A 54,072-nucleotide genomic window follows, 5' to 3' on the forward strand; every position below is an offset into this window, starting at 1 on the left:
ATATGTTCGTCATCCCCGACGAAATCCCGAACACCGAGGATGAGGGGCCGATCGTCTCGAACGACGCCGAGTGGATGGCGCTCAAGCCGATGAACTGCCCCGCGCATGTCCTGATCTTCCGTCAGGGGATCAAGAGCTATCGCGACCTGCCTTTGCGCATGGCCGAAATGGGCTGCTGCCACCGCAACGAGCCGCACGGCGCGCTGCACGGCATCATGCGCGTGCGCCAGTTCACGCAGGACGACGGCCATATCTTCTGCCGCGAGGACCAGATCGTCGAGGAAGTGCGCGATTTCTGCGCGCTGCTCGACCGCGTCTACAAGCAGCTCGGGTTCGAAAAATATGCCGTAAAGCTCGCATTGCGTCCCGATATGCGCTTCGGCACCGAAGAGATGTGGGACAAGGCCGAGGCTGAACTCCGCGAAGCCGTCGAACGCGCGGGTATGGCGAACGACGATTATGGCTGGGAGGAGCTGCCGGGCGAGGGCGCCTTCTATGCCCCCAAGCTCGAATTCCACCTGACCGACGCGATCGGCCGGACGTGGCAATGCGGGACGATCCAGTCCGACCGCGTGATGCCCGAACGCCTCGACGCCTCCTATGTGGGCGAGGATGGCGAACGCCACCGCCCGGTGATGCTCCACCGCGCCATCCTCGGCACCTACGAGCGCTTCATCGGCATATTGATTGAGCATTTCGCCGGCCGGTTCCCGACCTGGCTCGCGCCGGTGCAGGCGGTGGTCGCGACGATCGTCAGCGATGCCGACGATTATGCGAAGGACGCCGTCGAGCAGCTCACCGCCGCCGGCGTCCGCGTCGAGGCCGACCTGCGCAACGAAAAGATCAACTACAAGGTGCGCGAGCACAGCCTGCAGAAGGTTCCGTACCTGCTCGTCGTAGGTAAGCGCGAGGCTGACGAAGGCACGGTCGCGATCCGCACCCTCGGCCAGGACGGCCAGCGCATCCTGCCGCTCGCCGAGGCGATCGCGATGCTGAAGGGCGAAGCGACGCCGCCGGATCTGCGCACGGCTTGACCGGCCTGCACCCGATCCTCGGCTTCGCGCCGCTGACGCTCATCGGTGCGGCGGTGATGACGTTCGGTGCGGCCTTTGTGCGCGGGCTGACCGGGTTCGGCATGGCGATCATCCTCGTGCCGCTGCTCGGGCTGATCATTCCGCCGGCACAGGCGGTGGTGCTCGGCATCTTGCTGCAACTGCTGATCGGGCCGGTCGGGCTGGGGCTGATCCATGCCGATGCCGACCGCGCCACGGCGCTGCCGATCGGGCTGATCGCGATGGTGACGACCCCCATCGGCATGGCGGTGCTGGGCGTAACGCGGCCCGATGTCGCGCGGCTGCTGATCACGGTGGTCGCGGTGGGGGCGTTCGTCGCCGTGCTGCTCCCCAAACAGCCCGAGGGGCACAGGCCGGGCCGCGCCGCGGTGATCGGTACCGGGGTCGCCTCGGGCATCCTCACCGGCTTCGCCGCGATGCCGGGGCCGCCGGTCGTGCCCTTCTATCTGCGCCGCCGCCTCGAGCCCAAGACCGCGCGCGCGTCGATGCTGCTGATCTTCTTCCTCACCGCGATTGCCGGCACCGCGGCGGCGCTATGGGTCGGGATCGCGACGCAGCGCCTGTTCCTGCTCGCGCTGCTGCTTTTCGTGCCCATGTGGCTCGGCAACCGTGTCGGCGGTCGCCAGTTCGGCCGCGTGCCGCCGCATGTGTGGCAGGCGATGGTCGCGGTCGTACTGGGCGTTGCCGCAATCTCGGCGGTGGTGCGGTTGCTGTCCTAAAGGCTCCGCAGCGCCTGCGCGGGCTTGGCCGAGAGCAGCGGCCAGCTTCCCGCGATCCCGATCAGGAAGGACAGGCCCGCGCCGCCGAGCAGCGTTGCGCCGACGATCGCCGGATCGGGCGCGAAGCGGAAATCGAAAAGCTGCGTCACGACATACCAGGCGCCGGCAAGGCCGAGCCCCAGCGCAAGCAGCGCCAATATCCCCGCAAGCACCGCATATTCCAGCCCCTGCGCCCCCAATATCTGCCCGCGCGTGGCGCCGAGCAGTTTCAGGATGACGCTGTCGTAGACGCGCCGCTCGCGGCTCGCCGCGATCGCGCCGATCAGCACCGCGATGCCGGCGAGGATCGCGATGCTCGCCGCCGCGGCGATCGCTTGGCTCATCTGGGTGAGCAGGGTCGTGACCTGCGACACGACGTCGCGCACCTCGATCAGCGAGGCCGAAGGGAAGGCGCGCGGGATGCTGCGCGCGAGCCCGGCCTCGGCCTTCGGCGGCACCGCGACGGTCGCGACCATATTGTGCGGCGCCGCGTCGAAGGCGCCGGGCGAGAAGACGAGGACATAGTTGAGCCCGAAATTGTCCCACTCGACGGTACGCAGCGACGCGACCTTGGCCTGCACCTCGACGCCGAGCACATTGACCGACAGCGTATCGCCGAGCTTCAGCCCCAGCGATGCTGCGACCTCCTGCTCGACGCTGACCAGCGGCGGCCCCTTGTAATCGGCCGGCCACCATGCGCCGCCAACCAGCGTGCTGCCGCTCGGCAAGGTAGGGCTGTAGGTCAGCCCGCGATCGCCGCGCAGCACCCAGGCGCCTTCGGGCAGTTCGGCCAGCTCGTCGACGCGTTGCCCATGAAATTCGGTGATGCTGCCGCGCAGCGCCGGAATCATGTTGATCGCGGCATCGGGCGCGGCATCGGTCACCAGCGAACGAAAGTCACCCGTGCGGTCGCGCGGGATGTCGAGGACGAAGAAGCTTGGCGCGCGCTGCGGCACGGTGCGCGCGATCTCGGCGGTGATGCTCGTCTGGATCGCGGCGAGGGTGACGAAGAGGGTGAGGCCCAGCCCGAGGGCGACGACGAGCGCGCCGGTCGCCGCGCCCGGCCGGTGCAGATTGGCGAGCGCGAGGCGCAGCAGCGGTCGCTTCGGCCGCGGGAGGCGGCTCGCGGTGCGCCGCACCAGCCAGCCGAGCCCGACGAGGATCAGCAACAGTGCCGCCGCCGCGCCGATGAACGACAGCGCGAACAGCGGATCGCGCGCGGTGCCGACCGCCAGCGCGACGATGGCGGCCAGCGCTGCGCCGACCGCGATGACCGTCTGCCGGTCGATCCGCGCCGTGCCGTCGACCGTCGCGCGATAGAGTCCCGCCGCCGGCACATGCCGCGTCGCCGCGAGCGGCGGCAGCGCGAAGGCGATGGCGATCAGCAGGCCATAGGCGGCGCTCACCGCGAGCGGCAGCGGATAGAGCGCGAAGCCCGGCCGCACCGGCAGCACGTCGCCCGCGATCCAGCCGATGAGGCTCGGCGCGAGCGCACCGACCACCAGCCCCGCGCCGATCGCCGCCGCGGCGACGGCGAGGATCTGCAGGCCATAGATGCGCAGGATCGCCGCGCTGTCGGCGCCGAGAATCTTGAGCGTCGCCAGCCCCGGCCGCTTGCCGGCGAGATAGCTCGCGACGCCGTTGCCGACGCCGATCCCCGCGATCACCAGCGCGGCGAGGCCGACGAGGGCCAGAAATTGCCCCATCCGCTCGATGAAACGCCGTGTTCCCGGCGCGCCGTTGCTGCGATCCGTGACCTTCCAGCCCGCTTCGGGAAACTCTGCGGTCAGCCGTTTCCCGGTCGCCGCGGGATCGGCGCCCGCGGGCAGGCGGACGCGATATTTGCTTTCGTAGAGGCTGCCCGGCTGGATAAGCTGCGTCGCGGCCAGGTCGGCCAAGCCGATGATCGCGACCGGGCCGAGCGCGAAACCCTCGCCCAGCCGGTCGGGCTCCTCGGCGATGATGCCGTCGATCCGGAAGGTCCTTTCGCCGAACTTCAACGGCCCGCCGACTTTCAGGTCGAGCCGCGAGGCGAGGTCCTTGCCGATCCAGATCGCGCCCGACGGCGGTGCGCCGCGCCGCGCACCGCTCTCCAGCCGCATCGTGCCATATAGCGGATAGGCGCCGTCGACCGCCTTCAACTCCGACAGCAGCGCGTCGCCGCCCGGCGCGTTCGCCATCGCGCGCAGCCGCACCGTTGAGGACGGCGTGCCGATGCTGCGGAACCCCGCCATCTCTTCGCCCGTGGCTTCGCGCTGCGGCAGGCTGAACTCGATGTCGCCGCCGAGGATCGTCTGCCCGCGCGCTTCGAGTTCGGAAGTGATGCCGCTCGTCAGGCTGCCGATCGCGGCGAGCGTCGCGACGCCGAGGAACAGGCAGACTGCGAGCAACCGAAGCCCGCGAATCCGCGCCGCGAGGTCGCGCCGCGCAATCCGCCAGAGGGTGGCGAAGGGAAGCATCAGATCCTCCCCGGCACGGGGAGGGGGACCATGCGAAGCATGGTGGAGGGGCAGGTGCCTCTCTGCGCCTTCTTTCGACCGTGCATCGATCTGCCTGCGCCCCTCCACCACCCTTCGGGTGGTCCCCCTCCCCCGATGGGGGAGGATCGTTCGACGCCGTTCACGCCCTTTCCTCGATCCGCCCATCGTACATCACGACCACGCGGTCGCAATGCTCGGCCAGTTCGGGATCGTGGGTGATGATCAGCAAAGTCGCGCCCAGCGCGGCGCGGCGCGCAAAGATCAACTCGATGATCGCCTGCCCCGTCGCGGTGTCGAGATTGCCCGTCGGCTCGTCGGCGAAGATGATCGCGGGCGCGCTCGCCATCGCGCGGGCGATGGCGACGCGCTGCTGCTCGCCGCCCGAAAGCTGCGCGGGATAATGGGTCAGGCGATGGCCGAGCCCGACCGCTTCGAGCTCGGCGCGCGCCTTGCCGAACGGATCGGCGATCCCCGCCAGTTCCAGCGGCACCGCGACATTTTCGAGCGCGGTCATCGTCGGCAGCAGGTGAAAGGCCTGCAAGACGATGCCGATCCGCCCGCGCCGCGCCCGCGCCAGCGCATCCTCGTCCATCGCGCCGAAATCGAGCCCCGCGACGCGGATCGTCCCGCCCCCCGCGCGTTCGAGCCCGGCGAGCACCGCCATCAGCGAGCTTTTCCCCGATCCCGACGGCCCGAGCAGCGCGACCGAGGTTCCGGCCGCGACCTCCAGATCGACCCCGCGCAATATTTCGACCGGGGCCTTGTCGCTCCCCAGCGTCAGCGTCACATTGTGGGCAGCGATTGCCAAATCCGGCGAAGCGCGTGAGGCGTCGGTCAAGAAGGAGCCCTTTGGAAATGAAAACGGCCGGATGGCGTTCTGCCTTGATATATGGTTCTATGATCGCGCTTTGCCAACCGCTCGCCGCCTGCGGTTCGGCCGAGGCGCCCGCGGCGCCGGCGAAGGGCAAGGCCGGTGAAGCAAAAGCGGCGGCGATCCCAGCGAATGCGCCGCTGATCATCGCTTTCGGCGACAGCCTCTATGCCGGCTATCAGCTCGGCCCGAAGGAAGGGCTCGCGCCGCAATTGCAGGCGGCGCTCGCCGCCGACGGCGTCGTCGCGCGGGTCCAGAATGCCGGGGTTTCGGGCGACACCAGCGCGGCGGGACGGCAGCGGCTTGCCTATGTGCTCGACAATGCGAAGGCGAAGCCCGCGCTCGTCCTGCTCGGGCTCGGCGGCAACGACATGCTGCGCGGGATCGACGCCGCGCAGACGCGCGCCAATCTCGATGCGATGCTCGCCGAGCTCAAGAGGCGCGGCATCCCAGTGGTGCTCACCGGCATGGTCGCGGCGCCGAACATGGGGCCGGATTATGCCAGGAAATTCAATCCTATTTATCCCGAACTTGCGACCAAATATGGTACCAGCCTCTATCCCTTCATTCTCGATAATGTCGTGGGGAAGCCCGAGTTGATGCTCGGCGATCACATCCACCCCAACGCCGGGGGGGTGAAGATCGTGGCTGCGGGGCTTGCGCCGCTGGTGGAGGATGCGTTGCCGAACTCCCGTTAACGAAGGGATGAGGGGTAGAATGTGATAGGGTTAGACTGAAGCCATACCTTCTTTATCTCGTCATCCCGGCGAAGGCTGGGATCTCGCCGGTGCGTCAGGAAGCGAGGGCGAGATCCCGGCCTTCGCCGGGATGACGATTCCATCAAAAAATCCTGCTTTATGGCAGCAATTTCGCCGCCCGCGCCCGCCATGTCGTCGCCAGCGCTTCCATCGCGGCCAGCTCGCGCAATGCGCCCGGCTCGCGTTTGCCGCCGCCGCCGATCAGCAGCCGGAACACCCGCTCGACGCTCCATTCGGGCAGCGGCCGTTCGATCAGGTCGAGCGTATCGCCCGCCGCGACCGCGCCGTCCTCGATCACGCGATAATACCAGCCGCTGCGCCCGCTCGTCACCACCGTCGCGGGGACGCTGGCGATGCCGAAGCGGTGTCCCAGCTTCCAGCACGGCTGGCGCCCCTGGCTGACTTCGACCAGCGCCGTGCCGAGGCGGAAGCGGTCGCCGATGCAAAGATCGCGTTCGACCAGCCCCTCGGTCGAGATATTCTCGCCGAACGCGCCCGGTGCCGTCAGCAGGGCGTGGCCGCCCAGCGCCTCCGCCCACCAGCCATAATGGTCGCGCGGATAATGATGGATCGCCTTGTCGACCCCGCCGTGCACCGTCAGGTCGGCCTGCTCGTCGCCGTCGATGCCGAGGCGGCGGACGGCGCGCGCGCCCTCGAACGGCGTCTTGCCGATCGCGCTGGTCTCGTCGCCGCGAAAGGCGCGCGCCTTGCCGGTCAATACCGCGTCGATCTTTATGCTCATGCCGCCTCCTGCTCGACACAGATCGCGCCGGCATCCTCGGCCGACAGCGGCAGTGCCAGCAGGCCGCAGCGATGGGGCGCACCGTCCGCAGCATTGCGGATGAAATGGCGGCACTCGGCGCACAGGCCGAACGGACGGTAGCCGCGCCGCGTCAGATGTTCGGTCAGCATGCGTGCCAGCAGCGGTGCGAGCGCGGCGCGCTCGTCGCCGGTCAGGCCGGCAGTCATCGCATCGGCGACCGTTTCGGGGGCCTCGGCCAGCAGCGCTCGTCCCGCCGGGGTCAGCGCCAGCCGGACGAGACGGCGATCGTCCCGATCCTCCGACCGCATGACCAGTCCCTTGCGTTCGAGCGCGGCGACCGTCTGCGACACCGTCCCCTTCGTCTGGCCCAGCCACGCGGTCAGCGCACCGGGGGTGCGGGAAAAGCGATTGGCGACGGCAAGATAGCGCAGGGCCTGCCATTGGGCGGGCTTCAATCCCGCCCAATAGCCATCCCCCGCGATCAGCCGCGCCGCACGAGTCAGCAGGTCGGATAGCCGGTCGGTCATGAGCAAATGGTATCGACTAAAAACCATTTGCTCAACCCATATTGCGGATGGCATATGATTTGTATCGACTCGCTACCATTGCGATCGATCGAAGGAGAAGAACGATGACCCAGAAAGCGATTTTCTATCACGCCGGTTGCGGCGTTTGCGTCGATGCCGAACAGGCAGTCGCCGAAGCGATCGATCCCGCGCGCTATACCGTCGAAAGCGTTCACCTCGGCGAAAATCCGGGTCGCGTCGCGGAAGCGGAGGCCGCGGGTGTCCAATCGGTTCCCGCGCTCGTGCTCGGCGGTCAGCCCTATCACATCAATTTCGGCGCTTCGCTCGACGCGCTCAAATAAACTCGGCGCCGCGCGGGATCGTCAGCCCCCGCGCGGACCGAACAGGATCAGCGCCGCGCCGCCGAGACAGATCGCGGCGCCGATCAGATCCCAGCGGTCGGGCCGCGCGCCCTCGACCGCCCACAGCCACAACAGCGCCGCGACGATATAGACCCCGCCATAAGCGGCATAGGCGCGCCCGGCATGATCGGTATCGACGAGCGTCAGCAACCACGCGAACAGCGCCAGCGACGCCAGCCCCGGCAGGGTCCACCAGACCGACTTGTCCATCCGCAGCCACGCCCAGAAGGCGAAGCATCCGGCGATCTCTGCCAGTGCAGCGGCGATATAGGCGAAGGCGGTCATGCGCGCACCGTGGCGCGGGTGGATGGGAAAGGGAAGGGGAGAGCAGCTTGGAATGCGAGTTGCGTCCTTTTCTTTCGTCATCCCGGACTTGATCCGGGATCCATTCTTTCAACGCTGCGGGAATGGATCCCGGATCAAGTCCGGGATGACGAAGAGCAAGATCGGCCGCTTCCGGCCATTCCCACAAAAGAAAAGGGGCGACCCGCAGGCCGCCCCTTTCCGTGTCATATCGCTGTTCCGAAAGATCAGAACGCGAAGCCGAGACCGACAGCGAAGGTGTCGAAGTCGTTGACGTTGTTGCCGAGGAACTGGTGGCGATACTCGACCTTGCCGTACAGGTTCTGGCCCAGCTTGTGCTGGTAGCCGGCACCGACATAGGGATCGTCGATCTGGCCGAAGGTGTAACCGGCGTTGGCATAGAGCTTGCCGTTGGCACCGATCTTGGCGCCCGCACGACCACCGGCCGAGAACTGGACCTTGGCGCCGTCGATCAGGACCTTGTCGCCGGCGATTTCGGCGCCGCCGAAAGCGGTCGAGCCGAGGTCGAAATCATAGCCGCCCGCAACGCCGAGGGTGGCGTCGTCGAAACCGCTGCCGGTGATGTAACCGCCGCGCACTTCGACGCGGGCTTCGCCGCCATCGGCAGCAAAGGCAGGGGTGGTGGCGACGGCAGCCGAGAGGAGAGCGGCAGCAACTGCGAACTTCTTCATAATCTTTTCCTTTTCATTCCTTCGGACCACGCCCTTTGGGTCGCGGCCCGGGGCTCTAAATGGCCCTCGCGGCTGTCGCTGCAATGAATGGATCGTTCAGAATATGACAATTTTCTTACCTGTGTTGTTTTTGCAACACGGCATAGGTATGCGGCGACGGCCGCGCGGCAATGCGGACGGATTTTGCCGAAATATTTCGATTTTCAGAGAGAATCGCGAGGCGGAACTCAGCCCAGCGCCGCCTGCTTTTCCTCGGCGATGCGGTCGAGTTCGGCGCGGGTCGGCTTGGTCGCCCCGCTCTTGAGCTGGCCACACGCGGCCATGATGTCGCGCCCGCGCGGCGTGCGGACCGGCGCCGAAATCCCGCTCTTGAAGATCAGGCTGCTGAACGCGCGCACCCGCTCGGGCGACGAACATTCATAGGGTGCGCCGGGCCACGGATTGAACGGGATCAGATTGACCTTCGCGGGCAGATTATAGTGCTTGATCAGCCGGACGAGCTCGCGCGCGTCGTCGTCGCTGTCGTTCTTGTCCTTCAGCATCACATATTCGAAGGTGATGCGCCGGGCATTGTTCGCGCCGGGATAGGCGGCGCAGGCCGCGAGCAATTCCTCGATGCCATATTTGCGGTTGAGCGGCACGATCTCGTCGCGCACCTCCTTGCTGACCGCGTGCAGCGACACCGCGAGGTTGACGCCGATCTCTTCGCCCGCGCGCGCCATCATCGGCACGACGCCGCTCGTCGACAGGGTGATGCGCCGCTTCGACAGCGCCAGCCCGTCACCGTCCATGACGATCTTCAGCGCGCCCTTGACCTCGTCGAAATTATACAGCGGCTCGCCCATTCCCATCATCACGATGTTGGTGAGCATCCGGCCGTCGGCGGTGTAATGGCTGCCCTCTTCGTCGGCGTCGTCATCCTCGGGATCGGGGCCGAAGCCGGCCATCGTCCCTTTCGGCCATTCGCCGAGCGCATCGCGCGCAAGCAGCACCTGCCCGACGATCTCGCCCGCCGCGAGGTTGCGGACGAGGCGCATCGTTCCGGTGTGGCAGAAGCGGCAGTTCAACGTGCAGCCGACCTGGCTCGACACGCACAGCGTTCCCCGGTCGGCGTCAGGGATGAAGACCATCTCATATTCCTGGCCGTCGGCGGCGGCGAGCAGCCATTTGCGCGTCCCGTCGTTCGACACCTGCGCCTCGCGCACGGTGGGGCGGCCGATGATGAAGCGGTCGGTCAGCCACGGGCGCATCGCCTTGGCGATATCGGTCATCGCCTCGAAATCGGTGACGCCACGGTGATAGATCCAGTGCCAGATCTGTTTCGCGCGCAGCTTCGCCGCCTTGGCGTCGAGCCCGGCCTCGACCAGCGCGCCGCCGATCGCGTCGCGGGTCAGCCCGACCAGGTCGATGCGGTTGCCCCCGCGCAGGGGAACGGTGCCCGTGGTGACGGGGTCGATATGGCCGGGAATCTGCATGATGCGCGCGCATATAGGCGGGAAGGGCAAAAAGCGCAATTCTCGCTCTCGTCATTGCGAGGAGCTCAGCGACGAAGCAATCCAGGGCGGAGCAAGGAGACTCTGGATTGCTTCGCTCCGCTCGCAATGACGATCTGAAGACAGGGTTACAGGTTCTTCAGAAACGCCAGTCGCTCCGCCACCGCGCCATCGGCTTCGGCATTACGCAGCGGCAGGACGTTCTGCACCAATATTTCCGCCGGCGTCGGCGTCTGCGCGAACAGCCCCATCACTTCGTCGGCGAAAGCGTCGAGCGGCATATAGGCCTCGCGCGTCGACTGTCCCGGCGTCAGTTCGGTACGGACTGCGGGCGGCGCGAGTTCGATCACTTCGACCTTGCCTTCCAACTGGACGCGCAGTGCCTGCGTATAGCTGTGCAGCGCCGCCTTGCTCGCCGAATAGGTCGGCGCCTTGGGCAGCGGCACAAAGGCAAGCCCCGACGTGACGTTGACGATCGCGCTGTCCGCCGCCGCCGTCAGGTGATCGACCAGCGCGTCGATCAGCCGGATCGGGCCGAGGATGTTGGTGACGACCGTCGCCTCCGCGTCGGCCAGGTCGCGCTTTGCGTCCGCCCGTTCGTACATCATCACGCCCGCGTTGTTCACGACGATGTTGAGCGCCGGAAAGGCCGCTACGATCTCGGTTGCAAAGGCCGCGATCGCCGCCGGATCGGTGATGTCGAGCACCCGGGCGTGCAAATTCGCGCGACCCGCGGTCGCGGCTTCCAGCTTTGCTGCGTTGCGGCCGGTGACGATCACGACATTGCCCGCGTCGTGCCAACGCTGCGCGAGCGCGAGCCCGATGCCCGAGCCGCCGCCGGAGAGGAGAATGGTGTTGCCTGTGGTTTTCATGGAGAGTTCCTCGTTCGGGGTGGTGAGGAGGTCTATTTATTCCTATACTCTCCAAAGGAAAGAAGGCACCGAAAGGTGCTATACTTACCTGAAAGAGAGAAATGGATTTTCCTGCCATGCCGCAACCGGAAAAACGCGTCTATGACCCCGAGGTGCCCGTCGACCCGCGTGTCGAAATGCTCGTCAACGACCTGATCGGACGAGTCGCGGACAAATGGACGCTGCTCGTGCTCGAAGAGTTGGAGGAGAATGGCACCTGTCGTTTCACGCGCCTCGCGCAGCTTGTTCCCGGTATCAGCCAGAAGATGCTGACTCAGACGCTGCGCGCCATGGAACGCGACGGACTGGTCCACCGCAAGGTCCACCCGGTCGTTCCTCCCAAGGTCGAATATAGTCTGACGGCGCTGGGGCATAGCCTCGGAGAAGCCTTTTGCGGCGTGTGGCAATGGGCGGAAATCAATCTCGACCGGGTCGAAGCGGCGCGGACGGCATTCGACGGGCGCGGATAACACACCCGCCGGACGATTTATCTGGCGCGGGTCGTGATGCGGATCGGCTGGCCCCGCGCCGCATCGGCGATCACCTGCTCGGCCTCGGCCGACGCGAGGAGGCGCGTGTCGCGCCGGCACGCGCGAACGTCATTCTTGCCTTCGAGGTCATAGTCGGGTGCGGTGCCGCACACCGCGACGACGGCGCGCCAGATGCGGCGGTCGAGCGCCTTGACGCCTTTTGCGGTGCTCAGGTCCAGGTCGGTATGCGCCACCGTCGCCGTGCGCGGCGCGGCGTTCTGGGCGAGAACGGGCTGGGCCAACGGCGCGGCAGCGAGAGCGGCGAGGATCAGAATCTTGCTCATCTTTGTCTCCATCGACCGGCGGATAAGGAGGGGAGGAAGCCGGCAGGACGGGAGATAATCCCCGGCTCCCCACGGCGGGAGCAACGATGTTGCGCGGCCATTCTGCAAAATTGCAGAATGCGGCCATCACGCGTATCGCGCACAAGACATCATGTTCGACTGGAACGATCTTCGCTATTTCCTTGCCGTCGCGGAGAGCGGCAGCACGCTCGCGGCGGCGCGCGCGCTCCGCGTCAGCCAGACGACGGTCGCCCGCCGCATCGCGGCGCTGGAGGCGGCGATGGGGCTTACCCTCTTCGAACGCCGTCAGGCGGGTTATGCGCTGACCCCGGTGGGCGAAGCGATGCTGGCGAATGCGCTGGCGGTTCGCGATGCCGCCGACCGCTTCGACGAGGCGGCGGGTGCCCGCTCACGCGACGCGGGCGGCGCGGTCAGCGTCACGGTGATGGAGATTTTCGCGATCACCATCCTGCCGCCGATCCTGCGCGATCTGCGCGCGGCGCATCCCGAAATCCATATCCATCTCGACACGTCGGACGAACCGCGCGATCTCGCCGCAGGGGCCGCCGACATCGCGATCCGCAGCAGCAAACAGCCCGCGGGTGCGGGTCTCGTCGGGCGGCGCATCGCCGACAACGGCTGGACGCTCTATTGCAGCCGCGACTATGCCGACCGCCACGGCATCCCGCACAGCCGCGAGGAACTGGCGACTCACCCCTTCATCGGCGGCGGCGGCTCGGTCTGGGAACCCTATCGCGCGTGGCTCCGGCAATATCGGCTCGAGGAGTCGGTGGTCATGCAATATGATTCGGCGGCGGGCCTGCTCGCCGGGGTGCGCTCGGGAATGGGGCTCACCATCCTGCCGGCCTTTCTCGCCGACCATGAGCCCGACCTCATCCGCTGCATCCCGCCCAAGGCCGACGATACGACGGGCCTGTGGTTGCTCACTCACGAGCGGCTCCGTCATGTGCCGCGGGTGCGCATCGTCCTCGATTTCCTCGCGGGCGCGCTGACCCGGCTGGCGCGGGAATAGGTGGGTTCGATCCTGTCGAAATACCGCTTTCCTAATATGTTTGGGCGTGGTTCAAATGGAACGGAAGACGGGGTGATGCCGTGGTTGGCAATGATTGGCCGGGAGGGGGTATTTGGAAAGATCGCAGGATTCCGGCAATGCTGCTGCGCCATTCGATGGGCCGCTGAAGGCACGCAAGCAACTCGGCGACAACGCTTTCGAGGAATGGCTTTATACGCCTGAAGAAGATTGGGGACCGGCGGAAGAAACCGAGCAGCAGGCGCTCGAGGCTGAATGGGCCGAGGACGATCTGAAACTTCGGATCAAGACCGCTGGTTATATTTCCATACCGGCGGGCTTCATTGGCTTGGGGGTTCTTTCTCTCTTCACCACGTCATGGGGTGCCCAGATTCCTTTTATGTGGGCGGTCATCAACCTTCCGCTTCTCACGCTTGCCGTGATTACTTGGCGGCGACGCGAACTGCGCCTTGGGCTCAAGCGCCCAGTCAAGGGCCGCAAGGCTCGCATCCTGGCGGCTATTCTGGTGCTGTTCTCCTTCCTGTCTTTCGTGCTGGCCTGGGTGTCGGCCATGATGCGCGGGTGAAGCCATGCCTTGGGAATGTCGTGATCGGCCTTTTTCGCCGTCAGCGCGATTCAGAGTGAAGTTGCGCAGTTTTCTGCCATTTTCCTCGCGAGCCGCTTTTTTGCCATCGTCGCCCTTCGATCAAGTCCCGGGCGACGAAAGAGAATGAATTGCGAGTGAAGTTGCGCGGAAATCCGCCACTATCCCGAATGGCCTCAGCGAAAGCTGGCGCACCCGAGTGCCGCTGCATCGATCGCGGTGGCGGCGCCGCGCAGGCGATAGGTGTCGGCGATCGCGCCGCCCGTCGCGGTGGCGCTTTCGACGCTCATGCTCGGTGCCGATCGCATCGCGGCGATGATCGCGGCGTCCATTCGCGCGTCGCTCGCCCAGCCATGCGCGCCGTTGCCGGTCAGGATGAAGCGGCGGCTGCCGACCGTCAGGCGAAGCTCGCGCCCCGCGCCGCGTTCCTTCGACAGGCGGACGTAGAATTGCCCGCGAATGCGCGACTTCGGCCAATAGCCGATGCTGGCATAGGCCTTGGTCTGCGGCTTGCCGATCGTTGCGGCTGGCGCGGCGATGGCGTAGCAGCGCGGGGTGCCGGGATCGCGAAACGCCCCCCAGCCGTCGAAGATGCCGAGCGCGGCCGGCGCGGCGGCCACGGCAAAGGGAGGCAGCGCCAAGGACAGGAACAGGAGGAAAGCCGCGCGGCGCATCGCGCCTCGATTGCGCGAAAGCGGCTGATTTGCAAGCATGGCTTGCGCGGCGCGATGCGTTCGTTAAGGAAGGTGGACATTTTTACGGGGGCAGGGAATCGGGGCGCCGCCGCGCCCGCGATGACGGCCTTCGGGGACTTCTCCCGCAAGATACTGAGGATGGCGGATTAGAATGAAAGCGACGATCGAACGCGCAGTGCTTCTGAAGAGCCTCGGCCACGTCCAGTCGGTGGTCGAACGGCGCAATACCATCCCCATTCTGTCGAACGTCCTGATTGAAGCCGATGCGACGGGCCAGCTCAAATTGATGGCGACCGACCTCGACCTGCAGGTGGTCGAGACGATCGCCGCGAAGGTCGAGACTCCCGGCACGACGACCGTGTCGGCGCATACCCTGTTCGAGATCGCGCGCAAGCTGCCCGAAGGCGCCGAGGTCAGCCTCGCCGCCGCCGAGGGCAAGATGCAGGTCAAGGCGGGCCGCTCGAACTTCAACCTGCCGACGTTGCCGCGCGACGATTTCCCCGTGATCGCCGAGGGCGACCTGCCGACCAGCTTCGAATTGCCGGTCGCGGAACTCATCCAGATCATCGACAAGACGCGCTTCGCCATCTCGACCGAGGAAACGCGCTACTATCTGAACGGCATCTTCTTCCACGTCGCCGAAGATGCGACGGGACCGGTGCTGAAGGCGGCGGCAACCGACGGCCACCGCCTCGCGCGCTATACGGTGACGCGCCCCGACGGCGCCACCGGGATGCCCGACGTCATCGTTCCGCGCAAATGCGTCGGCGAAATCCGCAAGTTGCTCGACGAGGCCGAGGGCAATGTCGAGATCAGCCTGTCGGCATCGAAGATCCGCTTCCAGCTCGGCAACGCCGTGCTGACCTCGAAGCTGATCGACGGCACTTTCCCCGATTACAGCCGCGTCATCCCGACCGCGAACGACAAGCTGCTCAAGGTCGATCCAAAGAGTCTGTTCCAGGGCGTCGACCGCGTGTCGACGATCGCCAGCGAAAAGACCCGCGCGGTCAAGGTCGGGCTCGACAAGGACCGCATCACGCTGAGCGTGACCAGCCCCGAAAACGGCACTGCGGCCGAGGAACTCGCCGCGGGCTATGACAGCGACGCGATGGAGATCGGCTTCAACGCGCGTTATCTCAGCGACATCCTGGGCCAGGTCGACGGCGACAGCGTCGAACTGCACCTCGCCGACGCCAACGCCCCGACGCTGATCCGCGAGAGCGAGAAGAGCCCGGCGCTGTACGTGCTGATGCCGATGCGGGTCTAAGACCCGCACAAGCTATCCGTCATTGCGAGCGAAGCGAAGCAATCCAGAGTAGGCGTAAACCGTTCTGGATTGCTTCGCTTCGCTCGCAATGACGAGGTGTCTTGGCGTTATCCCGCCTTCGCCACCCGCCAGATCACATTCCCCGTATCGTCGGCGATCAGCGCGCTGCCGTCCTTCGCGACCTTGACGTCGGCGGGGCGGCCGCGGGTCGTCTTGCCGTCCTTGGCGAGGAATTGGCCCAGGAAAGGGACGGGCAGCGCGTCGACCGGCTTGCCGTTCGCGCCGAATTTGACGAAAATCACATCATAGCCCGCCACCGGCTCGCGGTTCCACGATCCGTGCCGCGCGATCAGCGCGCCGTTCGCCCAGCGCTCGCCGAGCGCCAGCCCGTTGGTGAAGGTGAAGCCGAGCGGCGCGACGTGGGCGCCGAGCGCATAGTCCGGGCGCTTCACATATTGGCGGTGATCCTCTTCCTCGGGCGGAACGCGCGGATCGACGAAGCCACCCCAATAATACCAGGGCCAGCCGAAGAAATCGCCTTCGTCGACGGTGGTCATATAGTCGGGCACCACATCGCTGCCGAGCATGTCGCGTTCGTTGACCACCGCCCACAGCCGGTCGCTGCCGGGGTAATAAGCGAGCCCGACCGGGTTGCGGATGCCCGCGGCGTAGGTGCGGACATAGCCGTTCTCGGGCCGCACCTCGAGCACGCTGGCGCGGCGGGTTTCGTTGCCCATGCCCTTTTCGCCGATGTTGGAATCGGCGCCGACCCCGACATAGAGCCAGCCGTTGGGCGCCGCGACGAGGCTCTTGGTCCAGTGGCGGTTGGTGCCCTTTGCGGGCAGGTCGGCGATCTTCTTCGGTTTGCCGCTCATCTTCGTCTCGCCCTCGACATAGGGGAAGGCGAGGATCGCGTCGGTATTCGCGACGTAGAGCGTCTTGCCGACCAGTGCCATGCCATAGGGCGAGTTGAGGTCGGTAATATAGGCGCTTTTGACCTCGGCCTTGCCATCGCCGTCGGCGTCGCGAAGCAACGTGATGCGGTTCGCAGACTTGCCGCCGGCGCCCGCCTTGCTCATCAGGCGGGCCATGATCTTGTTCTCGATCCCCGAGGTGTCGCGCGGCGGACTCTCTGCTTCGGCGACCAGCACGTCGCCGTTGGGCAGCACGAAGATCGAACGCGGATGGTCCAGCCCCTCGGCAAAGCGCGTGACCGCCAGTCCCTCGGCAGCGCGCGGCGCCTGACCGGCGGGCCAGCTTGTCGCCTCGGGCACGTTCATGGTCGGGATGACCTGGCCGCGCTGCGCCGCCATCACCGGCACGCGGCCGCTGAGTTCGGCGGTCGAAAAGCGCGCGACGTCGGGCCGCGACAGCCAATAATAAGCGGCGACGGCGACCATGATCAGAAGGGCGAGGACGAGGCCGGCAATTTTCAGGATTTTGCGCATGAAACCGGTCTTACACCGCGATGCGGCGGCGGCAAAGGGGCGATTGGCGCCGCATGTTGGTTAATCCGGGCGGCATCTGCATTAACCTTACCTGGACGTTCATCACGGTCGGGAACGGGCTGGTCAGGCGTTCGGGATAGAGCGGTGCCGACGCAACGGGCCGGGGACAGCATGCAACTGCCAGCACCTTTTCTAGCCGACCGCACCGCGGTCGACGATGCCGCCATGCTGATTCGCGAGCATGGCGAGGAAGCGGGCTTCGCGGCGGCGGCGCGCGCGGAACAATATCGCGTGCTCGGCAACCACCTCCATTTTGCGCGCTGGCGGCAGATCGAGCGGCTGATCACCTATCTTTCGATCGAGAGCGCGCTCGACACGGTGCATTAAAGCCCGCCTTCGCGGAAACATCCTCCATAGACGCTGCAAATCGAGGCTTTCTCCGTTTACTCCACCCAAAGCCGCTGCGATGCCGGCGATTGCGGAGAGGCAATCTCAACATTCTTTCAACGCATGGCCGGGACGCAAACCGCAATGGGTGAAAGCCTGTCGGACATCCGTGGTGCAACCTTGCGTCAGCGACTATACGCTCGGCAAGAGCGAGCCCGTCCTGTTGATGGCGCACGCATCGTGGCAACGCTTTGCGAACTTATAAGTGCTAGGTAAGACGTCATGGCAGGCGAGACGCTACCCCGTAAAAAGACGATGACACCCGGAATGGAACCGGAGCCCGATTTCGCCCATCGGATACGCCGCGCCGTCATCTGGCGTTCGGGTTCTCAGATCGCGGGACAGATTATCGCCTGGGCGGCCACCTTCCTTGTCATTCGCATTCTGACGCCCGAAGACTATGGCCTTTTTGCGCTGACGCAGGTCATGTTGATGCTGCTGACCCTGCTCAATGGTCAGGGGCTCGCGAGCGCCGTGATCCAGCGGCAGGATATCGATAAACGCGCGATGCGGCAGATTTTCGGGCTGCTGCTGCTGCTCAATGGAACGCTCGCTCTCGCGCAAATCGCATGCGCACCGCTAGCCGCGGCCTATTATCGCGAACCGAGGGTGGCGGACCTGCTGCGGGTGCAATCCCTCATTTATCTCACCACCCCCTTTTCTTCGCTTGCCTATGCGCAGCTCGCGCGCACGCTGGAATTTCGTCGCCAGGCGCAAGTCAACATGCTCTCGGCGTTGATCGGGGCGGCGGTGGCGCTGGGCGGCGCATTGGCGGGCTGGGGAGTCTGGGCGCTGGTCTGGGCGCCGATCGCGCTGTTCGCGACGCGGGCGCTGGGACTGACGGTCGCAGCGCGGATGTGGCTTTGGCCCAGCTTCGATTTCCGCGGCGCGGGGGCGATCGCGCGCTATGGCGGGCTGGTGGCCGTAGGGCAGTTTTTCGGCTTCGTGCAAAGTCAGGCCGACATTTTGGTCGCCGGCCGCTGGTTCGATCCGCATCTGGTCGGGGTTTACACGACGGCCTTGTTGCTGACGCAGATTTTCAACAACAAGGTGGTGCCGCCGTTGAACGAAGTGGCTTTCGCCGCCTATTCGCGAATGCAGGGTGATCGTCCGGCCTTGGCCGCGGGGTTCACGCGCTCGACCCGCGCCATCATGGTCGCCGCGATGCCGTTTTTCTTTGGCCTTGCAGCCGTCGCGGAGCCGCTGGTGCTCACATTGCTGGGGGAGAAGTGGCGCGAAATCGTGCCGCTGCTTCTGCCACTGGCGCTCGCCATGCCCTTCTGGACCCTGTTCACCTTATTGCGTCCAGCGACCGACGCCCTCGGGCGCCCCGGCATTGGATCGGGCAATGCGGCTGCTGGCGCACTGCTGATGCCGGTGACCTTTCTGGTCGGCGCTCGATGGGGGATCGCCGGCATCGCCTGGGCCTGGCTGTTCGCCTATCCGCTTCTCCTGGCCTATTCCGCCGCGCGTTCCTTGCCGATCATCGGGATTCGACCGGCGGTCTTCATCCGGTCGGCCGCCCCGCCCATATTGGCCGCTGCCGCCATGGCGATCATGGTGGGGATGATCGATCATATGTTGCCGTCATTGCCTCAAGCAATCCGGCTGGCCCTCCTCATTTTCTCGGGCGGCCTGATCTATTGCGCGTGGCTGGTGCTGTTCGCGCGCGAAACGATCGATGATCTGATTCGACTTGTCCGCGGGAAGAGCATCGAAGCCGATTAGGAATCCCGCGCCCCGACCCCTTGTTGCAGGGTGGAAATGGCTGCACGCGTCGTGTCGATATAAGCCCGACCGTTGAACCGGCAGCTTCCGATGAAGTGAACGAAGCGTGCGTCGGCCGGTATCCCTCTATCCCAGAAATTGAGATAGTGATCATAGGGCAGGAGCAGGGGATCGGGCTCGTTGGCGATAACCATATTCGACGTTACTTGCTCGGTTCCCCATTGCGCCCAACGCTCGGCTCCCAGCAAACGCGTCGCCTCGACCGAGAAGGCTTCTGCGAGCGTCCGCCCGCCATCGCTCCGCGCGAACCCGGCAAAGCCGGAACAACCCCGAACATAGCGGGGGCTGCTCAGCATCGGCAGCGAAATCCTGTCGAGACCGCATTCGATCGCGCCCTGCACATGCACGGAGGGTTTGTAGAGATATTCCTCATCTTCAAGACGAGATGCCGTTTCGGCAAAGGACAGATATTCGGAATCGGGATCGCCGCGCAATGTGAAGCTGCGGTTGGATGCGATAGCTTCGGCAATTTCCGGCATATCGCCAAGGGAGACCGTATCGGAATCGAGCTGAATGACATAGTCGCCCGCTCGCAAATCGAGGATCGTGAGCAGTCGTTCCCAGGTGCCGCCGCGCGGACACGGCCCCGTATCGACATCCGAGATCGACAAAAGCCGTGGATTCCCAAGGTGCGCGGCCAGCACGTCCCGATCGGAGCTTGTCAACGTGCCGTCGTCGAGAATGACGATCCGCCCCCGCTGCAGTCTTGCATGCAAGGATTTGATCGCAACCAAATATGGCAAGAGCACGCGCGTGCCGATCATCGAGAACAATATAAGTCCGTCGTCGGCAGGCGTGATCGGCGGTGTATCCAGAACAGCACGCGCTGCGGCGCGGTGCACGCGCTCTTTCCACAACCGGTTGAGTTTGTTTGCGATCCTGTCCATCGTTGCGCCCTATCATGCGCCAAAAATCATTGGTAGCCGCAAACCATTCGCATGTGTTTCGCCGCGTCAAACTGCAGGGAAAACGCGGGTTCCACACGATTCGGCTGGTCCAAGCCTCTGGGCTATATGCTGAAAGGCCGGCGTCATATCAAACACTCGATATTCCGACATCGACAGGGATGGAGCGCGGCCCGGCGGCGAACCCTGCAGCGGGAGCGAATTGAAAGCACCTCTTGTCCCACCAAAGCGTGTTGACAGGCAAATGCAGGCGCTTCACCATATTTTTATGCCTGAATCAGTAGGGTAGGCCAACATCGATCCCCTACACGGTAATCTCTATGACCTTGCGCCTGTTCCTGCTCATCCTCGCCAGTGTCGGCCTGTCCGCTTTGGCCCAGCTTGCGCTCAAAGTTGGCACCGGCGCGGCAGCGGCAGGCCGTGCGCAGGGCGTGGCGGGAGAACTCGGCGGGCTGATCCAGTCTCCCTGGGTGCTGGCGGGGCTGGGGCTGTACGGGGTGGGGGCCTTGCTCTGGCTGTTCGTGCTCGGCCGCGCGCCCCTGTCGCTTGTTTACCCCTTTGTCGGCATGGGCTTCATTCTGACGATGCTCGCCGGGGCGCTGTATCTTGGCGAGCATGTCGGTCTCGCGCGGGGCGCGGGGACGATGCTGATCGCCATCGGCTGCGTGCTGGTCGCGCGCTCGGCCTGACGATTTCGCAGCATGGCTGGTTCTGCCCCTATCCATGACAACAGCGCCGCGCCGGCGGCGGCGATCGATGGCGCGTCGAGCAATGCCGTGCCTCTATTCGTCGACGTCGACGGCACGCTGACGCGCGCCGACATATCGCTGGAAAGCCTGGTTCGGGTCGCGCGAAAGGGCTTCGTCGCTTGCTTTGCGGTGATGCTCTGGCTGTTGCGGGGGCGGGCCATGGCAAAGGCGATGGCGGCGCGGCGCGATCCCCTCGATCCCGCGAGCCTTCCCTACCGCGCGGACGTGCTGGAATTGATCGCACAGGCTCGCGCCGCGGGTCGCCCCGTCATTCTCGCCAGTGCCAGCCATTGGCGCAACATCCATCGCATCGCCGGGCATCTTGGCCTTGTGGACGGGATCATCGCGACACGGGGGCGAGCCAACCTGAAAGGCGAGGCCAAGCTCGCGGCCATCCGCTCGCGCGTCGGTCAGCACGGCGCCTTCGACTATGTGGGCGATAGCCGGGCGGACAACTGCCTCTGGAGCGCCGCGCGGCAAGGCTGGTCGGTCCGACATGTGCCGACGGGATCGGCCGTCGAGCGGCTGGGCGAACCAGCCATGAGCCTTGCGCGCGCCGCGATGAAGGCGGTGCGACCGCACCAATGGGCCAAGAATGCGCTGGTGCTGGTTCCGGCTTTCACTTCGGGGCTGTTCATGGAACCCCGCGTGCTGCTGGCGGCGGCCGCGGCGGCGGGACTGATGTCGCTCATCGCTTCGTCGATCTATCTGGTCAATGACCTGCTCGACATGGACGCCGATCGCGCGCATCGCACCAAGAAGCATCGTCCGCTCGCGAACGGCGATCTTTCGATTCCGGTCGCGCTGGGACTGTCGCTGTTGCTCGGCACGGCGGGGCTGGGCGGCGGGTGGCTGCTGGGCGGCGTCGAACTGATGCTGTGGCTTCTGGCCTATATGGCGATCACCACGGCCTATTCCTTCCGGCTGAAATCCGTCATGGTCGGCGACGCCATCGTCCTCGCTACCCTCTATACCATTCGTATCCTGATCGGCGGTGTCGCAATAGGCGTGGCGCTCAGCTTCTGGTTGCTGCTGTTCTCGGTTTTCCTATTCCTCAGCCTCGCCTATCTGAAGCGCTACATCGAGATGCGCGATTCGATCGCCCCCGACCGGCTGCTGAGCGGGCGCGGCTATGTCGGCAGCGATCTCGACGTGGTGATGATGTCGGGCGTCGCGTCGGGGATGGTCGCGATACTGGTCCTGGCTCTGTTCGCGCACGACTCGGACACCGCGCGCCACTATGCCGCGCCCCAATTGCTGTGGCTGCTGTGCCTGCCGCTGCTCTATTGGATCAACCGCCTTTGGATGATGGCCCGGCGCGGGGAAGTGGACGGTGATCCTGTCGCCTTTGCGATCCGGGACAGGCGCAGCATCGCCGTGGGGGCGGCGATGGCGGCCATTTTCCTTGCAGCGCTTTATGGCCCGGCCGCGGCCGGGATCGCGGCAGCTTGAGCGCGAGAGAAAGAAAGACGACGGCCCTGCCGCGCCTTGCCGCGCTTGAGGGGCTGGCGGCGCGAAGCATCACCGCCCTCGGCCGGCATCGCGGCGGCGCGCTGTTGTTCTGCGTGCTGGCTGCGCTTTGTTCGACCTGGCTCTCGGGAATCAACTTTCCCGAACAGAATAATCGATGGCAGATTCCCGTCGTGCTCGATTTTGCCGGTTCGGCGGAAGGGCCGCATGACGCCTATTCGCGCAGCTTTGCCAATTTCATCAGCCTGTTCTGGATTGCGGTTCGCGGCTTCACCAACGAAAGCAATATCGAAGCGGTGTTCGTCGCGATCCAGCTTGCAGGCAATGCGCTGCTCGCCAGCGCGATCTTCACGCTGATCCGGCAAGCGGGGAACCGGCCCTGGCCCGCCGCTTTCGTTACCGGCTTTCTGTGTTTCTGCTACGGCCTGTGGGGCGCGACACCGCTCGGTTATTCCGAGATATTCGTCACTTACGCCACGCATACCCAATATGCCATCGCGCTGTGCCTGTTCGGCCTGGCGCTGATCATGGGCAACCGGCCCTATCTCGCGGCGATCCTGTTCGGCATCGCGGCTAACATCAATTTGTTCATGGCGGTCTGGGGGGGGCTCACCGCCGGGTGCGCGCTTGTCGCCATCCAGCGTCGGATCGTCACGCGCGAGCAGCTTGGCTTTTCGCTGCTGTTCCTGGCGATCGCCGCGCCCGTGACATTGTGGGGCCTGTCGGCGGGCGAAAGCGGAGGGGGCATTCCGGCCACCTTCTTTCGGGATTTCCTTGCCGGCCATGTCTATGGCTTCGATTATCCGCGCGCGCTGACGCAGAGTTTCGCGCTGCTGCTGGCGGCGGGATTGGCGACTTGTTCGGCGTTTTCGAACGAAGCGGGGCAGCGGCTCGGCATCGTCATGCTCGTCGCTACTGCGGTGCTCGCAGCGGCGGCGGCCATGCCTTATCTGACCGACGCATCGCTGTTGCTGCTGCTTCACCCGCTGCGCTTCACCAGCATCCCGGTCGTGCTGGCAGCGGGCTGCGCCGGGGCGCTGTTCCTTGCAGCGCTGCGCGGCCCGGCGGACGGATCGCCATATGCACCGCCACTGTTTGCGGCGGCGCTGGCATTGAGCGGTTTCGCCTTGAAATTGCCGGTGGTCAGCCTGTTCGGCTTCGCACTGGCGGTGCCGCGGGACTATCCGCGGACGAGAGCCGTGGCCCTGCTGCTGTCGGCCGCCTGCTCGCTTGCGCTGTTCCTGCCGGCGCCCGATGCCGCAGCGCCGGGCAAGGCCGTGCTAGCCTTGCTGATGATGTGCGGAATTTTGGCGGCGGTCGCACTGGTCCGTCCCGAAAGCGCACCCTTGCCGCTCCGACTCACCGCCGCCGCGCTTGGTGGGGTGGCGACCTTGCCGCTGTCGCCCGTTATCGGCGTGTCGGTCCTGCTGGCGACCGCTGCTGCGATCCTGTGCGCCGTGCCGCGGCGTCCGCACGCCGCCGGCGCGGTGGCTGCCGCGGCGGCGGCGGCGCTGATGCTCTGGACGGTGCGGGACGATCCGGCCGCTCTGGCGATGATGGGAATCGGCGTCCTGTTGCTGGCATTCGCGCCGATGCTGTGCACGATTGCGATCGTGCCGCCGCTCGCCCGGGTCGGGCTTTTCGCGCTCGTGCCGCTGTTGATGGTCGCCGGTTTCGCCAACGGTGCGCGCCACGGCTTCGCCCCCACGCCGACTGCCGAACAGCGCGACTTCATGGCGGCGCAGCGATGGGCGCGCGTGCATATGCCGCAAAGCGCCAATGTCCTGCCGATCGGCGTCGCGGATGATTTTTCGCTCTTTTCGCGCCGGTCGGTGTGGTGGGAGCAGTCGCAGGGTGCGGCCGTCTTGTGGCAGCCGTCCTTCCTGCCGCTCTGGTCCGACCGGAGAGCCGCGCTCGACGCTGCGTCCACACCCCAGAAGATCGTCGCTCTCGCACGGCGCGAGCAAATTGATTATCTTGTCGTGCGGTCCTCGGAAGCGCCGACGTTTGGCGATCTGGCGCCCGCATATGCGAACGCCCATTTCACGATTCTTGGGGTCGTGCGGCCATAGCCGTGACGAGCCAACGATCGCTCGTCACGGACTCACTTACAGCCGCAGGCCCGCCGTTTCGTCCAGCCCCGCCATGATATTGAGATTCTGGACGCACGCGCCGCTCGCGCCCTTGCCCAGATTATCCAGCCGCGCGACGAGGCGGAACTGGCTGGCGCTCGGATCGGCATAGAGCATCAACTCCATCCGGTCGGTCGCGGCGTCGCTCTTGCGGAGCAGCAGTTCGCTCTCGTCGCCCGCGCTGCGGACGCTGATCAGCGGCGATCCCTCGAAATGCGCCGCGAGGGCATCGAAGGCGGCGTCCGCGACCGCGTGATCGAAGGCGAGCGGCACCTCGACGAGCATCCCGCGAAAGACGGGAACGACCGCGGGGGCGAAGAGCGGCGGATGGATCAGGCCGGCATGGTCGCGCATTTCGGGCACATGCTTGTGCGCAAGAGTCAGGCCATAGCTGCGAAAGCCGATGTCCGCGTCGGCCTCGAAGCGCGCGATCAGTTCCTTGCCGCCGCCCGAATAGCCCGAAACCGCGTTGACGCTGAGCCGCGCGTCGCGCGCGACGATGCCCGCCGCGACGAGCGGCGCGACGAGCGCGAGGAAGCCGGTCGGGTAGCAGCCGGGATTGCTGACGCGTTTCGCCTTCGCGATCGCTGCACGCTGGCCCGCCTTGAGTTCGGGAAAGCCATAGGCCCAATCGGGCGCGACGCGGTGCGCGGTCGAGGCGTCGATCACCCGCGTTCGCTCGTTCGCGATCATCCGCGTCGCCTCGACCGCCGCGGCATCGGGCAGGCAGAGGATGACGAAATCGGCGTCGTTCAGCGCCTCGGTGCGCGCGGCGGCATCCTTGCGGCGCGCCTCGTCGAGCGTGATCAGCGAAAATTCGGTCCGGCCGGCCAGCCGCTCGGCGATTTCGAGGCCCGTCGTTCCCGCCGCGCCGTCGATGAAAACCGTCTGTGTCATGATAATGCTATCGCAATCTCTTCATGCCGCTCACCGGCGGCTGATGTCCCTCTTCCGCAAAGCGCGCGACGACGTCGGCGAGCGGCTCGGTCCTGACCTCCATCCATCGTCGGCTGGCGTGGATGAGCGTGTCGGGATCGGCCATGATGCCGACATGACCGGGAAAGAAGACGAGGTCGCCGCGCGCAAGGTCGGCGGGCGCGACGTCCTTGTCGGCGCCGAGCGCGGCAAGCTGAAGATCGCTGTCGCGCGGCAGGCGGATGCCCGCCGAGGCCCAGGCAAGTTGGACGAGCCCCGAGCAGTCGATGCCGTTCGCGGTGCGCCCGCCCCACAGATAGGGCGTGCCCGCCATGCTTTCGGCCACCGCGGCGGGATCGTCCTCGGCGCGGCCTGCTTCGACGAGCGCGGCGAGGGGGAGGTAGCCGTGCGCGGTCTTGAGCCATTCGCCCTCGGCTTGACCCATTACCAGCGCGCCGCGCGGCAGGACGGCGGGGCCGCCGCTCGCGGCATCGGGCGCCGAGTGGAGCATCGCCTCGATCATCGCGACGCGGTGCGTCGGCGCAATCGGCGCGCCGAGCGCTTCGGCGGCCAGATAGCCGACATAATGGTCGGCGAGGCTGTAACCCCACGCCCAGCCGCCGGTGAGGTCGAGCAGCGCGAAGCCTTCGCCGAACAGCAATTCGCTTGTCTGCTCGGCGTCGAGCGAAGGCGAGGCGCGCATCGCCGCGGCGGGCAGCACGCCGCTCATCATCATCGGCGCGGCATAGTGCGGCGCGAAATGGGTGCCGGCGACCGCGATGTCGGCGAGGTCGGGACGGATCGCGACGGTGCGCGGGTCGAACGCCTGCGACGTGCCGGTCAGCCCGAAACGGTCGCGGCCATGCCCGGCGACGCCGGGGCGCCCCATCCGCACGCGGTTCGCCGCCAGATAATCGCCACTATTCGCTGTCACATACCGTCCTGTCACAAGCCGCCGCAGGCGGACAATCGCGGCGCATTAGACCAGCGGCCCCCATTTTATCAAGACGCTTCGCCCTTGCCGCGGCGGTCGTAGCGTGCTTGCAGCATCGCCCAGGCGGCGCGCAGGCCGAGCGCTGCGCCGCCCTTCGGCCGGCCGGGCCTGGCCGAAGGGCGCCAGGCGAAGGTGTCGAAATGCGCCCAGGCGGCATCGTCGGGGATGAAGCGTTTGAGGAACAGCGCCGCGGTGATCGATCCCGCGAAGGACGAATTGCCCGCATTGCCGAGGTCGGCGATGTCGGTTTCGAGCAGGTCGGCATAACCGTCCCACAGCGGCATCCGCCACAGCGGGTCGTCGCGATCGGTGCCGCCGCGCAGCAGATCGTCGGCGAGGGCATCGTCATTGGCATAGAGCGCGGGCAGGTCGGGGCCGAGCGCGACCCGCGCGGCGCCGGTCAGCGTCGCGAAATCGACGATCAGTTCCGGCTTGTCCTCGCCCGCCTTTGCGAGCGCGTCGCCGAGCACGAGCCGGCCCTCGGCGTCGGTATTGCCGATCTCGACCGTCAGCCCCTTGCGGCTTTTGAGGACGTCGCCGGGGCGGAAAGCGTCCGAGGAGATGGCGTTCTCGGCGGCCGCGACGAGGCATTGGAGCCGCACCGGCAACCCGCTCGCCATCACCAGTTCGGCGAGTGCGAGGACGTGCGCGGCGCCCCCCATGTCCTTCTTCATCAGACGCATGCCCGCCGCGGGCTTGATGTCGAGCCCGCCGCTGTCGAAGCTGATCCCCTTGCCGACCAGTGCGATGCGCGGATGATCCTCCTTGCCCCAGACGATCTCGATCAGCCGCGGCGCGTGATGCTTCGCCGCGGCGCGTCCGACCGCGTGGATCATCGGATAACCCTGTTCAAGCGCTTCGCCCTTGGTGACGGTCAGCGTGCCGCCGTGCGCCTTGGCGATACGCTCGGCCGCCTTTTCGATCGCCCCCGGTCCCATGTCGGCGGCGGGCGTGTTGACGAGGTCGCGTACGAGCGCGACGCCCCGCATCTCCGCGACCGTCGGCGTGATCGCGCCGACGTCGGTAGTCAGCAGCACACGCGGGCCCTTGACGGGCGGGTTCGATTTATAGGCGTCGAAGCGATATTGCGCGCTCAGCCAGCCGAACAGCGCCTTGCCCGGCTGCTGCCCTTCGAGCCGGTAACGGCCTTCGGGCAGGATCTGCGCGAGCTTGGCGAGGCACCAGGCCGACAGCGCGTCGACTCTCGCCACCGTGGTCACCACTGCCCAGCGCTCGGGATCGTCGCCGGGCAGGATGGCGTGGACGAACGCGTCGGGCTTGAACCCGACGGCGGCGAGGTGCGCGCGCTCGCGGGCGTTGCGGCCTTTCAGCCATTCGTCGTAGCTCGTCTTGTCGACGACATGGATCGCGCGGGCATCCTGTCCCTTGTCGGGCTGGATCAGGTCGGAATAGTCGGTCATGCCGCCGTGCTAGGCCGGTGGGGAAACTTTGTCGATTCCCGGCGTTGTTGGAGCATGACGACGACATTCCGCCACCCGATCGCCGCGCTCCTTCTGACGAGCCTTCCCCTGATCAACGCCTGTTCGGAGAAAGCGCAAACTCCGGCGGAAAAGGCCGCGGCCGCCGCGGTTCCCGGCGCGCCGCCGGGCGGCGCCGACGATGTCGCGGCGCGGCAGGCGACGGCGTCGAACGTGCGCGAAGCGAACGATCTCGTCGAATTCGCCTATTCCTATCCGGTCGAGGCGGCGCGCATTCCGGCGCTCGCCAAATGGCTCGACAACGACCGTGCGGTGAAGCGCGATGCGCTGGTCGCCGAGGCGCGGCGCGACCGGGCGACGGCGGAGAAGGAGGGCTTTCCCTATCATGCGCACAGCCATTTGCAGAGCTGGAAGCGCATCACTTCGACCCCGCGCTTCCTCAGCCTGTCGAGCGAGATCGGAACCTATATGGGCGGCGCGCACGGGATGCAGGGGTTCGACACGCTGATCTGGGACCGCAACCATGCGCGCCGGCTCAAGCCGCTCGACCTCTTCACCAGTCCCGCCGCCTTCGACAACGCCGCGAAGGACGATCTGTGCGCCGGCATCGAGCGCGCAAAGGCAGCGCGCGGCGTCACCTGGTCGCGCGAGCCCGGCACGCCCTTTGCGGATTGCCCGGTGCCGTCGGCGCAGACGATCTGGCTCGGTTCGTCGGACGGGCGCTATCTCGACCGCCTGACGATCGCGATCGGACCCTATGAGATCGGCCCCTATGCCGAGGGCAGCTACAAGATCAACCTGCCGATGTCGGCGGCGTTGGTGAACGCGCTGAAGCCCGAATATCAGCGCGATTTCCTGCCGATACATTGATTCGCGTAAGAACTGTGCATCCCGACGGCGGTCCGATCGTTAAGGATTTGCGGGGCGAGCAAGGAGACAGACTCATGCCAGCCAAATCCAAAGCCCAGCAGAAAGCCGCCGGCGCTGCGCTCAGCGCCAAGCGCGGCGACACCCCGAAATCGAAGCTGAAGGGCGCGTCGAAGCAGATGGTCGACAGCATGTCCGAAAAGCAGCTCGAGGAGTTCGCCAAGGGCTCGACCAAGGGCAAGCCCGAGCACGCGGATTAGCGCAGCCTTTCGTCATCCCGGCGAAGGCCGGGATCTCGCCGGAGCGATACAGAGTAAGGTCGAGATCCCGGCCTTCGCCGGGATGACGGCCGTTGGGCAGGTTACTCCGCCGCTTCCAATTCCGCCGGAGCCGGCGCCGCCTTCGCGGCCTCGCCCGCCTTGGTGAAGGTCAGCACGCCGTCGGCGATCTCGCCGGTTCGCATGTCGATGCGGTCCTGCACATAAGTCTGGCTGAGCCGCCATGGCAGCTTGTCGGCGTTCTTCGGCATGATGTGCAGCGCGCGCTGGATATAGCCCGACGAGAAGTCGAAGATATTCTCTTCGGTCAGGCTGTCCGGATCGGCGAGCACCGGGGTCGCGACGTCGGTGCCGGTCTGCTGCATGTGGTTGAGCACGCGGCAGACATATTCGGACACGATGTCGGCGCGCAGCGTCCAGCTCGCGTTCAGATAGCCGAACACCACCGAAAAGTTCGGGACGTTCGAGAACATGCACGCCTTGTAATAATAATGCTCGTTCCACGCGACCGGCTCGCCATCGACGCGCACCGGAATCTTGCCCGCGACCGCGAGTTTCAGCCCGGTGGCGGTGATGATGATGTCGGCATCGAGATGCTTGCCCGACTTGAGCTGGATACCCGTCTTGTCGAAACGCTCGATATGGTCGGTGACGACCGACGCCTTGTCGGCCTTCATCGCCTCGAAGAAATCGGCGTCGGGGACGAGGCACAGCCGCTGCTCCCACGGATTGTAGGGTGGCGTGAAGGCCTGCGCGTCGTAGCGGTCGCCGAGGCTGTCCTTCAGCTTTTTGGTCAGAAATTCCTTGACCTTCTCGGGCCTTTCACGCGCACGGCGGAAGGCGATGTCCTGGAGCCGGACGTTCTTGAAACGCGTGATCTTGTAGGCGAGCTTTTCCGGAAGGAACTTGCGGAGCGTGTTCGCGAAAGCGTCCTTCGCGGGGCGGATGAAATACCAGGTCGGGGTGCGCTGGAGCATCGTGACATGCGCCGCGCCCTTGCCGTCTCCCTTTTCGGTCATCGAGGGGACGATCGTCACCGCGGTGGCGCCCGATCCGATCACGACGACCTTCTTGCCTGCGTAATCGAGATCCTTCGGCCAGAATTGCGGATGGATGATCTGACCCGCAAAATCCTCGCGTCCCGCGAATTCGGCGTCGAACGGCTCGTCATAATCGTAATAGCCCGAGCCGAGATAGAGCCAGCGCGCGGTCGTCGTCGTCACCGCGCCCTTGTCGTTCTCCATCGTCACCGTCCAGCGCGCCGCCGCGCTGTCCCAGTCGGCGCCGATCACCTTGGCGTTGAAGCGGATCTTGTCACGAATGCCGCGTTCGTCGACGATGCGGTTCAGATAGTCGAGGATCGCGGGTCCGTCGGCGATCGACTTTTCATGCCTCCACGGTTCGAAGACGAAACCCAGCGTGTGCATGTCGCTGTCCGAGCGGATGCCGGGATAGCGGAACAGGTCCCAGGTGCCGCCCAGATTGGCGCGCCGCTCGGCCAGAGCGAAACTGCGATCGGGGCAGTTCATCTGAAGATGCGCCGCCATGCCGATGCCCGAAAGGCCCGCGCCAACGATCAGGACGTCCTGGTCCACAGGGCTCGCCGTGCCTGCCATGATTTCGTCTCCCGTCTGTCTTTAGGGTGCAGCTTACGCACCGCGTTGCATTTTGCAATCGAATTGACGTTTACGGAAAGTGCCGCTGCGGCTATGGGCTTTTTTCGCTGTCACATATCCGTCATGGCGATGTCATTCATTTGCAATCAGGGCCGCCGGACGGGGCGGCAACGGAACGAACCAGACCAGACGAATGCGGCAGATCGCGGTCCTTCCTTATCGATTCGGCGGCCCCGACAAGGACGGGCCGACCGAGATTTTGCTCGTCACTTCGCGCGGCACGGGGCGCTGGGTGATTCCGAAGGGCAATCCGCTCACCGGGCTCGACCGCCATGCCTCCGCCGCGGTGGAGGCCGAGGAAGAGGCCGGGGTGATCGGCGCGGTCTGCCCGACCTCGATCGGCAGCTATGAATATCGCAAGCGCCGCGCGAACGGCGCCGCGATCATGTACAATGTCGAGGTGTTTCCGCTCGCGGTGACGCGCGAACTCGACGAATGGAAGGAAATGGACGAGCGCGAGCGGCGCTGGTTCACGCTCAATCAGGCGGCGGATTCGGTCGACGAGGCCGACCTTCAGGCGATGATCCGCTCGTTCGGCGACGGGGGGTTCCGCGCCGCGGCGCGGCGATCGGGCGTCGTCTATAATGTTGCCCAGAAAACGGGGGTCAATCGCATGTTTGCCTGGTTCCAGCGCCTGCTTCCCAAGCAGGGCAATTTCTTCGACATGTTCGAGGCCCATGCGGCGACGCTGTCGGCGGGAGCCGAGGCGCTGGCGCGGATGATGCAGGGCGGCGAGGGGATCGCCGACCATATCCAGGAGATCGTCGAGCGCGAACATGACGCCGACGCGATCACCCGCGAAGTGCTCCAGACGGTGCGCCGCACCTTCCTGACCCCGTTCGACCGCAGCGCGATCACCGACCTGATCGCGGCGATGGACGATGCGATCGACGAGATGCAGAAGACCGCAGGCGCGGTCGACCTTTACGACGTCACCCAGTTCGAGCCCGAGATGCGCGATATCGCGGGCCTGATCGTCGATGCCGCGCGGCTGACGGTCGAGGCGCTGCCGCTGCTGCGCAACATCTCCGCCAACGGCGCACGGCTGCACGAGCTGACCGAACGGCTGGTGCGGATGGAGGGCCACGCCGACGAAATCCACGCGGCAGGGCTCAAGCGCCTGTTCAAGGAATATGGCTCGTCGGACACGATGCGCTTCCTGATCGCCCGCGAATTGTTCCGCCACCTCGAACGCGTCACCGACAGCTTCGAGGACGTCGCGAACGAAATCGACGGCCTGGTCATCGACCACGCCTAGGCGGGGGCGCTCCCGATGCACGAACTCGCTTTCCCCCTGCTCGCCGGCCTGATCCTGCTGGCGCTGGCGTTCGATTTCCTGAACGGGCTGCACGATGCGGCGAACAGCATCGCGACCGTCGTCGCGACGCGGCTGCTGCGGCCGGTGCAAGCGGTGCTCTTTGCCGCTTTCTTCAACTTCGCGGCCTATTTTCTCAGCCTCGCCTTTCCGGCGCTGCACAAGGTGGCGGAGACGATCGGCGCCGGGCTGATCGACAAGGATCTGGTGACCCCCGCGGTCGTGTTCGGTGCGCTCGTGGGTGCGATGTTCTGGAATGTCGTGACCTGGCTAAAGGGCATTCCCTCCTCGTCGAGCCATGCGCTGGTCGGCGGCATCGTCGGCGCCGGGGTGGCCCATGCCGGGTTTGAGGGCATTCAGTGGACGGGCCTCAACAAGACCGTCGTCGCGATCTTCCTGTCGCCGATGCTCGGGATGCTGCTCGCGATGCTGGTGATGTTGCTCAGCAGCTGGGCGCTGCGCCGCGCGACCGCAAAATTCGCCGAGCGGAGCTTCCGCTTCCTCCACCTCTTTTCCTCGGCCGCCTATTCGCTGAGCCACGGCCTCAACGATGCGCAGAAGACGATGGGGGTGATCACCGTCCTCCTCTATTCGACCGGCTATATGACCGGCGAATTCCATGTTCCGCACTGGGTCGCGATCTCCTGCTACATCGCGATCGGCATGGGGACGCTGTCGGGCGGGTGGAAGATCATCGAGACGATGGGCGGCCGCATCACCAAACTGTCGCACCATCAGGGCTTCGCCGCCTCGACCGGCGGATCGATCGTTGTCTTCACGGCCAGCCTGCTCGGCATTCCGGTATCGACGACGCACACGATCACCGGCGCGATCATCGGTGCCGGCGTCGCCCGCCGCGCCAGCGCGGTGCGCTGGGGCGTCGCGAGCAACGTCGTCGTCGCCTGGTTCATCACCATCCCGGCGAGCGCGGTGGTGGCGGCGATCTTCTATTCGCTGACGCGGCTTTTCTGAATCAGCGCGCCGGTCGATAGGCGACGCTCGCGCCGCCGGTCATCCGCACCGGCAGATACAGCCCGTTGCCATAGGCCTTGATCTCGCCCGTCTCGAAGCCGTCGATGCGGGTGCGGATCACGAAAGCGCCCTCGCGCCTCTGATCGACCGCGCGCCGTATCTTGCCTTCGAGTTCTTCGAGATCGCGGGTGAAATTCTGCGTGAGCGCCTCCGCGATCAGCGGCGCGAAATCCGGACTGCGGCCGATCAGGATCAACAGGTCGCCGCCGACCCCGTTGGTATCGCCGTTGACGACGAGATCGGTGAAGCGGACCTGCGCCGATCCCGGTTCGTTCGCCGGCACCGCGGTCATCCAGATCCGCCCGCGCGTCGGTTCGCCGGTCCGGGCCTCCAGCCGCGCTTCGACGTCGGTGCCCACTGCGATCCGGCCGCCCGGCGCGCCATAGACGGTCGACTTGCCGAACTTGACCATCATCGGCCCAAGCTTCGGCAGCACGAAAGGCCGCGTTGCGCGCTTCGCCAGCGCGCGGTCGATCACCGGCTGGAGCTGCGCATAGTCGGCGATCACCGGAACGCGGATGTCGAGGCGCGGGCGCGGCGTCTCGCGCACCAGCTTCGGCAGCGGCGTCGGCTTCGGGTCTTCGGGTCTGTCCGAGACGAAGGTCTCGGTCACGCCTTCGATGCCGAGATTGAGCTTCAGCCGCAGCCCGTCGAGCCGGAAGCCGCCGTAGAGGATGCGCTGCGGCGTCACGCGCATCCAGACCGGCGGATTCTCGCGGTTGAGTTCGAGCGCGGTGAAGCTCTGCCGCCAGATGTCGGCGGCTTGCGAGCGAATGTCGATCTTCGCGATCTCGCGATTCACTTCGCGCTCGACGTCGCGAACGACGGGGGCGAGTTTGGCGTCGGCCTGATCGGTGAAGGTGATCCGCTTGCCGAGGAAATCGATCCCCGGCGCCCTGGTCCAGCCGTAGCGGATCCGCGCCTTGCCCTGCATCCGCCAGTCGGAGGTCAGGTCGATGCGGATGCGGGCATGGGCGAGCGCCGATCCGGTTGCTGTTTCGCCCTTGAGCACCCCGCCGACGTCGCGCGCCGCGACCGTCGCGTTCAGCGGCACGTCGACGACGATCTCATTGCCTTCGCCGCGCAGCCGAAGCGCGCCGCGCGTGACCTGTCCGACGATCGTGCAGGGGATGGCGGGAGTGACCTTGACCTTGCGCCCGAAGACCTTGACGCGCTGCGGCGGCACGCACGCCTTCTCGCGCTGGTCGATCGACCATAATGTCCGCGGCACCGCGCGTTCGAGTTCCTGCCCCAGCGACGCGATGTTCGCGTCGATCGGCACCGCGATCAGCGACGTCTGGCTGGGCGTCGGCGCGCTATCGGTGGCGTGCGGCGGGGCTTCGGCGCCTCCCTTGGCGGGGTCGCAGCCGGACAGCAGCGCCGTCAGCAAAAGCGCGGCCGCCAATGGCTTGATTGCGTACATGATTCCGCCCTCCGGTCGATATTGCTTTAACATCGATCGGTCAGGAGCGTTCCCAATTTTCAGCGGGTCAGGCGCTGACCACCCCGAACAGGTCATGCTCGTCGGCATCCTCGACGACGATATCGACGATGTCGCCGGCCTTCAGCGTCGCCGCGACGTCGCGGAGGTAGACATGGCCATCGATCTCCGGCGCGTCGGCCTGCGAACGGCCGGTGGCGCCGATGCTGCCCTCTTCGTCCGCTTCGCCGACCTCGTCGATGATGACGGGGAGCGTGCGGCCAATCTTGGCTTCCAGTTTCGCGGCGCTGATCGCGGCGGTCTTGGCCATGATCCGTTGGTAGCGTTCTTCCTTGACCTCTTCGGGGACCGGATCGGAGAGGGCATTCGCCTGCGCGCCCGCGACCGGCTCGAAGCGGAAGGCGCCGACGCGGTCGAGCTGCGCTTCGTCGAGCCAGTCGAGGAGATATTGGAAATCCTCTTCGGTTTCGCTGGGGAAGCCGACGACGAAGCTCGACCGGACCGCGATGTCGGGGGCGATCGCGCGCCACGCCTTCAGACGTTCGAGCACCTTGGCCTCGTTCGCGGGGCGCTTCATCCGCTTGAGGACGCTCGGGCTCGCGTGCTGAAAGGGGATGTCCAGATACGGCGTCAGCAACCCCTCGGCCATCAGCGGGATCACCGCATCGACGTGCGGATAGGGGTAGACATAATGGAGGCGCACCCACGGCGCGCGGCCCTCGCCGGTGCGAAGCTGGCCGAGTTCGCGCGCGAGGTCGGTCATGTGCGCGCGGACCTCGCGGCCCTTCCACGCGCGCGGGTCGTGGCGGATATCGACGCCATAAGCCGAGGTGTCCTGGCTGATGACGAGCAATTCCTTCGTTCCCGCCGCGACGAGCTTTTCCGCCTCGCGCAGCACCGCGTCGATCCGGCGGCTGACCAGCTTTCCGCGCAGATCGGGGATGATGCAGAAGGAACAGCTATGGTTGCAGCCTTCGCTGATCTTCAGATAGCTGTAATGGCGCGGCGTGAGTTTCAGCCCGCCCCCGTCATGACCAAGACCTGGGACGAGATCGACGAACGGGCCCTGCGTCGGCGGCGCGGCGTCGTGGACGGCATCGACGACCTGCTCATATTGATGCGCGCCGGTGACAGCGAGCACCTTCGGGAAGCGTGCGCGGATGACGTCGGCCTCGCTGCCCATGCAGCCGGTGACGATGACGCGGCCGTTCTCTGCCATCGCCTCGCCGATCGCCTCGAGGCTTTCCTCCTTCGCCGAATCGAGGAAGCCGCAGGTGTTGACGAGCACCACGTCGGCGCCGGCATAATCGGGCGAAAGGCCGTAGCCGTCGGCGCGGAGCTTCGTGAGAATCCGCTCGCTGTCGACAAGCGCCTTCGGGCAGCCGAGCGACACCATGCCGACCTTCGGCTGGGCAGGGAGAGTTTTGACTGTCATGATCGGCGGCGCCCATAGTCGATTTCATGGCCCTTGTCACGCGTAGCGCGCTGGCCCATGCATCGCGGCGATCGGGCAGGGAAGGACGATGCGATGATGATAGGCGTGCTGGCGGCGATTTCAGCGGCGATCGCGGTGGCGGCGGGAGCGTTCGGCGCGCATGGCGCGGCGGGGCCGCAGCAGGCCGAGTGGCTGCGTACCGGCGGCCTCTATCAGCTTGTCCATGCAGTCGCGGCGCTCGCGATCATGGGGAGCGCGCGCGGGCCGGCGATCACCTTGCTGGTCGGGGCCGCGATCTTTGCCGCGACTCTCTATGCGATGGCGCTCGGGGCGCCGAAATGGCTCGGCGCGGTGACCCCGATCGGCGGGACTTTGCTGATTATCGGCTGGCTTTGGGCGGGGTGGATTTACTGGCGGGGCTAGGCCTCGCTTCGCAATCCTCGCAATTGATGACTTCCAGGATCGTGTCGCCGGCTTCGAGCCGCTGCGCCTCGGGCTCCCAGAAGCCATAGGGCTTGCCGCCGCGATAGACGCGCAGGCCGCGGCCGCCGCTCGCGAGCTGGTCGAGGCCGCGCCCGATCTCCTCGGAACTGATCGGCCGCTCGCGAAGCTGCACGCGCCCGCCCGTCCCGGCGAGGTCGGCCATATAATCGGCCATATGCTCGCCCTGCGCCGATCCCGCGAGGAGCAGGCCGGTGAAGCTGACCGGATTGATGACGTTGCTCGCCCCCGCCTGCCGTGCCAGCAGTTCATTGTCCTGGGTGCGGATGACGACGCTGATCGGAACCTCGGGCGCGAGGTGGCGGACGGTCAGCACGATCAGGATCGAGGTGTCGTCGCGCCCCGCCGACACCAGCACCGACTGCGCCTCGGCGATCCGCACGTCGAGGAGGGTTTCGTCGCTCGATGCATCGCCCTCCATCACATTGCAGCCCATCGCCTCGGCGGCGTTGATCCGGCCGCGCGACGGGTCGATCACGACGATGCACGCGGGGTCGGTGCCGCGCGCGATCAGTTCCTTGACCGCCTCGCTGCCGCTGACGCCGAAGCCGAGGACGACGATATGGTCGGTGAGTTTTGCCTGAATGCGGGCCATACGCCATTTATCCCATGTGCGCTTGATGACGAAACTATAGGCGGTGCCGAGGAAGATGAAGAGGATCGCGATGCGGATCGGCGTCACAATCACCGCCTCGATCAGCCGCGAGCGGTCGGATACCGGGGCGATGTCGCCGAAGCCCGTCGTCGTGACCGAGATCATCGTGAAATAGACGACGTCGAGGAAGCTGATCTGCCCGTCGTGGCTGTCGTGGAGCCCCGCGCGGTCGATCCAGTGGACGAGGATGACGATCGCAATCAGCGCGAAGGCGAGACCGAGCCGCGCGCCGAGGTCCGCCCAGACCGGCCATTTGGCCGCGCGGCGCAGCGTCTGGAAACCCTGTTGCAGTTTCAGCTTCGGATTGGGCCGCCGGCTCATTGCGGTCCTTTTGCCAAAGGCTTGCAGCGAAGGCTAGCCCGCAAACTCCGCCGCATAGGCCCCGCGCAGCGTCGCGAGCGAGGCGTCGTGGGTCAGGTCGAGCTGGAGCGGAGTGACCGAGATATGATGGTCGTCGATCGCTTCGAGGTCGCTGTCGTGCCCCAGGCTGTGCTCGATTCCGTGCAGGCCGAACCAGTAATAGGGATAGCCGCGCGGATCGGTGCCCTCGACGATCGAGCCGCGGCCGTAATCGTGAAAGCCCTGCCGCGTGACGCGGATGCCCTTGACCGCGGCGGCGGGGATCGCGGGGAAATTGACGTTGATCAGCGTGCGCGGCGGCATGTCGAGCGCGAGCAGCGGGCGCAGCACCTTCGCGCCCCACGCCTCGGCCGCCTCGAACGGCACGCTGTCGCCCATGCCTTCGCGTGCATAGACCTGGCTGAGCGCGATCGAGCGAATGCCCGCGAGCGCACCCTCGATCGCCGCCGAAACCGTGCCTGAGTAAGTGATGTCGTCGCCCAGATTCGCGCCGCGATTGACCCCCGACAGGATCAGGTCGGGCTTTTCGGGCATCAGCTTGCCGACCGCCATCATCACCGAGTCGGTCGGGGTACCGGTGCACGACCAGCGCCGCTCGCCGTGCTGGCGAATGCGCACGGGGCGCGAGAGGGTGAGCGAATGGCCCGCGCCCGACTGCTCCTCCGACGGCGCGCAGACCCAGATGTCGTCCGAAAGCTGGCGCGCGATCGCTTCGAGGACCGCCATGCCGGGGGCGTGATAGCCGTCGTCGTTGGTGAGGAGGATGCGCATGTCTTGTCTTTCTCAACCTCCGTTCGCCCTGAGCTTGTCGAAGGGCCGTTCTTTTCTTTGGCGCTGTAAGAAGAAGGACGGTGCTTCGACAAGCTCAGCACGAACGGATTAAGGGGTAAGCTTGGTAATCCCGCCCATATAGGGCAGCAGTGCCGCCGGAATATCGACGCTGCCGTCGGCCTGCTGGTAATTTTCCAGGATCGCGACGAGCGTGCGCCCGACCGCGAGGCCCGAGCCGTTGAGCGTGTGGACGAACTCGTTGCCTTTCGCATCTTCGCGGCGGAAGCGGGTGTTCATGCGCCGCGCCTGAAAGTCGCCGCAGTTCGAGCAGCTCGAAATCTCGCGATAGGCGTTCTGACCGGGCAACCACACCTCGAGATCATAGGTCTTGCGCGCCGAAAAGCCCATGTCGCCGCTGCACAGCAGCATCTTGCGATAGGGAAGATCCAATTCTTCCAATATTTTCTCTGCCGCTCTTGTCTTGCGTTCGAGTTCGGCGTCGCTGTCCTCGGGGCGGACGATCGAGACGAGTTCGACCTTCCAGAACTGGTGCTGGCGGATATAACCGCGCGTGTCGCGGCCCGCCGCACCGGCTTCCGAGCGGAAGCAGGGAGTGAGCGCGGTCATGCGGATCGGCAGCTCGGCCTCGGGCAATATCTCTTCGCGCACCGCGTTGGTCAGGCTCATCTCGGAGGTCGAGATCAGCCAGCGGCCGTCGGTGGTCTGGAACAGATCCTCGCGGAACTTGGGGAGCTGGGTCGTGCCGAACGCGGCCTCGTCGCGCACCATCAGCGGCGTCGCGCATTCGACATAGCCGGGCTCGCCGGTCTGCCTGTCGAGCATGAACTGGCCGAGCGCGCGTTCGAGCCGCGCCATCTGGCCGCGCAGGAAAGCGAAGCGCGCGCCGGACATCTTCGCCGCGGTCTCGAAATCGAGCCCGAGCGCTGGAGCGAAGTCGGCATGTTCCTGCGGTGCGAAGTCGAAGGTCCGCGGCGTGCCCCAGCGCGCGATCTCGACATTGGCATCCTCGTCCGCGCCATCGGGAACGTCGGCGGCGGGAATGTTGGGCAGCGCGGCGAGCCTGTCGTGCAGCGCGGTAAGCTGCTCGCGCTCGGTCTCTTCCTTTGCGGGGAGGGTGGCCTTGAGGGCGGCGACCTCGGCCTTCAGCGCTTCGGCCTTTTCCTTGTCGCCTGCTGCCATTGCCTGGCCGATCGCCTTTGACGCTTCGTTGCGGCGTGCGAGCGCGGCCTGAATGTCGGTCTGCAAGGCGCGCAGCGACGCGTCGAGGCCAAGGATTTCGGCGGACAGGTGTTCGAGGCCGCGACGTGCGAGCCCGGCATCGAACGCGGCGGGATTCTCCCGGATCAGGCGGATATCGTGCATGGCCGCGCTATGGCGGGGCAGCGCGGGCGGTGCAAGCCTTGATCCCGTTCGTCGCCCCCGCGAAGGCGGGGGCTGCTGGCGGTTTGCGCAGCGACGAGGGGAAAGGCCGATGGCGGCCCCCGCCTTCGCGGGGGCGACGAACGTTCAGCCTTCCAGCATGTCCGCCAATTGCCCCAGCGTCGTGCCCCAGCCGTCCTGAAAGCCCATTTCCTCATGCTTGCGGCTGTCCTCAGGGCTCTTGTGGAGCACGCGCGCCGAATAGAGGGTGCCGCCGTCCTGCGCCGCGAAGGTCAGGATCGCGGTGATCGCGAGCCAAGGTTCGACGGGTTGCCAGCCTTCGGTCATCACGGTGGTGAAGACGAGCCGCTTTTCGGGAAGGACTTCGAGGAAGCAGCCGTCGACATGCGGCTGCCAGTCGCCGTCGCCTTCGCGCATCCGGGTCACGAAGCCGCCGCCGGGGCGGAGGTCGAGCGTATCGACGCGGCACAGGATCGGGGCGGGAATCCACCATGAAGCGAGCTTGGCCGGGTCGCTCCACGCGTCCCATACCGCCGACGGCGGCCCCTTGATCAGGCGTGAGATGGTCAGTTCGGTGTCGCTCGTCACGATGCTTTCTCCTGTGAATTCTGCGATTCGACGAAAGCGGCGAGGCGGTCGGTACGACCCTGCCAGATGGCGCGCTGCTCGGCGAGCCAGCCTTCGGCGGCGGCGAGCCGGTCGGCATCGATTTGGCAGGTTCGCACGCGGCCCCGCTTTTCCGACCGGATCAGCCCCGATGCTTCGAGCACCGCGAGATGCTTGAGAAAGGCGGGAAGGCCCATGGCGAACGGCTCGGCAAGCCGCGTCACCGGCGCCGCGCCTTTCAGCAGGCGGCCGATCACCGCGCGCCGGGTCGGGTCGGCGAGTGCGTGAAAGACCGTGTCGAGAGCCATTTGTTGGTTCGCCATATGGTGAACCATAGAATATAGTTCACCGATTGGCAAACTATATTGTGCCGCGCATGAAGAGAGGGCCGCCCCGCGGGACGGCCCTCAGTCAGGTGGTGCGGGCTTCGGTCGCCCGCAACCGCCAGTGGATCTATGCCGCGTCGGCTTCTTCGTCGTTGCGGTTCGCGGCGCGGCGGCGCGCGACGAGCGCGGCAGCGGCGGCCCCGAACAACAGCATCATCGGCGGCGCCGGCACGGGGGTCGGGTCGCCCGACGAACTGCTGGTGCTGCCGCCCGAGCTGGACGACGAGGAGGAAGACGAGCTCGACGAAGACGAGCTCGACGACGAAGAGCTGCTGGTGCTGCCGAAGCTGCTGCTGCCGCCGGTCGCGCCCGACGAGGTGGCGCCGCTCGACGAACTGCTGCTCGACGACGAAGAGGAACTGCTGCTCGACGAGGAGGACGAGCTGCCGCCGTGCGAGGAACTGCCCCAGCCGGAGCTGCCCTTCGACGAACTGCCCCAGCCCGAACTGCCATGGCCGTGCGAACTGCCGCCGCCCGATGAGGAAGAGCTCGACGACGAGGAGGAAGAGGAGGACGACGAACTCGACGACGAGCTGCTGCTCGACGAGGAGGTGCTGACGCCGCCGGTCGAGGTCGACACATTGCCCGACGAAGTGCTGACGTTACCCGACGAGGTCGAGACGTTGCCCGAAGACGTGCTGACGCTGCCCGTCGAGGTCGAGACCCCGCCGGTCGAGGTGCTGACACTACCCGTCGACGTCGAAACGCCCCCGGTCGAGGTCGAGGTGGAAACGCTGCCGGTAGAGGTCGACACGCCGCCCGAGGTCGAGCTGGTAGAGGTCGATACGCCGCCGGTCGTGGTCGAGGTTACGACGACGCTGCCGCTGCTGCCGCCCGAGCTGCCGCCGAAGAAGCCCCCGAAAAAGCCGCCGCCGAAGCCGCCGCCAAAACCGCCGCCGATCACCGTGACGCCGCCGCCGCTGCCGCCGCCGCCTTCCCAGCCGCGCTGCGGGAAGGGAGCATAGGGAATCGGAGGCAGGGGGATCGTTTGCGTCACGACCTGCTGTTGCGGGGTGACGGTGCGGATGATTCGCTTCGTCGTGACGACGCGGCGGATGCGCTTTACCGGCTTGCGCGCGGCGTGGCGTTTGCGCACGACCTTCTTCGCGCCGCACGGCGTGCAGGACTGTACGGTCGATGCCCGCGCCTTCGGCACGTCGGCGATCTGCATCGCGCCGCCCCCGATGAGGGCGCCGCCGCAGGTGCAGGCACAAAGCTTGGCGAGGGCCATTCGGACAGACATATTCCCGTTCTCTCTTTCCCGTTGCAGGCGCGACAGGCGTTTCCTGTTGCACCTCCCGCTAAAGCCAAAAGGACAAAGCTTTGTGAACGCGTCCATGGCGTTAACTGCGTTTACCTGTCCGTGAGCGGGAAACCGCCCCCGGAATCAAGGAAAATACGCATAACTGTCCCAAATCAGAACGGAAATCCCTTCGATTCGGTCCCATCGGTTAATTTGGCGAAAGACGAGAGGTCATGAATGCCGGCCCGGTTCACCCTGGCTTCAGCGCTTCGTCGCTAGTCGCGGCTTCGGCGCTTGTGTCGTTCCTTGGGGGTGGTTATAGGCGCGGCGCATTCCCCTGGTCGTCCGTCCCGGGCGGCTGAGGAGACAGGAAAGGACGCGAGAAGCCCTTTATGCCAACCCAGATCGCCGATGTTGGCGCCGACGCGCTCCTGGAAGCCAAGTCCAATCTCGATTCGGACTATGTCCCCAGCGACGACGAAGAATTTATGAACGAGCGGCAGCAGGAGTATTTCCGCAACCTGCTGCTCGCATGGAAGAAATCGATTCTCACCGAAGCCGAATCGACGCTGGCGCACCTGCAGGATGGTCCGCTGCGCGAGCCCGACCTCGCCGACCGCGCGTCGAGCGAGACCGACTGGGCGATCGAGCTTCGCACCCGCGACCGCCAGCGCAAGCTGATCGCCAAGATCGACGCCGCGATGCGCCGGATCGACGAAGGCGAATATGGCTATTGCGCCGTCACTGGCGAGCCCATCTCGCTCGCCCGGCTGCAGGCGCGCCCGATCGCGACGATGACGCTGGAGGCGCAGGAGCGTCACGAGCGCAACGAGCGCATCTCGCGCGAAGATTGATCCGCGCCGGGACAGGCCGGGCCTTATTTACGTTTCCGCAATCGCTGCGATCTAGATTCGCCGCCTGGCATGCAGCGCGGGGATTGAGGTCGCAATGGAATCGCAGGAATCGCTATCGGTCGACGAGGAAGTGGCGGCGCTGTCGCGCGGCGCCGATCGGGACAGCCTGTTCATGCAGGCCAATCTTCTGCTGCCTGGCCAGTCGGCGCCGCTTGTCGTGCGCGTGCGCAACCTGTCGGCAGGCGGCATGCTGGCCGAGGCGCCGGTGCGCGGTGTCGCTGAGGGCGCGGCGGTCGAGGTCGAACTGCGCAACGTCGGTTTCGTGCCGGGCCGTATCGTCTGGGTCGGCGAGGGGAAATTCGGCATCGCCTTCGATCGCGCCGTCGATCCGCAGGCGGTGCGCCGTCAGGTGGTTCAAAGGATGGAAGTTCCGCCGCATATCTCGGCGCTCAATCGACCGTCCTACCGCCGGCGCTGAGGCGTTCCGCAGGGGAGGGCGTCAGCGGGGCGGTAGCGGTCTGCGACGCTCAGGCGGTCGCGGCCATTTCTTCTTTCAGCCGCAGCTTCTGCTTTTTCATTTGCGCCAATAATGCCGTATCGGGGCTGGGGCGGCGCTCTTCATTCGCAATTTTCGCGTCGAGGTCCGCGTGGCGGGACTTCAGGGCGGAAAGGTGCGACAAGCTCATGGGCCATTCTCCTTTTCGACTCGTGTTGGCAGGACCGAGTAAATCACGAATCGCATCCCTTGTCGTCGCGATTCGGCCAGTCGGTTACCCGCAAGGACAGCCCGTTGCGGACGAGCCATGATCGTGGCAGGAGGCGGGGCGTGAACGCCGAGGAAATCACCCAGCGCCTGGAACTGCTCCGTCTCGAGCATCGCGACCTCGACGCCGCGATCATCGCGCTCGGCGAGGCGGCGGTTCCCGATCAGCTTCAGCTTGCGCGCATGAAGAAGCGCAAACTCCGCCTGCGCGACGAAATCACCTGGTGCGAGGATCAACTCCTTCCCGACATCATCGCGTGAAGGCCGGGCGGGCGCATAAATGCATCGTCATTGCGAGCGCAGCGAAGCAATCCAGAGTGTGCGTAAACCGCTCTGGATTGCTTCGCTGCGCTCGCAATGACGAGGTTTGATTCAAAACGGGACACGGCACTCACCAATTTCATGGTTAGCGCCATTGCGGCCCCCGCTCACGTCATGCCATCTCCTGCGCCATGGTGACGGGACGGACAGATGCGGGCGCGGCCAGCCTTCCGGTGCAGCGCGCGCAGGTCGAAAATCTCTATGTCGACGCGATGCTGCTCGCCGACGAAGCGCATGCCGCCTTTGCCGCGCAGCGCGATCTCGGCCGCGCGGAGGACGACAGCCTGCTGCGGATCGGGCTCGCCTGCGAATCGCTCAAGACGACGACGCGGCTGATGCACATCATCGCCTGGCTGCTGCACCGCCGCGCGATGATCGCGGGCGACCCCGGCGCCGGTCCGAACGACAGCGCGGCACGGATCGGCGCGCCGGTGGTTGCCGATTGGGCTATCTGTGCGCGGTTCGATGAGCCGCTTCGCCGCATCGTCGCGGCGAGCGAGCGATTGTTCGAACGCATCGCGACGATCGAGGCGGGCTGGGATGCGCACAAGGCGGCGACTCCGGTGCAGACGATGCTCGCGCAGCTTTCGGCGCGGCTGTAATTTTCGCCAAAATCGCTTGCCCTAAAAGAAGTATATGAAATACTCTTTTCCGTGAAGGGAGAGCGGATGATGGATCGTGCCGAAAAGCTCGCGCTGCTCGAAGCGAGTCTGACGCGCGCGGCGGAGGTGCTGGGCGACGTCACGCCGCATGTGATGACGCTTTATTATGCGCGGCATCCGGGTGCCGCGGCGAGTTTCGAGCATCATGGGCTCGGCAAGACCGCGGCGCTCGAAGGCGAGATGATCGAGAATTGCCTCTATTGCCTGATGTATTGTCTCGAACGCCCGACCGAGATCGAGATTCTGCTCGAAAATTCGGTGCCGCACCATCATTTCACCCTCGAGGTGCCGCTCGGCTGGTATCAGGGGCTGGTCGATGCCGCGATCGACGTGATCGCCGGGACGGTGCCCGCGGACGCGGCTGCTGAACAGCAAGTGTGGGCGGAGATTCGCGAACGGCTGGGCGCGATCTTCACCGGATGCCGCGATTTGCTGCCCGAGGATGCGGTTGGAGCAGGGGCGTAGCTTGATATCTTCCGTCATCCCGGCGAAGTCCGGGATCTCGACGGGGCAATGCAGCGTGACGGTGAGACCCCGGCCTGCGCCGGGGTGACGATCAACTGGCGACCCACTCGATCCACGCGCCATGCGGATGCGAGCGGGCGAGGGTGCGGCCCGCTTCGCCGCCCGGCCAGTGGCGAACGACCAGTTCGTGATGATGCGCGGCGCGATTCGCCTCGACCGCGATCCAGGCGAGCGGACGGTCGGCGGTCGCTTCGGCGCCGGCTTCCTCCATCGCGGTCGTCACCCGCATCTGCTGGTCCTCGGGGACATATTGCCAGACGATCGAATGCATCAGGACGCGCGTCGTGCCCTCCTTCTGCGGCCTTTTGAGTTCGGCCTCGACGAAGTCGGCGGCGGTGGCGCGGACGAGACTCGGTTTCGCCTCGCGCGCCGCGGCGATCGCCGCCTCCATCCGCGCGAAGCGGATATGATGTTCGGGCCAGATATAGGCCTTAAGGCGCAACGCCTGCGCTGGATCGGTGAGGTCGACCGGGGCGACGTCGCAGCCCTTGAGGCCCGCGATTTCGATTCCATGCTGCGGCGGATGGACACCGCGCCAATAGGGGGTGAAGGCGATCGCGCCCGGCTCGGGACCGACCTGCACCCCGCCGAGGTCGTAATGATAGCGATCGAGCATCAGGTTGATCCCCGCGCTCGACCCGATCTCGATACAGTCGAAGCGCGGCGGCAGGCCCTGATCAGCGAGCCACAGCATCGCCGCGACGAAATTCGACGAGCGCCCCGCCTCGTTGGTTTGCGGCGGGCCGTCGAGCCAGGGGAGCAGCGCCGCCTCGTGCCGTGCGACGACTCCGGCGACGATCGCGGCGTCGTTGATGTCCTCGGCATCGGCATAGATGGGCGCGAGTTCGGGCGCGGCGCCCGCGAGGTGCAGCGCGTGGAGCCCGCCCGCGGCGCGCAGCGGCAGCGCGTCGGCAAGCGGCGCGCCCTGCCACTCCGCCATGCGGCGGGCAAATTCGGTGGCGGGCTTGTCGAGCAAGGTTGCGAGCGCCGCGACGATCCGCGCCGTCACCGGCGCTTCGCTCGCCCGGCAATAGGCGACCTGGTTCGCGAAGGCGGTGCGCACCGCGCCCGCGCCGGTCGCGCCCATGTCGATGAACTCGTAACGCTCGCTCATTGCCCTTTCTCCCGTCGCCGCTTAAAGGCACGGCGCTTATGCCCGAACCGATCATCTTTGCCATCCCCAAGGGACGCATCCTCGACGAGGCGCTGCCGCTGCTCGCGGCCGCCGGTATCGAGCCCGCGGCGGATTTCTTCGACAAGAAGAGCCGCGCGCTGGTGTTCGGGACGAACCAGCCGCATATCTCGCTGATCCGTGTGCGGGCTTTCGACGTCGCGACCTTCGTCGCGCACGGTGCGGCGCAGCTCGGCATCGTCGGGTCGGACGTCGTCGACGAGTTCGACTATTCGGAACTTTACGCGCCGGTCGACCTCGGCATCGGCCATTGCCGCCTGTCGCTTGCGGGGCCTGAAGGCACCGCGCCGCCGGGAATCGGGGCGAGCCATATCCGCGTCGCGACCAAATATCCCGCGACAACGCGCCGCTGGTTCGCGGGGCAGGGAATTCAGGCCGAATGCATCAAGCTGAACGGTGCGATGGAGATTGCGCCGAAGCTGGGCCTCGCCTCGCACATCGTCGATCTGGTTTCGACCGGGCGGACCTTGGTCGAAAATGCGCTCGCCGAGCAGACGGTGATCAGCGAGGTTTCCGCGCGGCTGATCGTCAACCGCGCCGCGTTCAAGCTGCGCTCGGCCGAGGTGCCCGCGCTGGTCGAGAAATTCCGGCAGGCGGTCGGCCATGCGGCGGCTTGACGCCTCCGACCCCGGTTTCGCTGCGGCGTTCGATGCGCTGGTGAACGACCGGCGCGAGAGCGCGTCGGACGTGTCGGCCGACGTCGCCGCGATCGTCGCGCGGGTAAAGGCCGAGGGCGACGCGGCGCTCGCCGATTATACCGCGCGGTTCGACCGCGTCGATCTGGACGCGCGCGGCTGGAGCATCTCGAAGGAGGAATGCGCCGCCGCTTATGACGCGCTAGCGCCCGAATTGCGCGACGCGCTCGACCTCGCGGCCGAGCGTATCCGCGCCTATCACGCCGCGCAGCGTCCTGAGGATCGCGACTATCGCGACACGACGGGCGCGCGGCTCGGTGCGCGCTGGAGCGCGGTCGATGCCGCGGGGGTCTATGTCCCCGGCGGGCGGGCCGCCTATCCCTCGTCGGTGCTGATGAACATCCTTCCCGCCAAGGTCGCGGGGGTCGAGCGGATCGTGATGGTCACGCCGACGCCCGACGGCGCGACGAACCCGGTCGTGATGGCGGCGGCGCATATCGGTGGAGTCGACGAAATCTGGCGCGTCGGCGGCGCGCAGGCGATCGCCGCGCTGGCCCATGGCACCGACCGGATCGCGCCGGTCGACGTCGTCACCGGCCCCGGCAACGCCTGGGTCGCCGAGGCCAAGCGCCAGCTTTACGGTGTGGTCGGCATCGACATGGTCGCGGGGCCGAGCGAGATCGTCGTCGTCGCGGACAGCCGGAACGAGCCGCACGTCATAGCTGCTGACCTGCTCAGCCAGGCCGAACACGACCCGACGAGCCAGTCGATCCTGTTCACCGACGACGGCGATTTCGCCGATGCGGTCGCGGCGGCGGTGGCGGAACTTATCCCCGCGCTTTCGACGGCAGCCACGATGGAGGCGAGTTGGGCTGACAACGGCGCGGTGATCGTCGTGCCGACGCTGGCCGATGCGATTCCGCTCTGCGACCGGCTCGCGCCCGAACATCTCGAACTCGCAGTCGATGCGGCCGAGGCCGACGCGCTGTTCGCCAAGGTGCGCCACGCGGGATCGGTCTTCCTCGGCCGCCAGACGCCAGAGGCGATCGGCGATTATGTCGCCGGTCCCAACCATGTTCTTCCCACCGGCCGCCGCGCGCGCTTTTCGAGCGGGCTGTCGGTGACCGATTTCATGAAGCGCACCAGCTTTCTTGCGCTGGATGAAGGCGCGCTGGCGGCGATCGGCCCCGCTGCGGTCGCGCTCGCGACGGCTGAAGGGCTGCCCGCGCATGCGCTCAGCGTTCAGAACAGATTGAAATAGAGCCGACCTTGACCTTCATTCGTCGTCCCGGCGAAGGCCGAGATCTCGACCTTGCGTAATGAGCAACCGGCGAGATCCCGGCCTTCGCCGGGATGACGATTTGAGCAGATGACGATTTAAGATAAAGCGACACGCCATGAACAAACGCACTCAGTCCCGCTCCGCCGCCCGCCTCGCCGCCGTGCAGGCGCTCTATCAGCACGAGATGGAGGGCACGCCGGTCGCGCAGCTCGTCCACGAGTTCCACCAGCATCGCATCGGCAAGATCATCGAGGACGCCGAATATGCCGACGCCGACATCCCCTTCTTCGACGACATCGTAAAGGGCGCGCTCGCCCGCGCGGACGAGGTCGATGCCGCGATCACCGCACGGCTCGCGAGCGGCTGGACGATGGACCGGCTCGACCGCACGATGAAGGCGATCTTGCGCGCCGGCGCCTATGAGCTGATCGCGCGCGGCGACGTGCCGGTCGGCGCGGTGGTCAGCGAATATGTCGATGTCGCGAAAGCCTTCTTCGATGGCCGCGAGGCGGGATTCGCCAACGGCCTGCTCGACGCGATCGGCAAGGATGTGCGGGCGAAATAGCGCTCCCGTCAACCGCGTGTGTCCCCGCGAAGGCGGGGACCCAGAGCGGAAATAAGCCCAACGGTTGCGCAAATGCGCTCTGGGTCCCCGCCTTCGCGGGGACACGCTGCTATGGTATCTTTTATGCCCGCGCACGATCCATTACGATTTCCGCCATGACCGAAGCCGATTTCATCGCCCGCCTGCGCGGCATTGCGACCGACCCCGCCGCGCGCGGGCTCGCCGATGATGTCGCGGTGTTCGAGGGCCTTGTCCTCACCCACGATATGATCGTCGAGGGCGTCCATTTCCTTCCCGACGAACGCCCGCAGGATGTCGCGTGGAAACTCGTCGCGGTGAATCTCTCCGATCTCGCCGCGAAGGGCGCGGTGCCGGTCGGGGTGCTGCTCGGCTACAGCCTGGCGGGCGACGCGGACTGGGATGCCGCTTTTGCCGACGGCCTCGACATCGTGTTGCGGCGTTACGGGTTGCCGCTGCTCGGCGGCGATACCGTCGGCGTGCCGGCAGGGGCGCCGCGCAGCCTTGGCCTCACCGCGATCGGCAGGGCACCGCTCGAGGGCGTGCCGTCGCGCAGCGGGATGCGCCCGGGCGATCAGCTTTGGGTCAGCGGCACGATCGGCAACGCCGGGGTCGGCCTGGCGATGCGGCTCGGAGAAATCGACGCCAACGAGACTTGTCTCGCCGCCTACAGCCGCCCGCAGCCGCAGCTCACGCTGGGGCAGGCGCTGGTGCCGCACGTCCATGCGATGATGGACGTCTCCGACGGCCTGCTGATCGACGCGGAGCGCATGGCGGCGGCGAGCGGCTGCGACGTCACGCTGATGGTCGAGACGGTGCCGCTGTCGGCGGCGCTGCTCGCGGTGCGCCCCGACGTCCTCGACACGCGCCTCGCCGCGGCGACCGCGGGCGACGATTATCAACTGCTGTTCGCGGCCGATCCGGGCGAGGCCGCCGCGATCCGCGAGATTGCGGCGGGACTCGGCGTCGCGGTGACCCCTGTCGGTCACGCCGGGGTGGGCGTGGGGCTGACGCTGATCCACCGGGCGCAGCGGATCGCGCTGCCCGAGCGGCTGGGGTTCATGCATTAGATCCCGCCTTGCCGGGGTGACGCTAATGCAGGCTTGCCCTCGGCTTTCTTTCTTCCCATAACCCCCGCGTCCAATTTGGGGCGGTCGCATCAGGGGAGAGAGCGAGCCGGCATCAATAAGTCGGACGTTCGACTGCTATCTTTGCGTTCGCCCTTCTCGATGGGGAAGGAACAGACACGCATGAATCCGGTTTTGATCGCGATAGCGTGCGGCCTTTTGGCCGTGCTCTATGGGTTCATTACCTCGCGGCAGGTGCTCGGCGCATCGGCGGGGAATGAGAAGATGCAGGAAATCGCCGGCGCCATTCAGGAAGGCGCCAAGGCCTATCTCGGCCGCCAATATCGCACCATCGCCATGGTCGGCATCGTTGTCGCCATCCTCGTCGGGCTGTTCCTCGGGCCGATTTCGGCGACCGGCTTCGTGCTGGGCGCGGTGCTGTCGGGCGTTGCCGGTTTCGTCGGCATGAACATTTCGGTGAAGGCGAACGTCCGCACCGCCGCCGCGGCCCAGAAGGGGCTGCAGACGGGGCTCACGATGGCGTTCCGCGCCGGCGCGATCACCGGCATGCTGGTGGCGGGCCTCGCGCTTCTCGCGATCTCGGTCTTCTTCTGGTATCTGACCGGCCCCGGCGGCTATGGCGTCGGCGGCGATGACCGTACCGTCGTCGATGCGCTCGTCGCGCTCGCCTTCGGTGCTTCGCTCATCTCGATCTTCGCGCGTCTTGGCGGTGGTATCTTCACCAAGGCCGCCGACGTCGGCGCCGACCTGGTCGGCAAGGTCGAGGCCGGAATTCCCGAGGATGATCCGCGCAATCCCGCGGTGATCGCCGACAATGTCGGCGACAATGTCGGCGACTGCGCCGGCATGGCCGCCGACCTGTTCGAAACCTATGTCGTCACCGTCGGCGCCACCATGGTGCTGATCGCGCTGCTGCTGAAGGGCGCGGGCGACATGCTGTTGCCGCTGATGACCCTGCCGCTGTTGATGGGCGGCGTGTGCATCATCACTTCGATCATCGGCACTTATTTCGTGCGGCTTGGCGGCGGCACGAATGTCATGGGCGCGATGTACAAGGGCTTTCTGGTCACCGCGATCCTCTCGATCCCGGCGATCTGGTTCTCGACGCAATATGCGCTCGGCGACATGGAAGCGACGATCGCGGGGACCGGTTTCAACGGCCGCAGCCTCTTCTATTGCTCGCTGGTCGGCCTCGTCATCACCGGCCTGATCATCTGGATCACCGAATATTACACCGGCACCAACTATCGTCCGGTGCGCAGCATCGCCAAGGCGTCGGAAACCGGCCACGGCACCAACGTCATCCAGGGGCTGGCGATCAGCCTTGAATCGACCGCGCTGCCGACGCTGGTGATCTGCGTCGGCATCATCGTTGCCTATCAGATCGCGGGCATCATCGGCATCGCCTTCGGCGCCACCGCGATGCTGGCGCTAGCCGGCATGGTCGTCGCGCTCGACGCTTATGGTCCGGTCACCGACAACGCCGGCGGCATCGCCGAAATGGCCGGTCTCGACGACAGCGTTCGCGAAAAGACCGACCTGCTCGACGCCGTGGGCAACACGACCAAGGCGGTGACCAAGGGCTATGCCATCGGTTCGGCGGGGCTGGCGGCGCTGGTGCTGTTCGGCACCTATACCGCCGACATCAGCGAATATTCGGCGAAGCTCGGCCTCGATGCGCCGCTGACCTTCTCGCTGTCGTCTCCCTATGTCATCGTCGGACTGCTGCTCGGCGCGCTGCTGCCGTATCTGTTCGGCGCGCTCGGCATGACCGCGGTCGGCAAGGCGGCGGGCGACGTGGTGAAGGATGTTCGCGACCAGTTCGCGAACAACAAGGGCATCATGGACGGCACCAGCCGCCCCGACTACGCCCGCACCGTCGACCTGGTCACCAAGGCGGCGATCAAGGAAATGATCGTGCCCAGCCTGCTGCCGGTGCTGGCGCCGATCGTGGTGTTCTTCGTCATTCGCGCCGTGGCCGGTCCGGCCGAGGCGCTCGAAGCGCTCGGCGCGCTTCTGCTCGGCGTGATCGTCGGCGGCCTGTTCGTCGCCATCTCGATGACCTCGGGCGGCGGCGCATGGGACAATGCCAAGAAATATATCGAGGACGGCAATCACGGTGGCAAGGGCAGCGAGGCCCATAAGGCCGCGGTGACCGGCGACACCGTCGGCGATCCCTACAAGGACACCGCGGGTCCGGCGGTCAACCCGATGATCAAGATCACCAATATCGTGGCGATCCTGCTCCTCGCGGCGCTGGCGCACGGCGCCGCCTAGGCCGCGCCGCCCTCACGGGCAAAAGAAAGCCCCGCCGGAGAGCGCTCCGGCGGGGCTTTTCTTTTCGCCTCCCGGCCTTCGCCGGGATGGCGGGAATTCATTCTCCGGTCTTCAACTGCGCCGCCAAGCCGGCCTGCACCGTGGCGCTCATCCGGTCGAACAGCGCGTCGGGGTCGGCGCGGCGGAGGCGGGCCATATCGGCTTCGGCACCTTCTGCGACGACGATCTCGCGCTTTTCCGCCGCGATGGCGCCAAGAATCTGCGTCGCGGCATCTTCGGGCGACATGCCGTTCTCGATCACCGCGTCACTGGTCCCGCGCGTGCTGCCGTCGGCGTTCAGCGCGTTGCGGCTGACGTTGGTGCGCACCGACCCCGGCGCGACCACGAGGACTTTCAGCCCGCGATGCTCATTTTCGACGCGGACGCTGTCGTGATAGCCGATCAGCCCGTGCTTGGCGGCCGAATAGGCGCTGCGCAGCGGTGCGCCCAGAATCCCCGCGACGCTGGAGATGGCGACGATATGTCCGCCGCCGGCCTCGATCATCCGCGGCAAAAGCTGCTGGGTGAGGGCGATCGGCGCGAGCAGGTCGACATCGACGATCTTTTGATAGACCGAAAAATCGGTGTCGATCGCCAGGCTGCGCTGCGAAATGCCGGCGTTGTTGACGAGGCCGTCGATTCGGCCGCACCAGTCCCAGGCTTCCTGCACCAGCGTTGGCAATGCGGCGTAATCGGTCGCCTCGAACGGCAGAATCATCGTGCCGGGTCCGCAGTCCTTCGCGACCGCTTCGAGCGCCGCGACGTTGCGGCCCGACAGGATCAGCCGCGCACCCCGGCCCGCAAGTCCCCGCGCCAGCGCCGCGCCGATGCCCGACGATGCGCCGGTAACCCACCAGATTTGATCTTTCATATCGGCATCCCCATTTAGCTATCGGTTGCAGCTTGAAACGGGTGTAAAGCGGCGTCAAGCGGCCAATCCCACGGTTTTCCGTGCAGGGGGTGGCAATTTTGTTGCGACTCTGCTATAATAAATATCAACGCGTCGATAGTCCGCCTCCCGCCCGCCGGGCGCCAGGGGACTGACGGCGTCCTTATGGAGCCATATCCCTTGTCACTCTGACTGGCTAGCGCCGCCCGAAATTGCCGATCCCCCTTTCGACAAGGGCAGGATGCACCCGGCTTTTTGCGCTTCCCAGCCCACCGGCAAGGCCAAGAAAGGAACTTGCATGTCCGCAAACACGCTCGTCTTTGAAGTCGGAGATTATGTCGTTTACCCAAAGCATGGCGTGGGGCGCGTCATCGAATTGCAGAAATCCGAAATCGCCGGGATGCAGCTCGAACTTTATGTTCTGCGTTTCGAAAAGGAAAAGATGACGCTTCGCGTTCCCACCAACAAGGCCGAAGGCGTCGGGATGCGCAAGCTGTCGTCGGACAAGACGCTGAAGGAAGCGCTGCAGGTTCTGACCACCAAGCCGAAGGTGAAGCGCACCATGTGGTCGCGCCGCGCGCAGGAATATGAAGCGAAGATCAATTCGGGCGACCTCGTGTCGATCGCCGAAGTGACCCGCGACCTGTTCCGCGCCGACGACCAGCCCGAGCAGAGCTATTCGGAGCGTCAGATTTTCGAAGCGGCGTCGAGCCGCCTCGCGCGCGAACTGGGCGCGATGGAGGAAAGCGACGAAAAGACCGCGCAGGCGAAGATCCTCCAGATCCTCAACGAGCATGCGCCGAAATATTATCTGGAAAAGGCGGTCTGACGCCGCGGATTTCCAAAGGGGGGGAATGAAAGGGCGGTCCTTATAAAGGGCCGCCCTTTTTTTGACGTGAGGGGGGAGGCGATTCGCGCGGAGACGTAGAGATCGCAGAGTTTTTGTTCACGCGGAGACGCGGAGACGCGGAGGGGAAGATTCCGGGTCGTCAGGCCCCTTGCTCCCGCAACGACGCGGACTATCGCAGCGCCGAAGAGGAAAAGTCGCTTCGCGATAATCGCAACCTCTCCGCGTCTCCGCGTGAACCCTTTTATTCTCTGCGATCTCTGCGCCTCTGCGCGAAAATATTGTGGGGCTTACGGATATTTCGCCGCGACGAAATAGAGGCCGTCGGGCGGCGCATTCAGCCCCAGCGCGCTGCGATCCGCCGCATCGAGCGCGGCCTTCAAGTCGCGCGCTGACCATTTGCCTTCGCCGACCATGGACA

Annotated in this window: 58 protein-coding genes (2 of these 58 running past the window's edge); 31 read left to right on the forward strand and 27 right to left on the reverse strand. The window is 66.0% G+C overall.

Annotated features, from left to right (window positions below):
• Both thrS and ACVENA_RS05250 read left to right on the forward strand, forming a co-directional pair.
• A protein-coding gene (thrS, locus tag ACVENA_RS05245; RefSeq protein WP_257548751.1) for a threonine--tRNA ligase crosses the window boundary here: on the forward strand, positions 1-1,034 show its 3' portion. Its footprint begins 973 nt before the window's first position; only the last 1,034 of its 2,007 coding nucleotides appear in the window; the start codon falls outside the window, past its left edge; the stop codon is at positions 1,032-1,034.
• Positions 1,031-1,792 carry a sulfite exporter TauE/SafE family protein gene (locus ACVENA_RS05250; protein WP_257548752.1) on the forward strand — a complete coding sequence of 254 codons (762 nt, stop codon included), beginning with the start codon at positions 1,031-1,033 and terminating at the stop codon, positions 1,790-1,792. Before thrS ends, ACVENA_RS05250 begins: the two co-directional genes overlap by 4 nt.
• On the opposite strand, the gene ACVENA_RS05255 is transcribed toward ACVENA_RS05250, so the two are convergent.
• Both ACVENA_RS05255 and ACVENA_RS05260 read right to left on the reverse strand, forming a co-directional pair.
• Positions 1,789-4,290 (reverse strand): ABC transporter permease, encoded by a 2,502-nt coding sequence (locus ACVENA_RS05255; RefSeq protein ID WP_257548753.1) that lies wholly within the window; start codon positions 4,288-4,290, stop codon positions 1,789-1,791. The two genes, ACVENA_RS05250 and ACVENA_RS05255, sit on opposite strands and share 4 nt — an antisense overlap.
• Before the next feature lie 160 nt (positions 4,291-4,450).
• Positions 4,451-5,119 carry an ABC transporter ATP-binding protein gene (locus ACVENA_RS05260; RefSeq protein WP_449327928.1) on the reverse strand — a complete coding sequence of 223 codons (669 nt, stop codon included), beginning with the start codon at positions 5,117-5,119 and terminating at the stop codon, positions 4,451-4,453.
• An 89-nt stretch (positions 5,120-5,208) separates the two neighbouring features.
• On the opposite strand from ACVENA_RS05260, the gene ACVENA_RS05265 reads away from it, so the two are divergent.
• Entirely contained in the window at positions 5,209-5,880 is a 672-nt protein-coding gene (locus ACVENA_RS05265) for an arylesterase (protein WP_449327929.1), read from the forward strand.
• A 157-nt stretch (positions 5,881-6,037) separates the two neighbouring features.
• On the opposite strand, the gene ACVENA_RS05270 is transcribed toward ACVENA_RS05265, so the two are convergent.
• Together ACVENA_RS05270 and ACVENA_RS05275 are read right to left on the reverse strand one after the other, a co-directional pair.
• The gene (locus ACVENA_RS05270) at positions 6,038-6,682 is read right to left on the reverse strand and encodes an MOSC domain-containing protein (protein WP_449327930.1); all 645 of its coding nucleotides are present in this window, start codon (positions 6,680-6,682) and stop codon (positions 6,038-6,040) included.
• Positions 6,679-7,230 carry a MarR family winged helix-turn-helix transcriptional regulator gene (locus tag ACVENA_RS05275; RefSeq protein WP_257548761.1) on the reverse strand — a complete coding sequence of 184 codons (552 nt, stop codon included), beginning with the start codon at positions 7,228-7,230 and terminating at the stop codon, positions 6,679-6,681. The genes ACVENA_RS05270 and ACVENA_RS05275 overlap by 4 nt, the downstream gene beginning before the upstream one ends.
• Before the next feature lie 104 nt (positions 7,231-7,334).
• On the opposite strand from ACVENA_RS05275, the gene ACVENA_RS05280 reads away from it, so the two are divergent.
• Positions 7,335-7,571 (forward strand): thioredoxin family protein, encoded by a 237-nt coding sequence (locus ACVENA_RS05280; protein ID WP_257548763.1) that lies wholly within the window; start codon positions 7,335-7,337, stop codon positions 7,569-7,571.
• A gap of 21 nt (positions 7,572-7,592) precedes the next feature.
• On the opposite strand, the gene ACVENA_RS05285 is transcribed toward ACVENA_RS05280, so the two are convergent.
• The 4 genes from ACVENA_RS05285 to ACVENA_RS05300 all read right to left on the reverse strand — a co-directional run bounded on the left by ACVENA_RS05285 (position 7,593) and on the right by ACVENA_RS05300 (position 10,991).
• The gene (locus tag ACVENA_RS05285; RefSeq protein ID WP_257548765.1) at positions 7,593-7,916 is read right to left on the reverse strand and encodes a YnfA family protein; all 324 of its coding nucleotides are present in this window, start codon (positions 7,914-7,916) and stop codon (positions 7,593-7,595) included.
• 245 nt (positions 7,917-8,161) lie between these two features.
• On the reverse strand, positions 8,162-8,626 hold the full coding sequence (locus tag ACVENA_RS05290) for an outer membrane protein (protein WP_257548770.1): 465 nt from the start codon (positions 8,624-8,626) through the stop codon (positions 8,162-8,164).
• Between the two features lie 227 nt (positions 8,627-8,853).
• On the reverse strand, positions 8,854-10,101 hold the full coding sequence (gene rlmN, locus ACVENA_RS05295; protein WP_449327931.1) for a 23S rRNA (adenine(2503)-C(2))-methyltransferase RlmN: 1,248 nt from the start codon (positions 10,099-10,101) through the stop codon (positions 8,854-8,856).
• A 146-nt stretch (positions 10,102-10,247) separates the two neighbouring features.
• Entirely contained in the window at positions 10,248-10,991 is a 744-nt protein-coding gene (locus ACVENA_RS05300) for an SDR family oxidoreductase (RefSeq protein ID WP_449327932.1), read from the reverse strand.
• A 116-nt stretch (positions 10,992-11,107) separates the two neighbouring features.
• Between ACVENA_RS05300 and ACVENA_RS05305 the strand changes: the two genes are divergently transcribed.
• Positions 11,108-11,500, forward strand: coding sequence for a winged helix-turn-helix transcriptional regulator (locus ACVENA_RS05305; protein WP_449327933.1), 393 nt, complete (start codon positions 11,108-11,110; stop codon positions 11,498-11,500).
• Positions 11,501-11,517: 17 nt separating this feature from the next.
• On the opposite strand, the gene ACVENA_RS05310 is transcribed toward ACVENA_RS05305, so the two are convergent.
• Positions 11,518-11,844: a UrcA family protein gene (locus tag ACVENA_RS05310; RefSeq protein ID WP_449327934.1), complete on the reverse strand. Its 327-nt coding sequence runs from the start codon at positions 11,842-11,844 to the stop codon at positions 11,518-11,520.
• A 151-nt stretch (positions 11,845-11,995) separates the two neighbouring features.
• On the opposite strand from ACVENA_RS05310, the gene ACVENA_RS05315 reads away from it, so the two are divergent.
• The gene (locus tag ACVENA_RS05315; protein WP_449327935.1) at positions 11,996-12,877 is read left to right on the forward strand and encodes a LysR family transcriptional regulator; all 882 of its coding nucleotides are present in this window, start codon (positions 11,996-11,998) and stop codon (positions 12,875-12,877) included.
• Positions 12,878-12,989: 112 nt separating this feature from the next.
• Positions 12,990-13,460: a hypothetical protein gene (locus ACVENA_RS05320; protein ID WP_449327936.1), complete on the forward strand. Its 471-nt coding sequence runs from the start codon at positions 12,990-12,992 to the stop codon at positions 13,458-13,460.
• A gap of 194 nt (positions 13,461-13,654) precedes the next feature.
• On the opposite strand, the gene ACVENA_RS05325 is transcribed toward ACVENA_RS05320, so the two are convergent.
• Positions 13,655-14,152, reverse strand: a complete 498-nt coding sequence (locus ACVENA_RS05325; protein WP_449327937.1) for a hypothetical protein — start codon at positions 14,150-14,152, stop codon at positions 13,655-13,657.
• Positions 14,153-14,324: 172 nt separating this feature from the next.
• Between ACVENA_RS05325 and dnaN the strand changes: the two genes are divergently transcribed.
• Entirely contained in the window at positions 14,325-15,440 is a 1,116-nt protein-coding gene (gene dnaN / locus ACVENA_RS05330; protein ID WP_257548797.1) for a DNA polymerase III subunit beta, read from the forward strand.
• Positions 15,441-15,547: 107 nt separating this feature from the next.
• Here the strand turns inward: dnaN and ACVENA_RS05335 are convergent, their stop codons facing one another.
• Positions 15,548-16,888: a PQQ-dependent sugar dehydrogenase gene (locus tag ACVENA_RS05335; RefSeq protein ID WP_449327938.1), complete on the reverse strand. Its 1,341-nt coding sequence runs from the start codon at positions 16,886-16,888 to the stop codon at positions 15,548-15,550.
• 171 nt (positions 16,889-17,059) lie between these two features.
• Here ACVENA_RS05335 and ACVENA_RS05340 point away from each other — a divergent pair, with 171 nt between their 5' ends.
• Together ACVENA_RS05340 and ACVENA_RS05345 are read left to right on the forward strand one after the other, a co-directional pair.
• The gene (locus tag ACVENA_RS05340) at positions 17,060-17,275 is read left to right on the forward strand and encodes a hypothetical protein (protein ID WP_257548800.1); all 216 of its coding nucleotides are present in this window, start codon (positions 17,060-17,062) and stop codon (positions 17,273-17,275) included.
• A 327-nt stretch (positions 17,276-17,602) separates the two neighbouring features.
• A complete protein-coding gene (locus ACVENA_RS05345; protein ID WP_449327939.1) occupies positions 17,603-19,063 on the forward strand; it encodes a lipopolysaccharide biosynthesis protein in 1,461 nt (486 codons plus the stop codon).
• On the opposite strand, the gene ACVENA_RS05350 is transcribed toward ACVENA_RS05345, so the two are convergent.
• Positions 19,060-20,010 carry a hypothetical protein gene (locus tag ACVENA_RS05350; protein WP_449327940.1) on the reverse strand — a complete coding sequence of 317 codons (951 nt, stop codon included), beginning with the start codon at positions 20,008-20,010 and terminating at the stop codon, positions 19,060-19,062. The two genes, ACVENA_RS05345 and ACVENA_RS05350, sit on opposite strands and share 4 nt — an antisense overlap.
• A 338-nt stretch (positions 20,011-20,348) precedes the next feature.
• Between ACVENA_RS05350 and ACVENA_RS05355 the strand changes: the two genes are divergently transcribed.
• The 3 genes from ACVENA_RS05355 to ACVENA_RS05365 are packed head-to-tail and all read left to right on the forward strand — an operon-like array spanning position 20,349 to position 24,319.
• Positions 20,349-20,717 carry a hypothetical protein gene (locus tag ACVENA_RS05355; protein ID WP_257548803.1) on the forward strand — a complete coding sequence of 123 codons (369 nt, stop codon included), beginning with the start codon at positions 20,349-20,351 and terminating at the stop codon, positions 20,715-20,717.
• Between the two features lie 12 nt (positions 20,718-20,729).
• Positions 20,730-22,229, forward strand: a complete 1,500-nt coding sequence (locus ACVENA_RS05360) for a UbiA family prenyltransferase (RefSeq protein ID WP_449327941.1) — start codon at positions 20,730-20,732, stop codon at positions 22,227-22,229.
• Positions 22,226-24,319 (forward strand): hypothetical protein, encoded by a 2,094-nt coding sequence (locus ACVENA_RS05365; protein ID WP_449327942.1) that lies wholly within the window; start codon positions 22,226-22,228, stop codon positions 24,317-24,319. Before ACVENA_RS05360 ends, ACVENA_RS05365 begins: the two co-directional genes overlap by 4 nt.
• A gap of 36 nt (positions 24,320-24,355) precedes the next feature.
• On the opposite strand, the gene argC is transcribed toward ACVENA_RS05365, so the two are convergent.
• From argC to ACVENA_RS05380, 3 genes are all read right to left on the reverse strand, one after another.
• Positions 24,356-25,276: an N-acetyl-gamma-glutamyl-phosphate reductase gene (gene argC, locus ACVENA_RS05370; RefSeq protein WP_449327943.1), complete on the reverse strand. Its 921-nt coding sequence runs from the start codon at positions 25,274-25,276 to the stop codon at positions 24,356-24,358.
• A gap of 7 nt (positions 25,277-25,283) precedes the next feature.
• Positions 25,284-26,228, reverse strand: a complete 945-nt coding sequence (locus ACVENA_RS05375; RefSeq protein WP_449327944.1) for a C40 family peptidase — start codon at positions 26,226-26,228, stop codon at positions 25,284-25,286.
• A 68-nt stretch (positions 26,229-26,296) separates the two neighbouring features.
• Positions 26,297-27,709, reverse strand: a complete 1,413-nt coding sequence (locus tag ACVENA_RS05380) for a leucyl aminopeptidase family protein (RefSeq protein ID WP_449327945.1) — start codon at positions 27,707-27,709, stop codon at positions 26,297-26,299.
• Positions 27,710-27,763: 54 nt separating this feature from the next.
• On the opposite strand from ACVENA_RS05380, the gene ACVENA_RS05385 reads away from it, so the two are divergent.
• Positions 27,764-28,597 carry a PdaC/SigV domain-containing protein gene (locus tag ACVENA_RS05385; RefSeq protein WP_449327946.1) on the forward strand — a complete coding sequence of 278 codons (834 nt, stop codon included), beginning with the start codon at positions 27,764-27,766 and terminating at the stop codon, positions 28,595-28,597.
• Positions 28,598-28,671: 74 nt separating this feature from the next.
• On the forward strand, positions 28,672-28,854 hold the full coding sequence (locus ACVENA_RS05390; protein WP_449327947.1) for a DUF3008 family protein: 183 nt from the start codon (positions 28,672-28,674) through the stop codon (positions 28,852-28,854).
• 101 nt (positions 28,855-28,955) lie between these two features.
• Here ACVENA_RS05390 and ACVENA_RS05395 read toward each other — a convergent pair whose 3' ends face one another.
• Positions 28,956-30,488, reverse strand: a complete 1,533-nt coding sequence (locus ACVENA_RS05395) for a flavin-containing monooxygenase (RefSeq protein ID WP_449327948.1) — start codon at positions 30,486-30,488, stop codon at positions 28,956-28,958.
• A 193-nt stretch (positions 30,489-30,681) separates the two neighbouring features.
• On the opposite strand from ACVENA_RS05395, the gene ACVENA_RS05400 reads away from it, so the two are divergent.
• Positions 30,682-31,806 carry a DUF47 family protein gene (locus ACVENA_RS05400; protein ID WP_449327949.1) on the forward strand — a complete coding sequence of 375 codons (1,125 nt, stop codon included), beginning with the start codon at positions 30,682-30,684 and terminating at the stop codon, positions 31,804-31,806.
• 15 nt (positions 31,807-31,821) lie between these two features.
• Entirely contained in the window at positions 31,822-32,835 is a 1,014-nt protein-coding gene (locus ACVENA_RS05405) for an anion permease (protein WP_449327950.1), read from the forward strand.
• A gap of 1 nt (position 32,836) precedes the next feature.
• Here ACVENA_RS05405 and ACVENA_RS05410 read toward each other — a convergent pair whose 3' ends face one another.
• On the reverse strand, positions 32,837-34,318 hold the full coding sequence (locus ACVENA_RS05410; RefSeq protein WP_449327951.1) for a DUF4403 family protein: 1,482 nt from the start codon (positions 34,316-34,318) through the stop codon (positions 32,837-32,839).
• 67 nt (positions 34,319-34,385) lie between these two features.
• On the reverse strand, positions 34,386-35,771 hold the full coding sequence (rimO, locus tag ACVENA_RS05415) for a 30S ribosomal protein S12 methylthiotransferase RimO (RefSeq protein WP_449327952.1): 1,386 nt from the start codon (positions 35,769-35,771) through the stop codon (positions 34,386-34,388).
• Between the two features lie 96 nt (positions 35,772-35,867).
• Here rimO and ACVENA_RS05420 point away from each other — a divergent pair, with 96 nt between their 5' ends.
• Entirely contained in the window at positions 35,868-36,194 is a 327-nt protein-coding gene (locus tag ACVENA_RS05420; protein WP_257548838.1) for a DUF423 domain-containing protein, read from the forward strand.
• Here the strand turns inward: ACVENA_RS05420 and ACVENA_RS05425 are convergent.
• The 5 genes from ACVENA_RS05425 to ACVENA_RS05445 form a co-directional block, all read right to left on the reverse strand.
• A complete protein-coding gene (locus ACVENA_RS05425; RefSeq protein WP_449327953.1) occupies positions 36,151-37,248 on the reverse strand; it encodes a potassium channel family protein in 1,098 nt (365 codons plus the stop codon). The genes ACVENA_RS05420 and ACVENA_RS05425 overlap by 44 nt on opposite strands.
• Before the next feature lie 33 nt (positions 37,249-37,281).
• Positions 37,282-38,058, reverse strand: a complete 777-nt coding sequence (gene surE / locus ACVENA_RS05430; RefSeq protein ID WP_257548853.1) for a 5'/3'-nucleotidase SurE — start codon at positions 38,056-38,058, stop codon at positions 37,282-37,284.
• Between the two features lie 108 nt (positions 38,059-38,166).
• Positions 38,167-39,441: a serine--tRNA ligase gene (serS, locus tag ACVENA_RS05435; protein WP_257548855.1), complete on the reverse strand. Its 1,275-nt coding sequence runs from the start codon at positions 39,439-39,441 to the stop codon at positions 38,167-38,169.
• A 144-nt stretch (positions 39,442-39,585) separates the two neighbouring features.
• Positions 39,586-40,047: an SRPBCC domain-containing protein gene (locus tag ACVENA_RS05440; protein WP_449327954.1), complete on the reverse strand. Its 462-nt coding sequence runs from the start codon at positions 40,045-40,047 to the stop codon at positions 39,586-39,588.
• Positions 40,044-40,388 (reverse strand): ArsR/SmtB family transcription factor, encoded by a 345-nt coding sequence (locus ACVENA_RS05445; protein WP_257548860.1) that lies wholly within the window; start codon positions 40,386-40,388, stop codon positions 40,044-40,046. The genes ACVENA_RS05440 and ACVENA_RS05445 overlap by 4 nt, the downstream gene beginning before the upstream one ends.
• Positions 40,389-40,417: 29 nt before the next feature.
• Between ACVENA_RS05445 and ACVENA_RS05450 the strand changes: the two genes are divergently transcribed.
• The 4 genes from ACVENA_RS05450 (at position 40,418) to ACVENA_RS05465 (ending at position 43,026) form a co-directional block, all read left to right on the forward strand.
• Complete coding sequence (locus ACVENA_RS05450) at positions 40,418-41,416, forward strand: hypothetical protein (RefSeq protein ID WP_257548862.1); 999 nt, start codon at positions 40,418-40,420, stop codon at positions 41,414-41,416.
• A 60-nt stretch (positions 41,417-41,476) separates the two neighbouring features.
• A complete protein-coding gene (locus ACVENA_RS05455; protein WP_257548864.1) occupies positions 41,477-41,818 on the forward strand; it encodes a hypothetical protein in 342 nt (113 codons plus the stop codon).
• 268 nt (positions 41,819-42,086) lie between these two features.
• On the forward strand, positions 42,087-42,548 hold the full coding sequence (gene dksA, locus ACVENA_RS05460; RefSeq protein WP_257548867.1) for an RNA polymerase-binding protein DksA: 462 nt from the start codon (positions 42,087-42,089) through the stop codon (positions 42,546-42,548).
• Positions 42,549-42,642: 94 nt separating this feature from the next.
• Entirely contained in the window at positions 42,643-43,026 is a 384-nt protein-coding gene (locus ACVENA_RS05465) for a PilZ domain-containing protein (protein ID WP_449327955.1), read from the forward strand.
• Between the two features lie 49 nt (positions 43,027-43,075).
• Here the strand turns inward: ACVENA_RS05465 and ACVENA_RS05470 are convergent, their stop codons facing one another.
• Complete coding sequence (locus ACVENA_RS05470; RefSeq protein WP_105998073.1) at positions 43,076-43,234, reverse strand: YdcH family protein; 159 nt, start codon at positions 43,232-43,234, stop codon at positions 43,076-43,078.
• 140 nt (positions 43,235-43,374) lie between these two features.
• Between ACVENA_RS05470 and ACVENA_RS05475 the strand changes: the two genes are divergently transcribed.
• The 3 genes from ACVENA_RS05475 to ACVENA_RS05485 all read left to right on the forward strand — a co-directional run bounded on the left by ACVENA_RS05475 (position 43,375) and on the right by ACVENA_RS05485 (position 44,759).
• Positions 43,375-43,572 carry a YdcH family protein gene (locus ACVENA_RS05475; RefSeq protein WP_257548871.1) on the forward strand — a complete coding sequence of 66 codons (198 nt, stop codon included), beginning with the start codon at positions 43,375-43,377 and terminating at the stop codon, positions 43,570-43,572.
• 191 nt (positions 43,573-43,763) lie between these two features.
• Positions 43,764-44,234, forward strand: coding sequence for a DUF1465 family protein (locus ACVENA_RS05480; RefSeq protein ID WP_449327956.1), 471 nt, complete (start codon positions 43,764-43,766; stop codon positions 44,232-44,234).
• Between the two features lie 66 nt (positions 44,235-44,300).
• Positions 44,301-44,759, forward strand: coding sequence for a hypothetical protein (locus tag ACVENA_RS05485; RefSeq protein ID WP_449327957.1), 459 nt, complete (start codon positions 44,301-44,303; stop codon positions 44,757-44,759).
• A 91-nt stretch (positions 44,760-44,850) separates the two neighbouring features.
• Here ACVENA_RS05485 and ACVENA_RS05490 read toward each other — a convergent pair whose 3' ends face one another.
• Positions 44,851-45,933 carry a DUF2332 domain-containing protein gene (locus ACVENA_RS05490; protein WP_449327958.1) on the reverse strand — a complete coding sequence of 361 codons (1,083 nt, stop codon included), beginning with the start codon at positions 45,931-45,933 and terminating at the stop codon, positions 44,851-44,853.
• Between the two features lie 38 nt (positions 45,934-45,971).
• Between ACVENA_RS05490 and hisG the strand changes: the two genes are divergently transcribed.
• From hisG to ACVENA_RS05515, 5 genes are all read left to right on the forward strand, one after another.
• On the forward strand, positions 45,972-46,628 hold the full coding sequence (gene hisG / locus ACVENA_RS05495; protein ID WP_449327959.1) for an ATP phosphoribosyltransferase: 657 nt from the start codon (positions 45,972-45,974) through the stop codon (positions 46,626-46,628).
• The gene (gene hisD, locus ACVENA_RS05500) at positions 46,615-47,907 is read left to right on the forward strand and encodes a histidinol dehydrogenase (protein ID WP_449327960.1); all 1,293 of its coding nucleotides are present in this window, start codon (positions 46,615-46,617) and stop codon (positions 47,905-47,907) included. The genes hisG and hisD overlap by 14 nt, the downstream gene beginning before the upstream one ends.
• A gap of 136 nt (positions 47,908-48,043) precedes the next feature.
• Positions 48,044-48,493 (forward strand): transcription antitermination factor NusB, encoded by a 450-nt coding sequence (gene nusB, locus ACVENA_RS05505; RefSeq protein WP_257548892.1) that lies wholly within the window; start codon positions 48,044-48,046, stop codon positions 48,491-48,493.
• Between the two features lie 155 nt (positions 48,494-48,648).
• Positions 48,649-49,581, forward strand: a complete 933-nt coding sequence (gene thiL, locus ACVENA_RS05510) for a thiamine-phosphate kinase (protein ID WP_449327961.1) — start codon at positions 48,649-48,651, stop codon at positions 49,579-49,581.
• Between the two features lie 180 nt (positions 49,582-49,761).
• Positions 49,762-51,876, forward strand: a complete 2,115-nt coding sequence (locus tag ACVENA_RS05515; protein ID WP_449327962.1) for a sodium-translocating pyrophosphatase — start codon at positions 49,762-49,764, stop codon at positions 51,874-51,876.
• Between the two features lie 97 nt (positions 51,877-51,973).
• On the opposite strand, the gene ACVENA_RS05520 is transcribed toward ACVENA_RS05515, so the two are convergent.
• On the reverse strand, positions 51,974-52,786 hold the full coding sequence (locus ACVENA_RS05520) for an SDR family NAD(P)-dependent oxidoreductase (protein WP_449327963.1): 813 nt from the start codon (positions 52,784-52,786) through the stop codon (positions 51,974-51,976).
• A 316-nt stretch (positions 52,787-53,102) separates the two neighbouring features.
• On the opposite strand from ACVENA_RS05520, the gene ACVENA_RS05525 reads away from it, so the two are divergent.
• Entirely contained in the window at positions 53,103-53,633 is a 531-nt protein-coding gene (locus ACVENA_RS05525) for a CarD family transcriptional regulator (protein WP_257548901.1), read from the forward strand.
• Between the two features lie 308 nt (positions 53,634-53,941).
• On the opposite strand, the gene truA is transcribed toward ACVENA_RS05525, so the two are convergent.
• On the reverse strand, positions 53,942-54,072 hold the end of the coding sequence (gene truA / locus ACVENA_RS05530) for a tRNA pseudouridine(38-40) synthase TruA (RefSeq protein ID WP_449327964.1). 610 nt of this gene lie beyond the right edge of the window; the window shows 131 of its 741 coding nt (coding positions 611-741); the start codon falls outside the window, past its right edge; the stop codon is at positions 53,942-53,944.

It is taken from the genome of Sphingopyxis sp. 550A (assembly GCF_053569535.1).

Bases quoted from the DNA above. Each gene is read 5' to 3' on its own strand.
- ACVENA_RS05385 (WP_449327946.1), top strand. From the start codon at position 27,764: ATGACGACGACATTCCGCCACCCGATCGCCGCGCTCCTTCTGACGAGC.
- surE (WP_257548853.1), bottom strand. From the start codon at position 38,058: ATGCGCATCCTCCTCACCAACGACGACGGCTATCACGCCCCCGGCATG.
- ACVENA_RS05465 (WP_449327955.1), top strand. From the start codon at position 42,643: ATGGAATCGCAGGAATCGCTATCGGTCGACGAGGAAGTGGCGGCGCTG.
- ACVENA_RS05520 (WP_449327963.1), bottom strand. From the start codon at position 52,786: ATGAAAGATCAAATCTGGTGGGTTACCGGCGCATCGTCGGGCATCGGC.
- ACVENA_RS05360 (WP_449327941.1), top strand. From the start codon at position 20,730: ATGGCTGGTTCTGCCCCTATCCATGACAACAGCGCCGCGCCGGCGGCG.
- ACVENA_RS05515 (WP_449327962.1), top strand. From the start codon at position 49,762: ATGAATCCGGTTTTGATCGCGATAGCGTGCGGCCTTTTGGCCGTGCTC.
- hisG (WP_449327959.1), top strand. From the start codon at position 45,972: ATGCCCGAACCGATCATCTTTGCCATCCCCAAGGGACGCATCCTCGAC.
- nusB (WP_257548892.1), top strand. From the start codon at position 48,044: ATGAACAAACGCACTCAGTCCCGCTCCGCCGCCCGCCTCGCCGCCGTG.
- thiL (WP_449327961.1), top strand. From the start codon at position 48,649: ATGACCGAAGCCGATTTCATCGCCCGCCTGCGCGGCATTGCGACCGAC.
- ACVENA_RS05400 (WP_449327949.1), top strand. From the start codon at position 30,682: ATGCGGCAGATCGCGGTCCTTCCTTATCGATTCGGCGGCCCCGACAAG.
- ACVENA_RS05390 (WP_449327947.1), top strand. From the start codon at position 28,672: ATGCCAGCCAAATCCAAAGCCCAGCAGAAAGCCGCCGGCGCTGCGCTC.
- argC (WP_449327943.1), bottom strand. From the start codon at position 25,276: ATGACACAGACGGTTTTCATCGACGGCGCGGCGGGAACGACGGGCCTC.
- ACVENA_RS05490 (WP_449327958.1), bottom strand. From the start codon at position 45,933: ATGAGCGAGCGTTACGAGTTCATCGACATGGGCGCGACCGGCGCGGGC.
- ACVENA_RS05480 (WP_449327956.1), top strand. From the start codon at position 43,764: ATGGTGACGGGACGGACAGATGCGGGCGCGGCCAGCCTTCCGGTGCAG.
- ACVENA_RS05485 (WP_449327957.1), top strand. From the start codon at position 44,301: ATGATGGATCGTGCCGAAAAGCTCGCGCTGCTCGAAGCGAGTCTGACG.
- ACVENA_RS05315 (WP_449327935.1), top strand. From the start codon at position 11,996: ATGTTCGACTGGAACGATCTTCGCTATTTCCTTGCCGTCGCGGAGAGC.
- ACVENA_RS05255 (WP_257548753.1), bottom strand. From the start codon at position 4,290: ATGCTTCCCTTCGCCACCCTCTGGCGGATTGCGCGGCGCGACCTCGCG.
- ACVENA_RS05275 (WP_257548761.1), bottom strand. From the start codon at position 7,230: ATGACCGACCGGCTATCCGACCTGCTGACTCGTGCGGCGCGGCTGATC.
- rimO (WP_449327952.1), bottom strand. From the start codon at position 35,771: ATGACAGTCAAAACTCTCCCTGCCCAGCCGAAGGTCGGCATGGTGTCG.
- ACVENA_RS05425 (WP_449327953.1), bottom strand. From the start codon at position 37,248: ATGAGCCGGCGGCCCAATCCGAAGCTGAAACTGCAACAGGGTTTCCAG.
- rlmN (WP_449327931.1), bottom strand. From the start codon at position 10,101: ATGCAGATTCCCGGCCATATCGACCCCGTCACCACGGGCACCGTTCCC.
- ACVENA_RS05355 (WP_257548803.1), top strand. From the start codon at position 20,349: ATGACCTTGCGCCTGTTCCTGCTCATCCTCGCCAGTGTCGGCCTGTCC.
- ACVENA_RS05325 (WP_449327937.1), bottom strand. From the start codon at position 14,152: ATGCGCCGCGCGGCTTTCCTCCTGTTCCTGTCCTTGGCGCTGCCTCCC.
- ACVENA_RS05350 (WP_449327940.1), bottom strand. From the start codon at position 20,010: ATGGACAGGATCGCAAACAAACTCAACCGGTTGTGGAAAGAGCGCGTG.
- ACVENA_RS05345 (WP_449327939.1), top strand. From the start codon at position 17,603: ATGGAACCGGAGCCCGATTTCGCCCATCGGATACGCCGCGCCGTCATC.
- ACVENA_RS05420 (WP_257548838.1), top strand. From the start codon at position 35,868: ATGATAGGCGTGCTGGCGGCGATTTCAGCGGCGATCGCGGTGGCGGCG.
- ACVENA_RS05335 (WP_449327938.1), bottom strand. From the start codon at position 16,888: ATGCGCAAAATCCTGAAAATTGCCGGCCTCGTCCTCGCCCTTCTGATC.
- ACVENA_RS05280 (WP_257548763.1), top strand. From the start codon at position 7,335: ATGACCCAGAAAGCGATTTTCTATCACGCCGGTTGCGGCGTTTGCGTC.
- ACVENA_RS05305 (WP_449327933.1), top strand. From the start codon at position 11,108: ATGCCGCAACCGGAAAAACGCGTCTATGACCCCGAGGTGCCCGTCGAC.
- ACVENA_RS05340 (WP_257548800.1), top strand. From the start codon at position 17,060: ATGCAACTGCCAGCACCTTTTCTAGCCGACCGCACCGCGGTCGACGAT.
- ACVENA_RS05290 (WP_257548770.1), bottom strand. From the start codon at position 8,626: ATGAAGAAGTTCGCAGTTGCTGCCGCTCTCCTCTCGGCTGCCGTCGCC.
- ACVENA_RS05310 (WP_449327934.1), bottom strand. From the start codon at position 11,844: ATGAGCAAGATTCTGATCCTCGCCGCTCTCGCTGCCGCGCCGTTGGCC.
- ACVENA_RS05445 (WP_257548860.1), bottom strand. From the start codon at position 40,388: ATGGCGAACCAACAAATGGCTCTCGACACGGTCTTTCACGCACTCGCC.
- ACVENA_RS05285 (WP_257548765.1), bottom strand. From the start codon at position 7,916: ATGACCGCCTTCGCCTATATCGCCGCTGCACTGGCAGAGATCGCCGGA.
- ACVENA_RS05405 (WP_449327950.1), top strand. From the start codon at position 31,822: ATGCACGAACTCGCTTTCCCCCTGCTCGCCGGCCTGATCCTGCTGGCG.
- ACVENA_RS05410 (WP_449327951.1), bottom strand. From the start codon at position 34,318: ATGTACGCAATCAAGCCATTGGCGGCCGCGCTTTTGCTGACGGCGCTG.
- hisD (WP_449327960.1), top strand. From the start codon at position 46,615: ATGCGGCGGCTTGACGCCTCCGACCCCGGTTTCGCTGCGGCGTTCGAT.
- ACVENA_RS05470 (WP_105998073.1), bottom strand. From the start codon at position 43,234: ATGAGCTTGTCGCACCTTTCCGCCCTGAAGTCCCGCCACGCGGACCTC.
- dksA (WP_257548867.1), top strand. From the start codon at position 42,087: ATGCCAACCCAGATCGCCGATGTTGGCGCCGACGCGCTCCTGGAAGCC.
- ACVENA_RS05270 (WP_449327930.1), bottom strand. From the start codon at position 6,682: ATGAGCATAAAGATCGACGCGGTATTGACCGGCAAGGCGCGCGCCTTT.
- ACVENA_RS05395 (WP_449327948.1), bottom strand. From the start codon at position 30,488: ATGGCAGGCACGGCGAGCCCTGTGGACCAGGACGTCCTGATCGTTGGC.
- ACVENA_RS05265 (WP_449327929.1), top strand. From the start codon at position 5,209: ATGATCGCGCTTTGCCAACCGCTCGCCGCCTGCGGTTCGGCCGAGGCG.
- dnaN (WP_257548797.1), top strand. From the start codon at position 14,325: ATGAAAGCGACGATCGAACGCGCAGTGCTTCTGAAGAGCCTCGGCCAC.
- ACVENA_RS05525 (WP_257548901.1), top strand. From the start codon at position 53,103: ATGTCCGCAAACACGCTCGTCTTTGAAGTCGGAGATTATGTCGTTTAC.
- serS (WP_257548855.1), bottom strand. From the start codon at position 39,441: ATGCACGATATCCGCCTGATCCGGGAGAATCCCGCCGCGTTCGATGCC.
- ACVENA_RS05300 (WP_449327932.1), bottom strand. From the start codon at position 10,991: ATGAAAACCACAGGCAACACCATTCTCCTCTCCGGCGGCGGCTCGGGC.
- ACVENA_RS05455 (WP_257548864.1), top strand. From the start codon at position 41,477: ATGATTCGCTTCGTCGTGACGACGCGGCGGATGCGCTTTACCGGCTTG.
- ACVENA_RS05380 (WP_449327945.1), bottom strand. From the start codon at position 27,709: ATGACCGACTATTCCGACCTGATCCAGCCCGACAAGGGACAGGATGCC.